Source organism: Thermomicrobium sp. 4228-Ro, from assembly GCF_026241205.1.
GTDB lineage: Bacteria > Chloroflexota > Chloroflexia > Thermomicrobiales > Thermomicrobiaceae > Thermomicrobium.
The window spans coordinates 747,883-805,553 of the sequence record NZ_JAPFQM010000006.1 but is presented as its reverse complement, the minus strand read 5'-3'; the positions used below and the strand labels follow the sequence as shown (position 1 = coordinate 805,553).

The 57,671-nt window shown below is 65.3% G+C and carries 51 protein-coding genes, 1 tRNA gene and 1 pseudogene (2 of these 53 only partly in view); 16 read left to right on the top strand and 37 right to left on the bottom strand.

Annotated elements, in window-relative coordinates:
• From OO015_RS13140 to OO015_RS13110, 7 genes are all read right to left on the bottom strand, one after another.
• Positions 1-1,405, bottom strand: the 5' portion of a protein-coding gene (locus OO015_RS13140; protein ID WP_265941893.1) for an aerobic carbon-monoxide dehydrogenase large subunit. The gene continues 941 nt to the left of window position 1, outside the view; the window shows 1,405 of its 2,346 coding nt (coding positions 1-1,405); the start codon lies at positions 1,403-1,405; its stop codon lies off the left edge, out of view.
• 3 nt (positions 1,406-1,408) lie between these two features.
• Entirely contained in the window at positions 1,409-1,909 is a 501-nt protein-coding gene (locus tag OO015_RS13135) for a (2Fe-2S)-binding protein (RefSeq protein WP_265941891.1), read from the bottom strand.
• Positions 1,910-1,920: 11 nt separating this feature from the next.
• Positions 1,921-2,796 (bottom strand): FAD binding domain-containing protein, encoded by an 876-nt coding sequence (locus OO015_RS13130; RefSeq protein ID WP_265941889.1) that lies wholly within the window; start codon positions 2,794-2,796, stop codon positions 1,921-1,923.
• 353 nt (positions 2,797-3,149) lie between these two features.
• Positions 3,150-5,159 (bottom strand): alpha/beta hydrolase family protein, encoded by a 2,010-nt coding sequence (locus OO015_RS13125; RefSeq protein ID WP_265941887.1) that lies wholly within the window; start codon positions 5,157-5,159, stop codon positions 3,150-3,152.
• A 66-nt stretch (positions 5,160-5,225) separates the two neighbouring features.
• The gene (locus OO015_RS13120) at positions 5,226-5,825 is read right to left on the bottom strand and encodes a nucleotidyltransferase family protein (RefSeq protein ID WP_265941885.1); all 600 of its coding nucleotides are present in this window, start codon (positions 5,823-5,825) and stop codon (positions 5,226-5,228) included.
• Positions 5,826-5,834: 9 nt separating this feature from the next.
• Positions 5,835-6,476 (bottom strand): response regulator, encoded by a 642-nt coding sequence (locus OO015_RS13115; protein WP_265941883.1) that lies wholly within the window; start codon positions 6,474-6,476, stop codon positions 5,835-5,837.
• Between the two features lie 7 nt (positions 6,477-6,483).
• Positions 6,484-7,725 (bottom strand): GAF domain-containing sensor histidine kinase, encoded by a 1,242-nt coding sequence (locus OO015_RS13110; protein ID WP_265941880.1) that lies wholly within the window; start codon positions 7,723-7,725, stop codon positions 6,484-6,486.
• Positions 7,726-7,829: 104 nt separating this feature from the next.
• Between OO015_RS13110 and OO015_RS13105 the strand changes: the two genes are divergently transcribed.
• Both OO015_RS13105 and OO015_RS13100 read left to right on the top strand, forming a co-directional pair.
• Positions 7,830-8,972, top strand: coding sequence for a hypothetical protein (locus OO015_RS13105; protein WP_265941878.1), 1,143 nt, complete (start codon positions 7,830-7,832; stop codon positions 8,970-8,972).
• A gap of 21 nt (positions 8,973-8,993) precedes the next feature.
• Complete coding sequence (locus tag OO015_RS13100) at positions 8,994-10,094, top strand: M24 family metallopeptidase (protein WP_265941876.1); 1,101 nt, start codon at positions 8,994-8,996, stop codon at positions 10,092-10,094.
• Here OO015_RS13100 and OO015_RS13095 read toward each other — a convergent pair.
• Positions 10,091-12,415: a diguanylate cyclase gene (locus OO015_RS13095; RefSeq protein WP_265941874.1), complete on the bottom strand. Its 2,325-nt coding sequence runs from the start codon at positions 12,413-12,415 to the stop codon at positions 10,091-10,093. The genes OO015_RS13100 and OO015_RS13095 overlap by 4 nt on opposite strands.
• Before the next feature lie 58 nt (positions 12,416-12,473).
• Positions 12,474-13,760, bottom strand: a complete 1,287-nt coding sequence (locus OO015_RS13090) for an MFS transporter (RefSeq protein WP_265941872.1) — start codon at positions 13,758-13,760, stop codon at positions 12,474-12,476.
• 92 nt (positions 13,761-13,852) lie between these two features.
• On the opposite strand from OO015_RS13090, the gene OO015_RS13085 reads away from it, so the two are divergent.
• Together OO015_RS13085 and OO015_RS13080 are read left to right on the top strand one after the other, a co-directional pair.
• Positions 13,853-14,311 carry a hypothetical protein gene (locus OO015_RS13085; RefSeq protein WP_265941870.1) on the top strand — a complete coding sequence of 153 codons (459 nt, stop codon included), beginning with the start codon at positions 13,853-13,855 and terminating at the stop codon, positions 14,309-14,311.
• Between the two features lie 58 nt (positions 14,312-14,369).
• Positions 14,370-14,445, top strand: a tRNA-Lys gene (locus OO015_RS13080).
• A 242-nt stretch (positions 14,446-14,687) separates the two neighbouring features.
• Here OO015_RS13080 and OO015_RS13075 read toward each other — a convergent pair.
• Positions 14,688-15,182 (bottom strand): DUF1641 domain-containing protein, encoded by a 495-nt coding sequence (locus OO015_RS13075; RefSeq protein ID WP_265941868.1) that lies wholly within the window; start codon positions 15,180-15,182, stop codon positions 14,688-14,690.
• An 11-nt stretch (positions 15,183-15,193) separates the two neighbouring features.
• Positions 15,194-16,348, bottom strand: coding sequence for an NAD(P)/FAD-dependent oxidoreductase (locus OO015_RS13070; RefSeq protein WP_265941866.1), 1,155 nt, complete (start codon positions 16,346-16,348; stop codon positions 15,194-15,196).
• A gap of 713 nt (positions 16,349-17,061) precedes the next feature.
• Between OO015_RS13070 and OO015_RS13065 the strand changes: the two genes are divergently transcribed.
• Complete coding sequence (locus tag OO015_RS13065) at positions 17,062-18,048, top strand: PCYCGC motif-containing (lipo)protein (RefSeq protein WP_323053870.1); 987 nt, start codon at positions 17,062-17,064, stop codon at positions 18,046-18,048.
• A 13-nt stretch (positions 18,049-18,061) separates the two neighbouring features.
• Here the strand turns inward: OO015_RS13065 and OO015_RS13060 are convergent, their stop codons facing one another.
• Positions 18,062-18,895: a DegV family protein gene (locus OO015_RS13060; protein ID WP_265941864.1), complete on the bottom strand. Its 834-nt coding sequence runs from the start codon at positions 18,893-18,895 to the stop codon at positions 18,062-18,064.
• A 3-nt stretch (positions 18,896-18,898) separates the two neighbouring features.
• On the bottom strand, positions 18,899-19,543 hold the full coding sequence (locus tag OO015_RS13055; RefSeq protein WP_265941862.1) for a glycerol-3-phosphate acyltransferase: 645 nt from the start codon (positions 19,541-19,543) through the stop codon (positions 18,899-18,901).
• A 105-nt stretch (positions 19,544-19,648) separates the two neighbouring features.
• Here OO015_RS13055 and OO015_RS13050 point away from each other — a divergent pair, with 105 nt between their 5' ends.
• The 4 genes from OO015_RS13050 (at position 19,649) to OO015_RS13035 (ending at position 24,858) form a co-directional block, all read left to right on the top strand.
• Positions 19,649-21,229 carry a DAK2 domain-containing protein gene (locus OO015_RS13050; RefSeq protein ID WP_265941859.1) on the top strand — a complete coding sequence of 527 codons (1,581 nt, stop codon included), beginning with the start codon at positions 19,649-19,651 and terminating at the stop codon, positions 21,227-21,229.
• A gap of 345 nt (positions 21,230-21,574) precedes the next feature.
• Positions 21,575-22,495 carry a carbohydrate ABC transporter permease gene (locus OO015_RS13045; protein ID WP_265941857.1) on the top strand — a complete coding sequence of 307 codons (921 nt, stop codon included), beginning with the start codon at positions 21,575-21,577 and terminating at the stop codon, positions 22,493-22,495.
• 5 nt (positions 22,496-22,500) lie between these two features.
• Positions 22,501-23,343 carry a carbohydrate ABC transporter permease gene (locus OO015_RS13040; RefSeq protein ID WP_265942084.1) on the top strand — a complete coding sequence of 281 codons (843 nt, stop codon included), beginning with the start codon at positions 22,501-22,503 and terminating at the stop codon, positions 23,341-23,343.
• A 66-nt stretch (positions 23,344-23,409) separates the two neighbouring features.
• Positions 23,410-24,858 (top strand): ABC transporter substrate-binding protein, encoded by a 1,449-nt coding sequence (locus OO015_RS13035; RefSeq protein WP_265941855.1) that lies wholly within the window; start codon positions 23,410-23,412, stop codon positions 24,856-24,858.
• Here OO015_RS13035 and OO015_RS13030 read toward each other — a convergent pair.
• The 9 genes from OO015_RS13030 to OO015_RS12990 form a co-directional block, all read right to left on the bottom strand.
• On the bottom strand, positions 24,855-25,241 hold the full coding sequence (locus tag OO015_RS13030; RefSeq protein ID WP_265941853.1) for a hypothetical protein: 387 nt from the start codon (positions 25,239-25,241) through the stop codon (positions 24,855-24,857). The two genes, OO015_RS13035 and OO015_RS13030, sit on opposite strands and share 4 nt — an antisense overlap.
• A 125-nt stretch (positions 25,242-25,366) precedes the next feature.
• Entirely contained in the window at positions 25,367-25,702 is a 336-nt protein-coding gene (locus tag OO015_RS13025; RefSeq protein ID WP_265941851.1) for a hypothetical protein, read from the bottom strand.
• Between the two features lie 118 nt (positions 25,703-25,820).
• Positions 25,821-26,807: a U32 family peptidase gene (locus OO015_RS13020; protein WP_265941849.1), complete on the bottom strand. Its 987-nt coding sequence runs from the start codon at positions 26,805-26,807 to the stop codon at positions 25,821-25,823.
• A gap of 18 nt (positions 26,808-26,825) precedes the next feature.
• Positions 26,826-27,893, bottom strand: coding sequence for an ABC transporter permease (locus OO015_RS13015; protein ID WP_265941847.1), 1,068 nt, complete (start codon positions 27,891-27,893; stop codon positions 26,826-26,828).
• Between the two features lie 4 nt (positions 27,894-27,897).
• Positions 27,898-28,734, bottom strand: a complete 837-nt coding sequence (locus tag OO015_RS13010; protein WP_265941845.1) for an MBL fold metallo-hydrolase — start codon at positions 28,732-28,734, stop codon at positions 27,898-27,900.
• Positions 28,735-28,743: 9 nt separating this feature from the next.
• Positions 28,744-29,898 (bottom strand): mandelate racemase/muconate lactonizing enzyme family protein, encoded by a 1,155-nt coding sequence (locus OO015_RS13005; RefSeq protein ID WP_265941843.1) that lies wholly within the window; start codon positions 29,896-29,898, stop codon positions 28,744-28,746.
• A 36-nt stretch (positions 29,899-29,934) separates the two neighbouring features.
• Positions 29,935-31,437, bottom strand: a complete 1,503-nt coding sequence (locus OO015_RS13000; protein WP_265941841.1) for a sugar ABC transporter ATP-binding protein — start codon at positions 31,435-31,437, stop codon at positions 29,935-29,937.
• Between the two features lie 55 nt (positions 31,438-31,492).
• The gene (locus tag OO015_RS12995) at positions 31,493-32,614 is read right to left on the bottom strand and encodes a sugar-binding protein (RefSeq protein WP_265941839.1); all 1,122 of its coding nucleotides are present in this window, start codon (positions 32,612-32,614) and stop codon (positions 31,493-31,495) included.
• A 104-nt stretch (positions 32,615-32,718) separates the two neighbouring features.
• A complete protein-coding gene (locus OO015_RS12990) occupies positions 32,719-33,561 on the bottom strand; it encodes an IclR family transcriptional regulator (protein ID WP_265941837.1) in 843 nt (280 codons plus the stop codon).
• Between the two features lie 635 nt (positions 33,562-34,196).
• Here OO015_RS12990 and OO015_RS12985 point away from each other — a divergent pair.
• The 5 genes from OO015_RS12985 (at position 34,197) to OO015_RS12965 (ending at position 39,638) form a co-directional block, all read left to right on the top strand.
• A complete protein-coding gene (locus OO015_RS12985) occupies positions 34,197-35,582 on the top strand; it encodes a glutamine synthetase family protein (RefSeq protein WP_265941835.1) in 1,386 nt (461 codons plus the stop codon).
• Between the two features lie 20 nt (positions 35,583-35,602).
• Positions 35,603-36,385 (top strand): glucose 1-dehydrogenase, encoded by a 783-nt coding sequence (locus OO015_RS12980; protein ID WP_265941833.1) that lies wholly within the window; start codon positions 35,603-35,605, stop codon positions 36,383-36,385.
• Between the two features lie 22 nt (positions 36,386-36,407).
• Positions 36,408-38,084, top strand: a complete 1,677-nt coding sequence (locus OO015_RS12975) for an amino acid permease (protein ID WP_265941831.1) — start codon at positions 36,408-36,410, stop codon at positions 38,082-38,084.
• Between the two features lie 178 nt (positions 38,085-38,262).
• Positions 38,263-38,538, top strand: a complete 276-nt coding sequence (locus OO015_RS12970; RefSeq protein WP_265941829.1) for a hypothetical protein — start codon at positions 38,263-38,265, stop codon at positions 38,536-38,538.
• A gap of 248 nt (positions 38,539-38,786) precedes the next feature.
• Positions 38,787-39,638: a PrsW family intramembrane metalloprotease gene (locus tag OO015_RS12965; RefSeq protein ID WP_265941826.1), complete on the top strand. Its 852-nt coding sequence runs from the start codon at positions 38,787-38,789 to the stop codon at positions 39,636-39,638.
• Here OO015_RS12965 and thiI read toward each other — a convergent pair.
• The 6 genes and pseudogenes from thiI to OO015_RS12935 all read right to left on the bottom strand — a co-directional run bounded on the left by thiI (position 39,578) and on the right by OO015_RS12935 (position 46,647).
• Positions 39,578-40,801, bottom strand: a complete 1,224-nt coding sequence (gene thiI / locus OO015_RS12960; protein ID WP_265941824.1) for a tRNA uracil 4-sulfurtransferase ThiI — start codon at positions 40,799-40,801, stop codon at positions 39,578-39,580. The two genes, OO015_RS12965 and thiI, sit on opposite strands and share 61 nt — an antisense overlap.
• Before the next feature lie 69 nt (positions 40,802-40,870).
• Positions 40,871-41,068: pseudogene (locus OO015_RS12955) on the bottom strand (Rdx family protein); the annotation flags it as partial.
• 387 nt (positions 41,069-41,455) lie between these two features.
• Positions 41,456-42,607 (bottom strand): hypothetical protein, encoded by a 1,152-nt coding sequence (locus tag OO015_RS12950; protein ID WP_265941822.1) that lies wholly within the window; start codon positions 42,605-42,607, stop codon positions 41,456-41,458.
• A 122-nt stretch (positions 42,608-42,729) separates the two neighbouring features.
• Positions 42,730-44,073 carry an autotransporter gene (locus tag OO015_RS12945; protein ID WP_265941820.1) on the bottom strand — a complete coding sequence of 448 codons (1,344 nt, stop codon included), beginning with the start codon at positions 44,071-44,073 and terminating at the stop codon, positions 42,730-42,732.
• Between the two features lie 304 nt (positions 44,074-44,377).
• Positions 44,378-45,181 (bottom strand): hypothetical protein, encoded by an 804-nt coding sequence (locus tag OO015_RS12940; protein WP_265941818.1) that lies wholly within the window; start codon positions 45,179-45,181, stop codon positions 44,378-44,380.
• Between the two features lie 164 nt (positions 45,182-45,345).
• On the bottom strand, positions 45,346-46,647 hold the full coding sequence (locus tag OO015_RS12935) for an RNA polymerase sigma factor (protein ID WP_265941816.1): 1,302 nt from the start codon (positions 46,645-46,647) through the stop codon (positions 45,346-45,348).
• A 210-nt stretch (positions 46,648-46,857) separates the two neighbouring features.
• Between OO015_RS12935 and OO015_RS12930 the strand changes: the two genes are divergently transcribed.
• On the top strand, positions 46,858-48,273 hold the full coding sequence (locus OO015_RS12930) for an aspartate kinase (protein WP_265941814.1): 1,416 nt from the start codon (positions 46,858-46,860) through the stop codon (positions 48,271-48,273).
• A 382-nt stretch (positions 48,274-48,655) separates the two neighbouring features.
• Positions 48,656-48,835 carry a hypothetical protein gene (locus OO015_RS12925; RefSeq protein WP_265941812.1) on the top strand — a complete coding sequence of 60 codons (180 nt, stop codon included), beginning with the start codon at positions 48,656-48,658 and terminating at the stop codon, positions 48,833-48,835.
• A 4-nt stretch (positions 48,836-48,839) separates the two neighbouring features.
• On the opposite strand, the gene OO015_RS12920 is transcribed toward OO015_RS12925, so the two are convergent.
• The 9 genes from OO015_RS12920 to OO015_RS12880 all read right to left on the bottom strand — a co-directional run.
• Positions 48,840-51,362: a Lon protease family protein gene (locus tag OO015_RS12920; protein ID WP_265941810.1), complete on the bottom strand. Its 2,523-nt coding sequence runs from the start codon at positions 51,360-51,362 to the stop codon at positions 48,840-48,842.
• 60 nt (positions 51,363-51,422) lie between these two features.
• Positions 51,423-51,932 (bottom strand): YIP1 family protein, encoded by a 510-nt coding sequence (locus OO015_RS12915; protein WP_265941808.1) that lies wholly within the window; start codon positions 51,930-51,932, stop codon positions 51,423-51,425.
• Between the two features lie 15 nt (positions 51,933-51,947).
• Positions 51,948-52,352, bottom strand: coding sequence for a recombinase family protein (locus OO015_RS12910; RefSeq protein ID WP_265941806.1), 405 nt, complete (start codon positions 52,350-52,352; stop codon positions 51,948-51,950).
• Between the two features lie 40 nt (positions 52,353-52,392).
• Positions 52,393-52,917: a deoxyuridine 5'-triphosphate nucleotidohydrolase gene (locus tag OO015_RS12905; protein WP_265941804.1), complete on the bottom strand. Its 525-nt coding sequence runs from the start codon at positions 52,915-52,917 to the stop codon at positions 52,393-52,395.
• On the bottom strand, positions 52,918-54,165 hold the full coding sequence (locus OO015_RS12900; RefSeq protein WP_265941802.1) for an amidohydrolase/deacetylase family metallohydrolase: 1,248 nt from the start codon (positions 54,163-54,165) through the stop codon (positions 52,918-52,920).
• A 52-nt stretch (positions 54,166-54,217) separates the two neighbouring features.
• Positions 54,218-54,352 (bottom strand): hypothetical protein, encoded by a 135-nt coding sequence (locus OO015_RS12895; protein ID WP_265941800.1) that lies wholly within the window; start codon positions 54,350-54,352, stop codon positions 54,218-54,220.
• Positions 54,349-55,122: a Mut7-C RNAse domain-containing protein gene (locus OO015_RS12890; RefSeq protein ID WP_265941798.1), complete on the bottom strand. Its 774-nt coding sequence runs from the start codon at positions 55,120-55,122 to the stop codon at positions 54,349-54,351. The genes OO015_RS12895 and OO015_RS12890 overlap by 4 nt, the downstream gene beginning before the upstream one ends.
• Positions 55,123-55,396: 274 nt before the next feature.
• Positions 55,397-56,146, bottom strand: a complete 750-nt coding sequence (locus OO015_RS12885; RefSeq protein ID WP_265941796.1) for a hypothetical protein — start codon at positions 56,144-56,146, stop codon at positions 55,397-55,399.
• A gap of 1,114 nt (positions 56,147-57,260) precedes the next feature.
• Positions 57,261-57,671, bottom strand: partial view of a 1-phosphofructokinase family hexose kinase gene (locus OO015_RS12880; RefSeq protein ID WP_265941794.1) — the 3' portion only. 561 nt of this gene lie beyond the right edge of the window; the window shows 411 of its 972 coding nt (coding positions 562-972); its start codon lies off the right edge, out of view; the stop codon is at positions 57,261-57,263.

The following is a 57,671-nucleotide window of genomic DNA, read 5'->3' as shown; positions in this document are numbered from 1 at the left end:
TATGTGACGGCCCCGCCCCGACGATCTCGGTGAAGGTCGAAATTCCGATCCCCATCAACTCGCCGCGGGCCCGACGCTCGGCTTGCTCACGTCGCAGCTCCTGGTAGCCGATCGCGTCCAGCGCCTTCTGGAGCGCCGCCGGATAGTTGCCACTGTCGTACTCCCAGCCGGTCGGCGACTTGTACGGGAACTGGTGCGGCTGGATAAAGTTCTTGAAACGGATCTCGGCCGGATCCATACCCAGCTCGTCGGCCAGGATATCGACCATGCGCTCGATCGTATGCACCGCCTCGGTCACGCGGAACGAGCAGCGATAGGCGACACCCCCCGGCGGCTTGGTGGTGTACACCCCATCGACTTCGATGTGAGCCGCTTCCATGTCGTACGAGCCGGTACAGACGCTGAAGAGACCGGCTGGGAAGCGGGAGGGGTTGGCTGCTGCATCGAAGGCACCGTGATCGGCCACGACCTTCACGCGGAGCGCCCGGATCTTCCCGTCTCGATTCGCTGCCAGCTCAGCGTGAATGTGGTAGTCGCGAGCGAACGAGTCGGCCTGCAGGTTCTCCGAGCGATCCTCGATCCACTTGATCGGCTTCTTGTGCTTGAGCGTCGCGTAGGTCGCAATGACGTAGCCGGGATAGACCGGCACCTTGCCACCGAAGCCACCGCCGATGTCGGGCGAGATCACGCGGATCTTGTGCTCGGGGATCCCGGTCACGAGCGAGAAGACCGTGCGGTGCGCGTGCGGCGCTTGCGAGGTCATCCAGATCGTCAGCTTGTCGGTTGCCGGGTCATAGTTGGCGACACAGCCGCAGGTCTCGATCGAGGCAACGTGGATCCGGGGGATAGAGAGGTCCTGGGCGACGACAACTTCAGCTTCTTGGAAGACTCGGTCGGTCTTTTCCTTGTCGCCGGCCTCCCAGTGCCAGATGTGGTTGGTCTTCTGCTCGCGATCGGGCCGGACGAGCGGCGCATCGGGCTTGAGCGCCTCGAAGGGATCCAGGACCGGCGGTAACGGCTCGTACTCCACCTCTACCGCGAGGACCGCATCGGCCGCCGTGTACCGATCGGTGGCGATCACCGCAGCGACTTCCTGGGCGTAGTACACCACCCGGTCGGTCGGCAGCACCATCTGCCGGTCACCCATCAGCGTCGGCATCCAGGCGAGGTTCGCCTTGGCCAGCTCTTCCCCGGTGATCACGTCGATGACGCCCGGCATGGCCAACGCCTTGGACACGTCGATCCGTTTGATGCGAGCATGGGCATACGGACTCCGCACGATGTCCATGTAGAGCATGCCAGGAAGCTTGATGTCGTCGACGTAGGTTCCCTTGCCGCGGATGAAACGTGGATCTTCCTTCCGCTTGACCGGTACACCGATCCCTCGGACTGCAGTCGCCGTCATGGCTCACGCTCCTCCCACGCCTGCAGCGGTTCGCTCGCGCATCTTGCGGGCCGCATACTGGATCGCCTTCACGATGTTGACGTAGCCGGTGCAACGGCAAAGATTGCCAGAGATCGCTTTGCGGATTTCCTCCTCCGTCGGGTCGGGGTTCTCCTGGAGAAACGCGACCGCCGTCATCATCATGCCGGGCGTGCAGAAGCCGCACTGGAGGCCGTGCTCTTCCCAGAACCCTTCCTGCACCGGATGGAGCTGCCCGTCCTGCTCCAATCCCTCGACGGTCAGGATCTCCGTCCCGTCAGCCTGGACAGCGAAGACCGTACAGGATTTCACCGGCCGACCGTTCCAGATCACCGTGCAGGCACCGCAGCTGGTGGTATCGCAACCGATGTGCGTACCGGTGAGATCGAGCACGTCGCGGATGAAGTGGACAAGCAGGAGACGCGGTTCCACCTCGGCTGTATACGTCCGACCGTTAACTGTGACCTGAATCGGTAGCTTCTCCATGCTCTGCCTCCTTACGCGCTGGCTCGCGCCCGCTCGAGCGCCCGACGCAACGCTCGAAGGGTCATCGTCCGAGCGACCGCTCGCTTGTACTCGGCTGGACCACGCAGATCGCTCACCGGATCGGTCGCCTGCGCCGCGAGTTCAGCCGCCTGGCGGAACAGCTCCTCGCTCGGCGTTTGGCCGATGAGCACACGCTCGGCATCGACTGCCCGGAGCGGCTTGTACGCGAGGTTGGTGAGCCCGATCCCCGCCTGTGCGATCCGGCCCGCCTCGTCGAGCGCGAGGAAGACCGCAGCAGCAGCGATCGCATAGTCGCCCACCTTGCGCTCGAACTTGAGATAGGCTCCACCGGAGCGCGGCGGTGGGGCCGGAATGCGGATTTCGGTGAGAATCTCGTCCGGCTGGAGTACCGTCACGAACGTGTCGACGAAGAAGTCATCGATCGAGATGACGCGTTCACCGCTCGGTCCCCGGGCGACGACCTGAGCACGCAGTGCCAGCATCGTTGCGGGGTGATCGTTGGCGGGATCACCGTGCGCGAGGTTCCCACCGACCGTCGCCAGATTCCGCACCAGTGGGTCGGCGATCACCTCCGCGGTATCGTGGAGGATCGGATAGCGCGCGCGGACGAGCGCTGAGCGCTCCAACGCCGATTCGCGCACCAGGGCGCCGATCCGGAGAACGCCGTCCCGTTCTTCGATGAAATCGAGTCCCGGCACGCGGTTGATATCCACGATATAGCTCGGTTCGGCGAGACGGAACTTCATCATCGGAATGAGACTCTGTCCGCCGCTGAGTACTTTGGCATCCGTCCCGAGCTGCGCGAGAAGCCCGATCGCCTCATCGAGCGACTCGGCACGACGGTACCGGAAGGGTCCAGGTATCATGGCTCCGCTCCTTTCGTCACGAGCGAGCGCACGCTCATCGGATGACCAGAAGCCAGTAAACCGTTCCCACGCTACGCACCCGCGCTGTATCCGCGTGAGTCGCTCTCCTGCAGTCGTGGATCACCGTCTCAGCTGGAGAGTCTACCGAGCGTGGGTTGCTCGAGAAACCACCGAGTCGGAGGATCCATTCCCCTCCGTTCGGAGGGGATCATCCTCCAGATGGAGGGGACGTCGCTGGAATACGGACGGAAGGATACCAGCCAGTGTACCGTAGTACCACGTGTACGTAGACGGTACGAACCTCCATCTCGAGCGTATGGAGGGCGGAGGGCCGATCGAGGCGCGTGCTCGCTCTACCGTTCCGGAGCACTCTCGGCCTGCATGCCAGCGCCGACTGGCTCGGTCGCTCCTGCCAGCTCGGACTGCTGACGCTCCCGCTCGGGTGCGGGAAAATCGAGCCGCTCGGCGAACCACCTGAGCAGGCGCGTCAAGAGATCCCGCTGATGCTGGCGTTCCTCGAAACCGTGCTTCTCGCGCGGGTAGGTGACGAGCTGGCAGGGTTTGCCGAGCAACTGCAGCGCTCGAAAGAACTGGATGCTCTCGCACACGCTCACCCGCTGGTCCTCTTCGCCATGGACGATCAGGATCGGCGTCGTCACACGCGACACGAAGCGGATCGGTGAGCGCTCCCAGTACGCGTCAGGATCCTCCGACGGTGTCCGCTCGAAGTAGGAGAGGTTCGCTGACGGGATATCGCCGAGGTTGTTGTCGCTCACCAGATTGCAGAGCCCAGCGCCCATAAAGGCGGCCCGGAACCGGTCGGTCTGCGTGATCGTCCACGCCGTCAGGTAGCCACCCCAACTCCAGCCGGCGACGCCGAGCCGGGCTGGGTCGGCGATACCGCGCTCGACCAGCGATTCGACACCGCGCACGACATCGCGGTACTCGCCGCCCCCCACGTCGCCGAACAAGGCATTGATCCACGCGGTGCCGCGACCGGTGCTACCACGCGGGTTCGGAAGCAGCACCGCACAGCCACGCGTCGCCAGCGGTTGTGCCCAATCGTGCCACGACGCCGCGAACTCGTTCGCCCACAGGCTGGTCGGCCCGCCATGGATCTGTACGACGAGTGGAAGCCGCTCCCGGTCGGACTCGTCGCGCGGCATGACCAGCAGTCCCTGCACGACCACGCCAGGATCGCTTTCCCACTCGATGAGCCGGACGGGACACAGCTTCCGTTCGATCTCCGGGTGGAGGTTCGTAAGGCGTTGCAACCCAGCTGCCTCCTCCGGGACCTCAAGGGATATGTCGTGCGGGGTGCGCCAAGCCCACACGTCCGGTACATGCTCCCCGTCCGACCACACACCGGCCCACCGGCTGCCGTCCGCGCTCCCGCTCACCGCTCCGTGCCAGCTCCCGGTCACGCGCGGACAGAGCAGCGCCCGCTCACCTCCCCAGTCGAGCCGATAGACGCGCGCATCCACCCCTTCGTAGGCGACCACCACCAGCGCCTGCCCGCCCGCGAGGCTTCCGAGAGACTCGACCGTCCCCTCGTAGCCAGGCGTCAGGCATTCCGGCTCGCCACCCTCGATCCGGCGCCGGAACACGTATTCGCCGTGCACTACACGCCCGGCCGGACCACGGTAGGCCAACCATTCGCCGTCCGCCGACCACACGAGATCCTCCGCCAGACCACGCAATCGGAAGAGTTCGCGATAGTCCCCACTCTCGATATCGACGACCGCCACCGCCGTCTCACGGTACAGGTCGTCGACCCGCGGCGACCAGCTCACCGCGAGCGCCACACGCTGCCCGTCCGGAGCCCAGGCGTACTCCCAGACCTGCACCCGCTCCGGCGTCACGACACGGGCTTCCTTAGTACTCGGATTCAGGAGCCACAACCGCTGGAACTTCCAGTCGCTCTCCCAGACATGCGCATCGTCCCGTTGCTCGCGCCGTCGACGCTCCTCGTCGGTCTCCGGCTCCACCATCAGGAACGAGAGGAAACGACCGTCCGGCGACCACTCGAGTCCGCTGATCTCCCCGGTCTGGTCGCACACCCGTATCGCCTCGCCACCGTCACGCGGCATCACGTAAACGCTGAACTTCCCGCGCTCAGCGCGATCGGACAGAAACGCGAGTTGCCACCCGTCCGGCGACCAACGCGGTTCACGATCGTCCCAAAGACCGCTCGTGAACTGCCAAGGCACACCGCCAGCGAACGGCACCACCCAGATCGCGCTCTCCCAGTGCTCCCCCTCGCGGCTCACCGGTCGCACGACATACGCCACGAGTTCGCCGTCTGGCGAGATCCGGACATCGGACGGTCGCCGCATCGTCACCAGTTCCTCGACAGTCAGCACCGTGCTCGCTCCACCCTCCACCGAACCAACCCCCTCATCGCACACCGACGGGATATGTCGTCGGCATCAGCCGCTCCGCACCAGCGCCTCGTAGTCCTCCGGCGTGTCGATGTCCCGCGGCATCACCGCGTCCGCCTCGACCAAGTGCACCAGGGACCGGTACCGATCGACCAGTTTCCAGGCTGCCTTCTCACCCCGCAGTGCACCCAGCTCAGCGAACAGCGACGCGGCGAACAGTAGCGGATGCCCTTCGCCATCGCGATACCGCACCGCGACGATCGGTGCGCGCGTCCGCTCCCACTCCGCGACCACCCGCTCGATCGTCTCCGCTCGCATCCCAGGCTGGTCGCCCAGCACGACCACCACCGCATCCAGCTCCTCACCAGCGAGCACCGCAAGTCCGCGACGGTACGACGCAGCGCAGCCTTCACCGGTTTCCTCGGGAAACACGACCTGCGCGCACGCCAGGCGCGCGCCTTCCCGCACACCCAGCCGCTCAGCGACGTCGCGCCGCAACACAACGGCGACCACCGTCAGACTCCGCACCCGGCAGACTTCCTGGACGACCGCTTCGACGAGCGGCTGGCCATGCCACGGCAGCAACTGCTTGGGTCTACCGAACCGCTCCGATCGCCCACCGGCCAGCACGATCGCGCCGATCCGCACACTCCCCCCTCAGTTGAGCCAGCCGCGCCGGTTCGCGATCATCACTGCCTCCAGCCGGTTCCGCGCCCCCAACCGGCGCAACACTTCCTGCACGTACCCTTTCACCGTGTTCTCGCTCAGGAACAACCGTTCCGCGATCTGCTTGTTCGAGAGCCCCTGCGCCATCAAGCGCAGAACCGAATACTGGTGAGGCGAGAGCGGAACGTCACCGGCCGACTCCCGGTTCCGCAAACGCTCGACCACCGCTGTCGCCACGCGAGGATCGAGCACCGCCTCACCCCGGGCAACCGCTTTCAGGCTCTGCTTGAGATCGAAGTGCACGATATCCTTGAGCACGTACCCTTGCGCTCCCGCCAGGAGACAGCGGTAGACGAGTTCGTCCTCACCGAACGCGCTCAAGACGAGGATCCGCGTTTCCGGAACGCGTTCGCGGATCAGCCGGCAGACGTCGTCGCCCTGCATCGACGGCAAACGGACATCGACGATCACCACGTCTGGCCGAACCATGTCGACCATGGCGACCCCGCTCGGCCCATCGGCTGCCTCGCCGACGACTGCGAACTCCGGATCACCCTCCAGGATGTGGCGCAGCCCGCTCCGGACGATTTCATGATCGTCGATGATCGCGATCCGCAGGACACGTCCGCTCATGCTCGGATCACTCCCACCTCGGCTCCGCTGGAATCACGACCCGGACGACGAACCCGCCGTCCTCACCGTTGTAGGCTTCGAACGATCCACCGACCGACTCCGCCCGCCGTCGCATCGAACGCAAGCCCAGGTGCGTCGAGTGCGTCTCGACCTCACGCAGCACCACGGGATCGATACCGCGCCCGTTGTCCTGCACGACGAGCGTCACGGACTGTTCGGTGAAGTGGACGCTCACGATCGCCAGATCGGCCCCCGAATGCCGACGGACATTCGTCAGTGCCTCCCGAGCGATCAACACGATCGTGTCCTCCAGCGCATGAGGTAACCGGCGTGGCTTTCCCTCGATAACCAGCTCGACTTGCAAGTTTTCGCACCGGTATGCCTCGACGAGTCGACTCAGCTCGTCGACCAGCTCGCGGCCCATCACCGGCACCACTGCGAGGTCGTAGACCACTCGTCGGACTTCGGCTGCACCCCGCGCTGCGAGTTCGCGGATCCGATCCAAGCTGCGCAGCACCGGTTCCGGTAGACCGGGCTGTTCTCGGCACCAGACCGCCTCGATGCCGATACCGAACATGATCTGGGCGACCCGATCGTGCAGCTCGGCAGCGATCCGGTTGCGCTCTTGATGGAGCAATGCCTCGACCCGTGCCGCGTCCAACTGCGCGTGGAGCTGCTGGAGATCTGCGATCATCTGGCGCTGGCGCTCGTAGAGCCGTGCGTTCTCGATGGCGACCGCGACCTGATTGGCGAACGTGCTCAAGAGTCGCTCGTGACTACTGTCGTACCCACCTGGACGATTCGCCACACCGATCATTCCGATCGTCTGCTCGCGCACCTTGAGTGGGACACCCAGGAACGTCTCCACGAGTGGATGCCCCCTTGGTGCACCACGGTGCAATGGATCGTTGCGCACGTCGTTCGAGATATTCGGTCTTCCTTCGAGAATGACGACTCCGAAAATCGTCCGACGGATCGGAATCTTCCGGAACCGCTCGTAAAAGTCCGGTCGATCCGGCACGAAGCCACGGATCGCTGCGACATCCATCGTCTCCGGGCCATCCACCAGCCCGACGAAACCGAAGGTCGATGCCGTCAAGGCGAGGCAGTACTCCAGTGCGCGGTCCATCACCGCACCCAGCTCGCGGAGCCCAGCGATCTCGACGGAGATGGCATAGAGCGATTCGAGCTGCGCCTGCCAATCGTCCCGCTCAGTAACGACGACCTGATCCGCCACGGGTTCGGTCATCGGACACCTCCGGCAGGCGCAGTGTACCATGACAATGCGATCGTCCTCGCCTCGCACGGTGCGGCGATCTCCACAGTGGAGGAAGTGGAGGAGGAAGCGGGTCGATGTCAGCCGCCGATTGGCTCCGCGAGCGTCTCGCCGACCAGCCCCTGGTCGATCACTACTGCACCCCACCGGATCGCCTCGATCAGCGGCTCCCTGTCGGCTTTCTCGCGCGCTGCTTCGCCCCCGATGCTCCAGCAACAGGCCAGGACGCTCATTACCTGGTTTCCTACCGCCTGGCGCTCCGCTGGCTCGCCGACCTCCTGGACTGTGACCCAGTCGAACCCGCCGTACTGGAAGCGCGCGCGTCACGCTCGCCCGAGGCCTATGCGCGGCTCCTGGCCGACGATGCCCGGCTCGGGCCGCTCTGTTGCCTCGATCCCGAGCAGGAACACGTTTATCGACCGGGCGAATGGGCAGCCATCGTCGAACGCCCGGTCGCCACACTGGTTCCCGTCGAGTCGCTCGCCGAACGGATGCTCCCGCACTGCACGACCTGGGACGAGTTCCGGACGCTCTTTGCCCAAACACTCGCCGAGGCGATCGGCCGCGGCGCACGTGGTTTGGCGAGCGATTTTCCCTTCCGTACCTCGCTCGCCATCCAGCCGATCGACGTCGCAACCGCCGAACGCTCGTTCCACGAGGTGCGAGCGGAAATCGACACGGGAACGTTCGAGCGCCTCGCCCACCGGCGCCTGCTCTACGCCGTGTTCTGGATCGCGCTCGAAGTCGCGGCGGAACTGAACGTCCCGCTGCATATCACGATCGGGAGCAGCCACACCCGCGACCCACACAGCGACGACCCCGCGCTCCTGCGACCCGTGTTCGACGAGCCGCGCTACCAGCACGTCCCGATCGTGCTCGTCGGCTACGCGCGCTTCCATCCGCACATCGTCGCGCTCGTTCGCGAGTATCCGCACGCGTATCTCGCACCTGGCCCAGCGTTTCTCGCTGAACCGGCAGCCGCCAGCGACATACTCCGCCAACTTCTGGCCAGTGTGCCGACGACGAGAGTGCTCGCCTCCACTGGGGGATCGTTCCTGCCCGAGCGGCAATGGTTCGTCGCCCGCCTCTGGCGTTCCGCGCTCATCCGCGCGCTCGGAACCTTGGTCGACGAGGGCTTTTCGACACCGGCCGAGGCCGAGACCGACGCGAGCCTCGTCCTCGCTGGCAACGCGCACCGTCTCTACCGGTTTCCGGCATGACGATCGACCGAGGTGAGACCGATGAACATCGAACTCGCTCAACGCCTCGCCCGCTTGCGGACTACGCTCGACGAGCACCAGATCGACGTCGCTCTCATCGGCCCCTCGGCCGACTTCCGGTATCTCACCTGCCGGCGAGCTGGTGAGAGCGAGCGGCTGATCGCGCTCATCGTGCCCCAGGCAGGAGACTGTACGCTCCTGGTCCCCGAACTCGAGGCACCCAAGTTCGCCGATTGCGCGTTTTGCCAGCTCCACCGTTGGCGGGACGGTGACGACCCCATCGACCTCCTGGCCAGGACGCTGCTCGACCTGGGGGCGAAGACGGTCGGAGTCAACGACGAGTTCCGAGCTGGCTTCTTGCTCCCGCTGCAGGAACGCCTCTCTGGCCGGCGTTTCACGCGTGTCGGCCCGCTCCTCGCCCGACTGCGCATCACGAAGAGTCCGGCCGAATTGGCACTCCTCCGCGAAGCCATCGCCCGTGTGGACGCAGCCTGGGCTCGCTTCTGCGCAGAAGGCCGCCTCGTCGGACACACCGAACGGCAAGTTGCTCGACAACTGAGCGATTTCCTCCTCGAGGAAGGTCTCGAGGCGGTGGCGTTCTGTATCGTCGCGAGTGGCCCGAACGCCGCCTCGCCGCACCATGAGCCGGGTGACCGGATCATTCAGGACGGTGACCCGGTCGTCATCGATATCGGCGGCCCCTATCAGGGCTACTACGCCGACATGACTCGTACCCCAGTTGCCGGCACGCTGCGTGACAGCGATTTTGCAGCCGCCTACGAGGCGGTGCTCGAGGCACAACAAGCAGCCTTCGCTGCCATGCGCCCCGGCGTCGCCTGCGAGGAGATCGATCGGATCGCGCGCGACGTACTCGCCACCCATGGGCTCGCCGAGGCGTTCACGCACCGCCTCGGGCACGGCCTCGGGCTGAGCGTCCACGAACCACCGTATCTCGTCGGCGGGAACCGGGAACCCCTCCGCCCTGGCATGGTGGTGACGGACGAGCCCGGCGTCTATCTACCGGGGCGCTGGGGCGTGCGCATCGAGGACGTCGTCGTCATTACCGAAGACGGAGCCGAACGGCTGACGCGCTCGCCGCACGAGTTCCTCGAATTACCCTAAGCCTGGCTCGGCCCTTCACCAGCGACGATGACCGCGTTTCCACCGCGACGCTTGGCGACGTACAGCGCCTCGTCCGCTGCATGGAGGAGCGCTTCTGGTGTGTCGCCATGCAGCGGATAACCGGCAACACCGAGGGAGATCGTCAAGGTGACACGCTGCCCACGGATCTCAAACGGGGAACTCGCTATTGTCTGCCGGAGCCGCTCAGCGATCTCGTGCGCCTTCGAGAGGTCGACTCCTGGGAGCACGACCGCGAACTCGTCACCCCCGTAACGCGCCACCAGATCGCTCGGTCGGAGCGATCGTGCCAACCGCTCGGCGATCGCCTGGAGGACGGCATCACCGAAGAGGTGCCCCCGCGAATCGTTGAGCGGCTTGAAGTTGTCGAAGTCGATCAACAGGACGCTCACTGCCTCGACATGCCGGTCGCGGAGAACGCGACGCAGATGTTCCTCGAGTGCCCGGCGATTCGGCAGCCCGGTCAGCGGATCGCTCAGCGCCTGGCGCTCGAGCTGCTCGGTCAACTCCACCTGCCGCATCAGAAGCTCCAGATGCACCGCTATGTTCATGGCCAGGCGGAGGTCCTCCTGGTCGAGGCGATGCCCGCGTCGGCTCTCGATATTGAGCACCCCGATCGGCTCACCGTTCCGGCGCAGGACAGCTACCACCTCGCTCTCCATCTGGAGATCGGGTTGCGGCACGAAATAGTCGGGATCCTGCAGGACGTCGACGACCAGCTGAGCGCGATTTTCGCGTACCGCCCGCCCGGTCACCCCGCGGTCCGCTCGCCACTCGTTGTAGGTCAAGCCACCCTCGACGCGCACCGCCCGACCGATGAAGCGCGTTTTGTCGCTGCTCAGCAAGGCGAGCCCGACCAGTGCGTAGCCGAACTCGCGCTGGAGGCGCTCCGCCACCATCTGGAAGGCTGCCTCCAGATCGCGTTCCTCGGAGACCATCCGGGTCAGATCGTGCAGCAACTCCAGTTCCATCAACCGGCGCCGCTCGAGCGTGACGTCGTCCAAGACCAGCTGGACCTGCGGTTCCCACTGGACACGGTCACCCGGCAACTCGACGATCCGGGCATGGAATTCGACGATCCGGAGCCGCTTGTCGAACGACAGCAATGGGACGACCCTCTCGACTGGGGGAGCTCCGATCGGGCGCTGGACCCACTCGTCCCAAGGAAGCGGGGCGAGCGTGCGCACCGATTCCGGCAATCGCAGACCGCGCAACCGCTCGGGCCGCTCGTACCCGAGCAACCGAGCCGCCGCACCATTTGCGAGACGGACCGTGCCATCCAGACTGCACAGCAGGACACCGACCGGCTCTTCTTCGACGAGCGTGCGGTAGAGAATCTGGTTCTGCAGGATCTCGCGCCGCGTGTCCGCGATTTTCCAGGCCACCGCTAGGGCCTCGGCTGCTGCATCGTACAGCTGCAGGTCAGCACGGTCGAAGTCCGCGAGTTGTGCGAGGTAAACCGAGAGCAGGGCTACGATCTGCCCGGCACGCCGGACCGGCACCACCACCCCTGCTTCGAGGTCGAGGCTGCGGCGAACCTCGGGGCTCGTCAGCAGTCGCTCGTCAGTAGACGTCTCCCGCATGTCGACCGGCTCGAGAACTGACTCCAAGATCCGCCGGACGAGTGCGCTCGCCCTGCCACGGGACCGTGCTTCGATTTCCTGAATGAAGAACGCGGGAAGACCGACCGCACCGTCGTTGAGGAGGGAGTTGGTCTCCCAGTCGACTCGCCAGACGGCCAGCGCTGGAACGCCCAGAATAGGCTGGAGCAGCTCCAGGCTCCGAGTCAGCCACTCCGGCGTCAACTCCGCGAGCAGGGTGAGGTCGGACTCGACCTGGCGCAGCGCACTCAGTCTGATTTGGAGTCGGCGCTCGCGACCGACTCCTTCCGCGAGGACCGAGCGAGCGAGCGCGAAGACTCGCTCGAGATCGATCGCGGTGATCGGCTCGTAGAGGACGGCGCCGCAGCCGGCTGCAAGAAACTCAGGCGTCGTTCCCGTCCCACCGGAAACGAGCGCAACGAAAAAGCGCCCGAGCTGGACAGCCCGTGACACGTCGAACGGGCGCTGCCGAAGCAGCGCAGCATCCACCAGCACGACCGTCGGCCGCACGGCCGGTTCCTCGAGCAGCGTGCTGGCCCAGTCTCCCGATGCCTGGACGTGCTCCACACCGAGCGCACGCGCCAGACGCACCAGTGCTGCCCTTCGTACCGGGTCACGATCGACCAGCACGACATCGATATCGTCCCAGCGTGCCATCGCGACCTCGCTTACCCGGTCCTTCTCACCGAATCGTACTCGCATCCTACTTGACCGTTCGTCAGTGCGCAGTAGGACTTTCTTCTCAATTGGAACGCAACAGTCATTCCACAGCCGGATGGGCAGTCGCCCGCTCGGCAGATGCTCCATCCGGTGCCACCTCGGCGAGTTCCTCGCCGGCGTAACGCCAGAGTTCCGCACCCCACCAGCGGGAAGCCAGTGCCACGCCGATGCAGCCGATGCCGCCGAGCACCATGGCACCCGCCGGTCCGATCAGGCTGGCGAGGATACCCGATTGGAACTGCCCGAGGCGTGGTCCGCCGGTGCTGAAGACCGACGCGAGCGCCCCGACACGCCCCCGATAGGCATCTGGCGTCGCCAGCTGGCGGACCGTCTGCCGCAGCGCCATGCTGACGGCATCCAGCGCGCCGGAAAGCGCAAGCAGGGCGAGCGACAACCAGAACCAGCGGCTCAGTCCGAACGCCGCCAGTGTAGCCCCGTACCCGACCACCACCCAGACGACCACCCGTCCGGGCCGATGGGGCACCGGAGCCAGTGCGAACAGCGCTGCACCCACGATGGCCCCGACGCTCGGCGCAGCGTAGAGCAGCCCGAGACCATCGGGCCCGACACCGAGCACATCGCGCGCGAAGACCGGCAGCAGTCCCGTCGTCGAGGCCAGGGCGACAGCGAAGAAGTCGAGCAGCATGAGCTGCCAGAGGATCGGCCGGCCCCTCACGAAGACGAGTCCGTCGAGAAACGCTTCCCAGCCTCGCCGCTCGGGCCGGGGTACTGGAATGTCGCGGCGCATCGCCAGGAGCGCTGCCACGACTGCGAGATAGCTCAGGGCATCGGCCCAGAAGGCCGCCGCGACACCGACCCGCGCGATCACCACGCCTCCGAGCGCTGGCCCGACCACCGCTGCGACGTCCCAGGCGAGCACGTTGAGCGTCAGCGCATTGGCGAGCCGCTCGCGCGGAACGAGCGCTGGGATGAGCGCCTGACGCGCTGGTGAGTCGAAGGCCATCGCCGCCGCCGACGCAAAGGCGAGGGCATAGAGGAGCGGCAGCGCTGTCCAACCGAGGCTCACGGAGACAGCGAGGATGCCCAGGAGGAGCGCTGCGGTCGACTGGGTGACGAGCAGGAGTTTGCGCCGGTCGACCTGATCGGCCAGCGTCCCACCGAAGAGCGAGAGGACGATGGTCGGAATCGCTCGTGCTAGGGCGATGCCACCCAGCTGGGCTGGCGAACCGGTCAGGTCGTACACCAGCCAGCTCAACGCGACGGTCTGCATCTGCGTGCCGAGCATCGAGACGAATTGTCCAGCCCAGAGCAGACGAAAATCGCGGAAGCGCAGGGCTGCCAGCGCCTCCGTCCACTGTCGGCGCACGCCCGTCCTCCCGTCCGATGGTCACCACCTGCTGCGGCAGCCAGCGCAGCAGGCACGATGCTACACTCGGTGCAGGATGCGAGGAGGTACCTGTGCGCCCCCCGCTTTGGCGAGCGATCATCTATGGTAGTTTCGGAGCGCTGGTCACCGCTGGACTGATCGGCATCCCCACGGCACTCATCCCGAACCCGCTCTTCAGCCGGATGATCCTGCCTGATACCATCGATTACGTCATCTTCGCCGCCACCGTCGTGCTCGTCGCTGCGCTCGCCGCCACCTATGCCTGGCCATCAGCTTGTCCGCTGCCGCAAGGTCGGACGACACTGGGTACCGTCGCGACGTACTTCGCGGTTGGCTGTCCGGTTTGCAACAAGCTCGTCCTACTCCTGCTCGGCACCAGCGGCGCACTCCAATGGTTCGCGCCGATCCAGCCGCTGCTCGGGGTGCTCGGCCTCGGCTTGCTGGCATGGGCACTCGCGGTCCGGGTCCGTGCCGTGCGCTTGCGGGGGCGGTCCGTCGCTCCGGTGGACACCGTCGAGCGGCCAGCCTGACCGGCACGCTTGCATACCGCACCAGCCGTGGATATACTTGGCATGGTGAGCGAAGCGTGGGCCGCTAGCTCAACTGGTAGAGCAGCTGACTCTTAATCAGCGGGTTGGGGGTTCGAGTCCCTCGCGGCCTACCAGAGAAAACCGCGAAACGACGCGAAACCGACACGGCGGCCGGGAGGCGAGTCCGGCCGCTTTTCGTCTGTGCGGAGTGTGGTCAGCGTGTGGTCAGTGTGGTCAGGCGGAGACGCCGAACGCGCATTCCCCCTCGAAAGGATCCCGCTGTTTCGTCTGTGCCAGCGATCTGCAGACTCTGTGGTTATCCGCTCCGTTATTCCCACCCGAGTGACAGGCGGTCATCCGACTGAAGCATCGTTTCTCAGTGCCCCGGCGTCCGCGGCAGCGGTGCAACCGAGTCGCCGGTCACACCGCGCTGTGCCCGCAGGACTGCCACCAGCAGCTCCAGCGCTGCTGCCACCTCCGGACTACGCAGGAGATCGAGCGCCTCACGGACGCTCAGCCGATCGGCACGTCGCTTGAAACGTGGATAGGCTTCGTTCATCACCGCCGGTGCACGCATCGCGAGATCGAAGAACGGCTCGTAGCGGAGCTGGCTGAGCAGGCCGAGGAGCATCATGGCGTTCGCGACCATACCCATGAGTTCCGGCCGATTGATCGCACTGAATGTCTCGTCGAATTCCTCCAATACCGCATTGATCCCAGCCAGCAGCCCGCTGGATGCCAACCGATCGATCAGCTCTATGCACTGTTCGAGAGCATCCACGCTGGCTACGAGACGCGCAAGTAGACGTTCCAGACGCTCCCTCTCGTCCGGTGTCCATTCCATTGCCGTCAGAGACACATCATCAGCCATTCCCGACCCTCTCATTCCCCAAAGAGATTTGCGAACCAGTACCGCTCGAACCCGACCTTCACAGCACGGAATGCTCGCATCCCGCCGAGGAGACGACAGTCCGGATAGGGAGCACGCCCGTAGAGCTTGTCCGTGAAGTTGCACCAGACGGCTGCTCCCATGTACCCGGTGTCCATGACGCAGATACCGACCATGTTGTAGAGTTCACCGAGATACGCGCCGCGCTCACGATCGATGATCTGGCTGACGACATGCTCCGCCTGAAAGTGGGCGAAGACCCCCGCCATACCCAGTCCGATGGTCGGGGCTACCACATCGCCGATCCCCCAGACATTGCTGAAGCGCGGTGACTGCATCGAAGGAAGCGCGACATCCATGTACCCCTCGCTCGCAGCGAGCGGGGAATTGCGAACCGCTTCGGGCGGCTGATGATGGGGCACCACGATCGCAAGATCGTACTCCAGCTCTCGCCCATCCCGTGCCACGATCGTCCGACGCTCACGGTCATGACGGTCGCAAACAAAACCTCCCTCGAAATGCACGTCGAAATCGTTGAGAAACCGGCGGAACCCTTCCACCATTTGCGGACCGAACGTCTCCATCGGCTCGTTCCAGGGGTGGAAAACCGTGATCTGCGTCCGTCCCGCGATACCACGCTGCTCCGCCAAATACTTCATCATGAACGCGACCTCGAACGGCGCCGGCGGGCAGCGATAGGGCCAGGACAGCGGTCCCACCACAACCCGGCCACCCGAGAAGTGACGAAGGCGCTCGCGCAAGGCCAGTGCGAAATCGAGCTCCCATGGGGCTTCGCACCCCTCGTTCTGACTATCCCACCGTAATTCTGATCCCAGCGCCACGATGAGGTAGTCGTACTCGAATGCTCCACGATCAGTCTCTACGACGTTGGCCTCGGGTCGAATCGAGGTGACCGTCGCCTGGACAACCCGTGTTCCATAACGTTGGCTGAGGAGACTCAAGGGACGCCGGATCGCGTCCGGTTCGCGCTTTCCTAGCGCAACCCAGAGATAGCTCGGTCGGAACTCGTGCCAAGGACTGCGGTCGATCAGCACGACCTCGAACTCGCCCGCTCTTCCCCACTTACCGAGTCGGCTGGCGGCAACCGCGCCGCCTGATCCGCCACCGAGAATGACCACCCGCTTCATCCGCACTCCCCCTACCCCTCCGAATTTCCCCGGGCGTTCCCGCCTTTTCTCTCTTCCGCTCTAGTGGAGAGCCAAAAGCGCACCGCAGACCACAACGAGCAATCACCGCACCGTGGCAGCGCCGATCGGTGCTGCCAGTTCAGCGCAGTGTTCGGCTCAAGACGGCACTCCTGCCGACTCACAAACTCTTCGACACGATCCGTATCCCACTGTGCCACCCCCGAAACGCTCGATCTCATCATAGCAGGGCTTCGTCAGAAGGGGCGTCGTGAGTAGAAGCATCTTTTGGATCTTCGGTCATCACGAGCAGAGCGTGCTCCCAGTCGGTCCCTCCACTCTTGTTTGGAACGACTGGATCGACCGTTCGAGAGGGTGACATCATGATGGACACGATGATCGCCTGTCTCGGCGCAATCCCACACGTGGCCGACTCCGTCGCGCTCCCTGCCCCCCTGCCACCCAGCGGTGTCTTCGCCCAGCAACGCTCGCGACGCGGAGTCCTTTCCCGGGGACATGAACCATCGCCTCGCCGATGGCTTCGGGTCAGGAGCGGTGGACGGCTCCCATGAAAAGATCGCCTTTCCACCCGAGCAAGCTGCTCAGCGGGCGACGGGAACGGCCTGTCCCCGACCGATCGGAGAAACTCTCGCGCCCGCTCGCTTCCTCCTGGCTCGCGGCGACGTGCGCGGCCCGAAGATCGGCACGGGCGACTTTTGTATGGACGGCGCCCTCTCGCTCGTTTCAGTCCGCGAGAGCGACTGTTCGGCGCCGCCGTTATCTGCCACGGGCGCAACCTGGATCCGATCGAGCGCGTCCAGTCCCTGCACTGCCCGCTTCTCGGTGTTTACGGTGAACTCGACCAGGCGGTGCCGCCGCGCGAGGTGGAACATCTCCGCGCTGCGCTCGCTGCTACAGGCATCGCGTTCGAGCTGCGCAGCTACCCCGGTGCACCGCACGCCTTCCTCGACGACACGCGCGAGTTACCGCCCCGAGACAGCGACCGATGCCCGACGGCGCGTGCTCGCGTTCTTGCGCCGGTACCTCGTCGGCGATCGGCCGAGCGATCGCTCGTTCGCGTTGGGCCAGGCTATCGACCGACTGGGCGCCTCGTCCGGCTGCCGCGACGACGCGTGACACGCGTCGGGATTTTCCCGTATCGTGACCGCCGGGTATCATGGCACACTGCACTCAGCGAATCGGCAGATACGCCGAGAGGTATGGGTGCGATGCCGACGCAGGGTTCGTTCTCTCGACGACGGTTCCTCATCGGGCTCACGATGCTCCCGCTGCTGGCTGCGTGCCAGCGACGCGCAGCACCGGACGAGAGCGAGGCCGTGCTCATCGCCTGGCCGAAGGAAGACCGCTGGCCGGCGGTCTTCTACCAGGCTTCGCCGGAGGCGCAAGAAGCCTATCGGTACGCTGTCACCCACCCGGAGATCTTGCAGTACTTCCCGTGCTACTGCGGCTGCGGCGAGTTCGGCCACCGGTCGGTGCTCGACTGTTCCGTCCGCGAGTTGCGACCGGACGGCTCGGTCGTACTCGGCGGCATGACGTTCGGCTGAGCGATCTGCATCGACATCACGCGTGACGTGATGCGGCTCACCCAGCAAGGTCGATCGCTCCGCGAGATCCGGGTGTACGTCGAGGAGCGGTACAGCAGTTTCGGTCCGGCGACCGACACCCCCTGGCCACCCGAGTGAGCGCTCCCCACCTTCACTCGGCATAGTAGGCCAGCCCGAGGAGTCCCGGTCCGGTGTTGAGTGCCATCGCCGCAGTGAACGGGGCGATGTACTGCTCGACCACGCGAAAGCGGCTCGCGACCTCCTGCGCGAGGTACTCGGCTTCCGTACGAGCACCGGCCTCCAGCACGGCCACGTGAACCGGTCGATCATCGACATCCCGCTCCATCCGCCGCAACATCGCCTCAATCGCTCGTGGGCGCGTGCGGACTCGTTCGAGCGAGACGATCTTGCCGTCTTGCAACGTCAAAATTGGCTTGAATTGGAGGACGTCGACCGCAAGCTGCGCTAACCACGGTGCCCGGCCACTGCGAACCAGATAGGTGACAGTCTCTAGAACCGCGAAGAAGCGGAGACGCGGTCTGAGTGCCTCGACTCGCTGGACGACAGCGGCGAGATCCGACCCCTGCTCGGCCAGCCGTGCTGCCTCGAGGACCAAGAACCCCTCCGCCATGGTCGCTACCCGGCTGTCGATCACGACGATCGGCACCCCGGACACCATCGACGCCGCGGCGGACGCCGCCTGGTAGACCCCGGTAACCCCCGACGAGACGTGGATCGACACGATCCCGTCCACCCGCGCGGCGAGGTCCCGGTACACCTCGAGGAACTCACCGACCGCTGGCTGCGAGGTGGTGACGATCTCACCGGTATCGAGCCAGGCGAACGCTTCTTCCGGGGTGACATCGATCCCGTCCCGGTAAATACGATCACCCCGAACGATCCGTACCGGCACCACCCGGATGCCGTAGCGCTCGACGAGTTCGCCCGGCAAGCATGCGATGCTGTCCGTCACGATCCCGAGCATCGCTCATTCGTCCTCCGGCTCCGGCGGCCAGCGTTCCTCGTCCCGGTCGTACCAGAACCGTCGCCACAACACCGCTCGGCGTGCAGTAGGATCCCGTGGGAGCGGTCGCCGGTTCGCTTCCAACCGCTTCACGATGGTCACGACGAGCATGCCGAGTGTGCCACGAAAGAGTGCATCCGACGCGCCAGTCAGCAGGACGATGCCCGGCAACGCCGTCAGCCCGAGCAGTGCCGCGACCGGTGTCCTGCGGAGAAGGCGCCCGATCCCGAGCGCGAGGAGGACGAGCACCGCTCCCAACGGGTACACGATCGCGAGCATGCCGAGGAACGGACTCAAGCCTCTTCCGCCCCGGAAGCCAAGCCAGAGCGACCAGTTATGGCCGATGACTGCTGCCAGCCCACAGGCGACAGCGAGGTCGGAGCTTCCACCGAGCTGGTGCGGGAGATAGGTCGCGACGCCGCCTTTGGTCACATCGACGAGACCGACCGGGACGACTGCCCAGCGAGCGACCACGTAGTAGACGCCGGAACCACTCACCGTCGGCGCCCTCTCGCGCAGGTCGATGCCCGCCAGGAGATACGCGGCGATCTGCGCGGTAGGGAACGACCCGATGAGATACGCGACGAGGAGCAGCGTCACGGTCTCCATCGCGCCCCTCCACGATACTTTCGAGTATAGGACGGAACGCACGCTCAGCCGATGAACCGTTGGTACAATCGCGACACACGACAGCAGAGCAGTGATACGAGCTCGATGGACGAAGTGACGCGGCACCGGCAGGAAGCCGAAACGGAACGGATTCGGGCAGTCTGGCACGAACACGATTTCCTCGGTGCACTCGAGGCGGCCGTGACCGCGCTCGGTGAGCACGCTGCCTACCTCGATGCCACGAACGTCTTCCCGGTCGCCGACCGCGATACCGGCACGAACCTGCTCCTCACCGCCCAGGCAGCCCTGCGCAGCGCGCGTGCTGCTGCCGGAAACGGCCTCGGCGCAGTGGCTCGCGCAGCGGCCGACGCCGCACTGCGGGCTGCTCATGGCAATTCGGGTGTCATCCTGAGCCAGTTCTTCCGCGCCCTCGCGGAAACGGTCGTTGAACGCGATCAGCTCGACGCTGCAGCACTGGCGACTGCCCTGTCCCGGGCTGACGCGCTCGCCCGTCGTGCGCTCCTGCAGCCAGTCGAGGGCACGATGATCACGGTGTTACGGGCCGCAGCCGAGGCAGCCCAGCACGCCGCGGCAAAGGGCTCGACATTGCCCGAGCTCCTGCGGCACGTCCGCACTGCGGCGATCGAGGCGGTCACGCGCACCCCGGAGTACTTACCGATCCTCCGGGAACGAGGCGTCGTCGATTCCGGTGCCCAGGGCCTGGCCGTGCTCTTCGACGCCTGGGCAGCCTGGGCCGAGGCAACCGCACCGCAGCTCCAGCCTCGGCCAGCACCCCTCGTCACGTTCCCGCTCGATGGACAGGGGTCCTGCGTCAACGTGCTCCTCGAAACGACGGGCATCAGTGCAGAGCGCCTCGCCGAGGAACTGGCCCAGCTCGGCGATTCGGTCGAGATCGTCGGCGGCACGCCGTTCGTCCGCATCCACCTTCACGCTGAAGAGCCGGATCGAGCACTCCAGACCCTCCAGCGCTTCGGTCGGCTGCTCTCCGTCGTCATCGACGACCTCGCGGGATCGCCGCCCTCTCTGACGCTCAGCGAACCGAGGAAGCGCGCCCTGCTCGTCCTTTCGCCAGCGCCCCGCATCGTGACGCTCGCCCACCGGCTCGGCGCACTCGGCGTCGCCACGACGGAGCGGCGCAACCTGCTCGAGACCCTCACACAGGAGATCGCGGCACTGCCGGTCGAGCACCTCACGGTCCTTCCCGGCAGCCGGGCTGATTGGGAGCTGGCTCGCGCACTCGTCGAGCGCCTCCAGCGGCCACGGATCGAAGCCCTGCCGGTCCGCTCGCTCGCTGCGCAGCTGGTCGTGCTGCTCTTGCACAGTGACGGAAACGGAGAGACCGCGGGAGACCAGAGCGCGGTCGCCGAGACACTGACACGCTTGCGGACCGCGAATATCGAGCAAGCGAGCAACGGCGAGTGGGTGGCGCTGACCCCTGAGGCGGAGAGCGAGCGTGTACGTGGGGAAGATCTCGCCGCCGTCCTGCTCCGTACCCTCGCTCTGCTCGGTGCCGAGCGCGCCGAGTCGTGCACGGTCGTGGTAGGCGAGCACGGACCGCGCGTCGCACCCCTCCGTCAGGCGATCGCTGCTCGCTGGCCGCATCTCCCCGTCGAGTGGTTCTGGGGTCACCAGCCAGCTCCAGCCCTCTCGCTCGCCCTCGAGTGAACGCTTGTGCCGGGAGCTGCCTTGCTCGCGCGACCACGCTCGCTCGGGCCGCTCCAGCGACCGTTGGCCAGTCGGCAGACGAACCGGCAAGGAGCCTTCTCATCGACTTCAGCAATGCGACACTCGAGTGACGGTCGCTCGTGCGGCCCCTGCCTCTACTCGACGATGGCCCGTACTTCATGGGCACAGCGCACCTCTGTTGCTCCAGCACGACATCGAGGCGAACGCGGGTTGTTGACAGGGCACACTGAGACTGTTAACCTAGAAGCGGCTCATCGGACCACCGCACCCTCGAACGAACAGGTCACACGAAGGGAAGTGGGAGAAAGGAGCGGGACGGCCCAGATGGTCTCGACTGCAGTTCCGCGTGTGACTGCGTACCGCAGGGTTGCGAGACGGATCAGTTGGGAATTCTGGTTACTCCTGCCGGCGACGGTCTACATTTTTCTTTTGATCGGTTTCCCCCTTCTCCTTTCGATCTACTACAGCCTCAGTCATATCTCGGTCGGCCGGCGCGATTTGTCCTTTGCCGGCCTCAGCAATTTCCGCGCCATCTTGAGCGACCAGGTGTTCCAACAGGCCTTGCGGAACACAGTCCTCATTACCGTCGTCGTGCTGGTGGCCGTCCTGGTGCTCTCGACGATCCTCGCGACTGCGCTGGCTGAACGCTTCCCGGGCAAGCCAGTGGTCCGCTACTTGCTGCTGCTTCCCTGGGCCTCGCCCGTGGTGATGAGCACGATCGCCTGGAAATGGATCTTCGATTCGCAGTACTCGGTCATCAACTGGGTAGCCCGCCGCCTCCACATTATCGGTCCATACGAATTTCCGCAGTGGCTCGGAGTCCCGAGCCTGGCCATCATCTCGATCATCGTCGTGCAAGTTTGGCGCATTCTTCCGTTCGCGACGGTGATCACGCTCGCTGGGATGAGCGCCGTGCCGCGTGAGCTGATCGAGGCAGCACTCGTCGACGGCGCTGGGTTCTTCACCCGACTGTTCCGCATCACCTTGCCGCTCGTACGACCGATCCTGGGCGTGGCGATCCTTTTCACCGCGCTCTTCACGTTCACGGACATGGCTGTGGTCTGGATCTTGACGCGCGGGGGGCCCTATAACATGAGCCACGTGCTTTCCAGCTGGGCGTTCCAGGTCGGCATCGTGGCTGGCGATCTGGCGCAAGGTGCCGCCATCGCGCTCTTCATGCTCCCGGTTCTCGCTCTGATCGCGATCTGGGTCCTGCGCCTGTCGCATCGGGAGGTGACCGAGTGACTGCGATGACGGACACGCGCCGGCTCCTGTTACGCGTGCTACTGGTCGCTGTCCTGGCCATCTTCCTTACACAAGCGCTCTTCCCCTTTGTCTGGATGGCCATCACCGCCTTCAAACGCGACAGCGACCTCTACAATCCGACGAACAACCCGTTCCTCTTTAACGAACCACCGACGCTCGCGCACTTCCGTCTGCTTTTCAACGAAACGAAGTTCCCTCGCTGGGTGGTGAACACCGCCTGGGTTGGCCTGGCGACTGTCCTCATCACGCTGGCGCTTTCGCTACCGGCTGGCTATGCGCTGGCTCGCCTGCGCGGTCGATTTGGGCAGAATCTCGGCATCGCCGTCTTCCTGACCTATCTGATCCCGCCCACGCTCCTCTTCCTTCCGCTCTCACAGATCGTCAGCGGCATCGGACTCCAAGACAACACCTGGTCACTCGTCCTAACCTATCCGAGCCTGGCTGTCCCCTTCGTTTCCTGGCTCCTCATGGGCTTCTTCCGATCGCTCCCGCAGGAGCTCGAAGAAGCAGCGCTCGTCGACGGTGCCACGCGGTTCACCGCCTTCTGGCGGATCCTCCTGCCGCTCGCTGTGCCAGGCATCCTGACCGCGGTCATTTTCACCTTCACGCTGGCCGTGAACGAGTTCATCTACGCACTGACCTTCGTTTCCATCTCCGATCTCAAGACCGTGAGCGTCGGTGTCCCGACAGACCTGATCCGTGGCGACGTGTTCTTCTGGGGTGCAATCATGGCTTCGGCACTCGTGGTGAGCCTGCCGGTTGCCTTGCTCTATAACGCGTTCCTCGACCGGTTCGTCGAGGGCTTGACCGCCGGCGCCCTGCGCTGAGGGTGTACCGGGTGACTGGGTTCGGCTGAGGGTTCGGTGTTCGTGTGACGTGAGGAGGTCGGAGCGATGCGCCGCTTCACTCGTCGCCAGCTACTCACCGTTCTGAGCACTACCGCTGCGGCTGGGCTTCTCGCGAGCTGCGGGGGTGCTCAGCCGACCCCAACGCCTGCACCTTCTGGTGGGCAGGCAACACCGACCAGGGCCCCAGCCGCGAGCCCTACAGCAGCAGCTGCAGCGAGCCCGACTGCACGCGCGGCGTCACCCACGGTCGCGGCCACACCGACACGCTCGGGGCCAGTCACGCTCAAGATTCTCCAGTGGAGCCACTTCGTCCCCGATTATGACAAGTGGTTCGATCAGTGGGTGCAACAATGGGGCGCGAAGAACAACGTCCAGGTCGTCTCCGACCATATCAATTATGCCGACATCCCCGCTCGTGCCGCGGCTGAGGTGTCAGCCAAGAGTGGCCATGATCTCTTCGCCTTCGGTTTCCCGCCATCGCAGTACGAAACCGAAGTCGTGCCGCTGAACGACCTCATCGCGGACCTCAAGAAGCAGTACGGTGATTACTATCCGCTTCTCGAACGCTCCTGCTATAACCCGAAGACCGATGTTTGGTACAGCTTCATGGACTTCTGGGCTGCCGATCCTATCCTCTACCGCAAGGACCTCTTCGACCAGGTCGGAAAGACACCGGATACGTGGCAGGATATCCTGGAAGCCGGTCGCCAGCTCAAGCAGATGGGTAATCCCATTGGGATCGGCTTCTCGCCGGAGATCGACACCGGTATGGCGATGCGCACGATCATGTGGGGCTTCGGTACCTCGATCCAGGATGCGAACGGGAACATCGTGATCAACAAGCCGGAGACCATCGAGGCACTGCAATTCGCCAAGCAACTCTTCCAGGAGGCGGAGACCGAAGAAGTACTGGCTTGGGATGCAGCGTCTAATAACCGTTTGCTCGTTTCCGGTCGCGGCGCGCTCATTTTGAACGCCATCTCGGCTGCCCGGACTGCCGAAGCGACTTACCCCGATCTCGCTCCCAAGATCGCGATCGCCAAGACCGCCGCCGGCCCACGTGACCGAAAGGGCAGCGCTCACTGGTACAACTGCTTCGTGATCTGGAAGTTCTCGCCCAATGTCGACGTGGCGAAGCAGTTCCTCAAGGATCTCGTCGCTGCGTACACCGACGCGTTCAAGGCGTCGAAGTTCTACAATATTCCGTCCTTCCCGAAGGCTGTTCCCGACTGGCAGGAACAGGTCAAGAACGATCCCAAAGCGACGCCACCGGACAAGTACGCTGTCCTGGCGACTGCACCGGAGTGGACCGTCAATGTCGGTTGGCCCGGCTATATGAACGCCGCCGAGGCGGAAATCTTCGACCGCTGGATCATCAACGACATGTTCACCAAGGTCGCCACCGGCAAAGCTTCACCCCAGGATGCACTCGCCGAGGCCGAGCGGCAAATTCAGGATATCTTCAAGAAGTGGAAGGATCGTGGCTTGATCTAGCTGACTCCTCCGCCAGCCGAGCTTTCCACACTGCCGCCACCTCGACGAGGTGGCGGCATCGTCTCGTCCCGCACTGGTAGCCGCAGCGAGTGCTGTCCATGGCGCGGGATATCGGACAGGACGTCGACTGGGGTCGTCATGCTCACGTCCGCCATCCGTCGAGTCGCCATCCCGACTCCAGACGACAGCGAGTTCCCTAGCCAGAGTGGCGGCAGTTCGAAACCAGCGACCGTTTCCATCGCGGAAGATCGGTCAGTATCGTCGGTGCGCACGGAATCGTCCCAGCGGGCCCGCTCGCCGAGCGGAGCATAGTAGGCTTGCTTTCCCGACCTCTCCGACTCGTGGGTCAGCTGAGCCCAGTGCACAGGCTCGACACTCGGCATCACCGTGGCGAGGAACCCTTGCGAACGCTCGCTCGCTGTTCGCAGCGCTCCGAGCAACCGCGTCGTCTTTCCGCCGGTTCGGGTCGGTGACGATGGATCGCACAGAGAGGAGGCTCGAGGAACGGTCAGGCCGATTCCGCGCGAGCCAGTCGTTCTCGCTCGCGCAGCCAGCGCATGAAGCGGAGCCAGGCGAGCTCGCGTTCGTTGAAACGCGGCACGAGCAGCGCGCTCGACGGTGTATCGAGAACGCGCCGGCGCGGGAGCTGCAGGGCCACGCTCCAGGCGACGGAGTCGGTCCGCTCGCCGAGTCGCTGGCGCGGGACAAACGCTGTGGCACCTCCGTCGGCGAGGAGGACGATGCCGTCCTCCACTTCGGCCCAGCCGACTACCGGTACTCCCCAACGCCAGAGCGCGGCGATAAGTTCCGTCAAACCAGTGGTGCGCACAGCTCCTGGCTCCATCGGCCGCCTCCGCTACTCAGAGCGATTCGACAGCGACCGAGCCACAGAGCGTAGCACATTCGTCCCGGTCCGGTACGGACGAGCGTGCTGGGCAGGCTGGGCTGGAGCGGGCAACCGGTCAACTCCCCAACGACCCGAGCGCCCGATCGTCCAGTGGCGGTACTGGGGTGCTCGCAGTCACCACCGGGATCGCTAAGCCCGGTGCGCCAGGTGCCGAGCCGACTGCATCGGGATAGTAGCGCTGGAGCATCGCCAGACCGATCGCCGCCCGGCGCACCCGCTCCCGCCCCAACTTCACCGCCAGGTCCTCCAAATGCCCACCCGAAGGATAGATATTGGGCGCATTCCGGAGACCGAACTTGAGATAGACCGGAGCACAGACGCGGACGATCTCCGCGATCTCGTAGTGGCGAACGAATCCTCCGACGTCGTCGGGCACCTCGACGTAGATATCGAGCGGCACATCGACCGCGGCACGGATCGCTGCGAGCTGTGCCAGTGTCAGGTCGGTCGCCACGTTGTACGTATCGGCCCCCAGCTGGACGAGGAGTCTGACCGAAGCCGGATTCGCTGCACCCATGAGCACACTAACCTTGAACTGCATGTCGGGTGGCAACTCGCCGGCCCGCCGCATCTCGCTCGCCACCCACAGCGCCCCCTCGTCAGCCAAGAGCACACTGCGGATGCCGAGTTCGGCCGCCCGCCGCACGTCTTCCAGACAGTGCACCAGCTGCTCTTGCCCGCGGAGCTTGGCACTGACCAGCGCACCCGCACTGGACTTGGCCATTCCACCGATATCCCATGCCGCGCTCGGGCGTGCGAAGAGACTCACCTCGATCCCTTCAGCCGCGGCCAAGTACGCCATCTCCCGGACTTCTTCGTCCGTCAGCAACATGACGCCGCTACCCTGCGAGATCCGGTGAATCACGATACCGTAGCGCTTCGCTTCCTCGATGACCGCTGCGAGCACCCGCGGCCCCTCGGTACTCGGGATCTCGACCCGATACTGGGCACCGTCCGGGAACCGCTTGTGGCTGGTCGGCAGTTCGTGCAGGTCTCCACGTGGCAGACCGAGCCGCTCGAGAAAGGTGCGCGTGCGCTCCACTCCTCGCCTTCCCCTCGCTCAACCACGAGTCCGTCGCACCCGCATGCGCCGTCGCTTTTGCCAGATATCGAGCGCGACCGCCAGGATGATCACCGTGCCGGTCACCGCCTGCTGGGCGTACGTGCTCACGCCGAGCAAGACCATCCCGTTCTCGAGCACGCCCATGATCGCAGCCCCCAGCACCGCTCCGAGGACCGTTCCCTCGCCTCCCATGAGGCTCGTCCCACCGATGATCGAGGCAGCGATCACCGGCAGCTCGAAGCCGAGTCCAGCCGATGGCTGAGCCGAAACCAACCGCGCGACCAGGATGAGACCAGCCAATGCAGCCAGCGTCGAGCACAACACGTAGACCAGGAGCTTCACCCGCTCGACCGGAATGCCAGCCAGGCGCGCTGCTTCCGGATTGCCGCCGACCGCGTAGATGTAGCGGCCGTAGGTAGTGAAACCGAGGAAAATCGTTCCGAGGATCGTCAGAACCACCATCACGATCACCGGTACCGGGACGATCCACACGTATCCCTGCCCCAACCAGATGAACACTTGGTAGTCATAGGGCACAGTCACCGGATACCCCTTGGTCAGCACGTAGACCAGCCCCCGGCCGATGCTGAGTGTCCCCAAGGTGGCGATGAAGGGCGGCAGCCCGACCCGAGTGATGAGGAGGCCATTGACGAGCCCGACGATCGCACCCACACCGAGGCCAGCCATTACCGCGACCGGCAGTGGCGCACCTCGCTCGAGCAGCATGCCCGTCGAAAGCCCAGCCAAGGCTAAGACCGATCCCACCGAGAGATCGATCCCACCGGTCAGGATCACCATCGTCTGACCGATCGCCACGATCGCAGTCAGCGAGAAGGCTCGCGCCACCCCGAACAGGTTCCCGGTCGTCAGGAACGCATCGGTCGTCAGGGAGAGAAACAGTCCGAGGAGAAGGAGCGCGACGAGAATATTGAACTCACGCAGTCCGGTGATCCGCTGGAGGATGCGACGGGCGGTGCTGACCGCTCCTGCCGGCATCACGACACCAGATTCCTGCTGCCGTACCTCGGCCATCGTCGTCTCGTGCTGCGGCGACCGCGCATCCATCGTTTCACCGTCCTCTTCTTCGCGCCGGACGGACCACAGCCGGGAGCCCGACCGGTAGGACGAGCACACTCACCGCCAACCGCCACTGGTGGACGAGACGTACCAGGTCTCCCGGATCAGCCAGGTTCGCCGCGAACATGTCGTAGTGCAGCGGCACCAGAAGTTCCGCACCGATCGCCGCCGCCAGCTGCGCGGCCTCGCGGGCCTCGAGATTGCCGACGATGTCGAGGCGCTCCCGATACCAGTCGCGCCCATTGATCGGCAGGAGCGCGACATCCGGCTGGAGCGCGCGCACAGCTTCGGCCAATCCTTCGTACGGAATCGTGTCGCCGGCATGGTAGGCCCGCACACCAGCCAGCTCCACGACGTAACCGAGGAAGCGCGGCACCCCGTCCACTTCACCGAAGGTGTAGGCATCGGTCACATGCAGGCCATGCTTCGCGGCGATCGGCCAGATCGTCGCGTCAGCTTGTTGGTACGACCGACCAGGTCGCGTACCCGACACCCGTTCGGCCGGCACTCCGGCGGCGACCAGCTGGTCGACGATCGGTTCCGGGCACACGAAGGTCGCCTGCGGCGCGACGCGCGCGATAGCCTCGCAGGTCGGTCCGTCCAGATGATCCCAGTGCTCGTGCGTGACCAACACCAGGTCGACATCGGCGAGCGTCTCCGGCGCCACCGGCGGCGGTACCAGGCGCTCGGGATGCGGCGAGAGAAACGGGTCGATCAACACGATGCGACCGCCTCCGGCCAGCGCGACGCTCGCCTGCCCGAGCCGCACGAGGGCCACCGCGTCGTCGAGGTTCGCCAGCTCGCGAAGTGTTACCACGAACTCGCTCATCACCGCACCTCACGCGCGCTCCACCTGCCGACGGTGCCAGTCCTCGGCGAAAAGGTTGAAGAAGATCCGCCGCCGCGGGTACTGCTCGAGCACGGTATGGTCCAGCTGGACACCGAGGCCGGATCCGCTCGGCAGCGGGAAATACCCGTCGACCACCTCGGGAAGACCCGGCGCCGCAGCCTTCACGAATTCCTCAGCGAAATCATTGAAGTGCTCCTGAATCTTGAAATTGGTCGTACAAGCAGCCAGATGCAGGTTCGCGGCTGTCCCTACCGGACCACAGACATTGTGCGGCGCGACCAAAATGTAGTAGGCGTCGGCCCAGGCCGCCAGCTTCTTCGTCTCGAGCAGTCCACCGAGGTGCGTGATGTCCGGCTGGATGACATCGGCAGCCTGCAGCTCGAAGAGTTCGCGGAAGTCGTAGCGGGTATGGATCCGCTCGCCGGTCGCGACCGGAATCGTGACCTGCTCGGCCACCTTCTTGAGCGCAGCCAGATTGTGCGGCGGCACCGGTTCCTCGATCCAGCCAGGCCGATACGGCTCGAGCAAGCGGGCCATCTCGATCGCGGTCGCTGGATTGAACCGCCCGTGCATCTCGATCAGGATCTCGACGTCCGGTCCCACCGCCTCGCGCACCGCCTCCACGAGCGCAACCGCCCGCCGCTTTTCGTCAAGCTCAAGTTCGTAGTACCCAGCCCCGAAGGGATCCAACTTGAGTGCCCGGTAGCCACGCGCCACGGCACGTCGCGCTGCCTCGGCGAATTCTTCCGGCGTCCGCTCGACCGTGTACCAGCCATTCGCATAGGCCTTGATGCGGTCCCGCACCGCTCCACCGAGTAGCTGATAAACTGGCAGACCGAGCGCCTTGCCCATGATGTCCCAACAGGCGATCTCGATCGCAGCGATACCGGACATCATGACGTAGTCCGGCCGCGCGTAGTCGTTCCGCATCATCCGGAAGACCAGATCTTCGATCCGGAAAGGATCGCTCCCCAGCACGTGATTCGGTACTGCTTCGGCCAGGTAGCCGAGCAAGGCGTCGGTGTGGTTGAGCATGCGCGCCTCACCGACCCCGGTGATCCCTTCGTCAGTGTGCACCTCGACGAAGGTCAAGTTGCGCCAGGCAGTGCCGAGCACGTAGGTTTTCACGTCGACGATCCGCACGCGTCTCCCCTTCCCAACTCCTGCTGCACTGGTCGCTCAGGCAGCCGTCACCTGTCCCGTCGCAGCCGCCAGCACGCGCTCCTCGGTCGCCTCCTCGCGTGGGAACTCGGCGACGATCCGTCCGCCGCTCATGACCAGCACGCGGTGGCTCATGCTCAGGACTTCCGGCAATTCCGAGGAAATGAGCAAGATCCCCATGCCAGCCTCGGCGAGCTCGGCAATCAACGCATGAACCTCAGCCTTCGCTCCCACGTCGATGCCACGCGTCGGCTCGTCGAGAATGAGCACTCGGGGGTTGGTCGCCAGCGCGCGAGCCAAGACGACCTTTTGCTGGTTCCCGCCGCTCAGGTTCAGGACACGCTGCTCGATCGACGGCGTGCGGATACGCAGTCGCTCCACGAAGGAGCGCGCAAGTTCATACTCCCGTTGCCGCGACGGGAAGCCGAAGCGTGCCAGGCGCCGCAGCACCGGCAGCGCGATGTTCTCCCGCACCGAGAGGATCAAAACCAGACCTTGCAGCTTGCGGTCCTCCGGAACCAGCACGATCCCGTGCCGGACCGCATCCTCTGGGCAACGAATCGCCACGCGCTGCCCATCGATGCGGATCTCCCCACTGTCGATCGGATCGACACCGAAGAGACAGCGGGCGAGTTCAGTCCGCCCCGCACCGACCAGACCAGCCAGACCGACGATCTCCCCAGCACGGACGGTCAGGCTGACGTCGTCGAGGACACCGGCCCGCACCAGATTCCGCACCTCGAGCCGGGGCTCCCCCGGCGACGAGCGGACCGTGCGGTAATACGCCGAAAGGTCGCGCCCCACCATCATCCGGATCAGCCCCTCGCGCGTCGCTTCGGCGATCGGGAGCGTGCCGACGACCCGGCCATCTCGCAGCACGGTGACCCGGTCAGCCAGTGTGAAGACTTCCTCGAGCCGGTGCGAGATGTAGATGATCGCAACTCCCTGAGCTCGCAAGCCGCGCAAGATCTCGAACAAGCGCTCCGTCTCCTGGAGCGAGAGCGAGCTGGTCGGCTCGTCGAGGATCAAGACACGCACGTCTTGGGAGAGGGCACGCGCGATCTCCACGAGCTGCTTCTGGGCCACGCTCAGTTCCCGCACCTGGCGCTGCGGATCGAGCGGGGCGCCGACACGCTCCAACACGCGCGCCGCCTCATGCCAGACGCGCGGCCAGTCCACCGTGCCGGGGATACCACCATGTGGCAACCGTCCGAGGAAGAGATTTTCGCCGACCGAGAGTGCATCGATGACGCTCAGTTCCTGATAGATGATGCCGATACCGTGGGCCAATGCCTGCCGTGGATCGGCGAAGCGCACCGGGCGGCCCGCCAGCCAGATTTCCCCGTCGTCAGGCTGGAGTGCGCCGGACAGGATCTTCATCAAGGTCGATTTCCCCGCGCCGTTCTCACCGACGACAGCGAGCACTTCACCGGGATACACCTCGAGTGACACCCGGTCGAGGGCCACGACACCTGGGAAACGCTTGCTGATCTCCCTCGCCTCCAGAACGGGAACCTTCATGGCGAACTCCCCGGTGGCGCGGGGCCGGGTCACGCGGTGCCCGACCCCGCTCGATTCACTTGGTGTAGTTATTGAGATTCTCTTTGGTCACGACCGTCACACCCGTGTCGATGTTCTGGAAGGGCGGCTTGGCCTTTCCGGTCAAAATGTCGTATGCCCACTGCACCGTGAGAATCCCCATCTGTACCGGCCGCTGCACCATCGTCGCCGCGATGATCCCCTCCTCGATCGCCCGCTTGGTCTCCTCCAGATCGTCGAAGGCCACGATGACGAGCTTACCGATACGGTCTTGGAACTCCGGTGACTTGAGCACTTGGGCGAGCGTCGGGCCGCCTGTCGCGCTGACGCAGGCGATGCCGTTGAGATCGGGGTGCGCCCGCAACATGGCCTCGCTGACCGAGAGCCCCTTCTGCAGATCATCGTCGGTCGCCTGCACGTCAACGACCTGGATGTTCGGACCGACCCCTTCCTTGAACCCCTCGATACGCTGGTTCAGGTTCAAGGCGCCGAGACCACCAGTGATGATCCCGACCTTACCCTGGCCGTTGAGGAGTTTGGCCATCGTCTCGCCCATCGTCTTGCCAGCCGCCTTGTTGTCGGTCCCGATGTACATCACGCGCTGGCTGTTCGGCGAGTCGGCATCGAAGGTCATCATGAGAATGCCCTGCTTCATGCCCTCGGCGATGACCGGCTCGACCGACTTCGGCTCGTTCGGAGAGATCGAGATCGCGTTGACCTTCTTCCGGATCAAATCTTCGATCATCGCGACCTGCTGGGCTGGATCAGCTTGCTGCGGTGCGACCCACTGGAACTCGACTCCCAACTCCTTCGCCTTCTGCTCACCGCCCTTGCGCACGTCTTCGAAGAAGGGGTGCACGAGCTTGGGCACCATCGCGATCGTGATCTTGGTGCCCGGGGCAACGGTCGGCACCGGCAGTGCTGCTGCGGCCGTGGTCGTCGCAGCGGGCGCCGTCGCTCCAGCTGCCGCGGTGGGCGTGCTCGCCGCTCGGGTCGGCGACGCCGCCGCTGGAGTCGGCGAAGCGGCCGGCGCAGCGGGCGCAGGCGTCGGCGTCGCCCCACCACCACAGGCAGTGAGGAGCGCCGACGCCACCCCACCAACCAGGATCGAACGAACGACCGTCCGGCGCGTCAACCGGTGATGCATCAACCCATCCATGTGCCCATCTCCTCCCGTTCAGATCACAAAGCCGGCCACGAGATCACCCGATCGCTCGACAAATACCCGTGCAGCGATGTACCGCTCGTCGTCACCTCCTTCGCTCAGCGCCCGGTTACCTCGCTACGCTCGAGATGCCAGGGTGGAAGCTCCGGCTCACGGGGATCCGAGTGCGACAGGCGGTAACCGAGACGCTCCGAGAGTTCGCGAGCACCATCCCGCACCAGACGCGAGAGTTCGAGGAAGCGCTCCGGTGTATCGCGCACGACCGGGAAGGAAATGCTCATCGCGGCGACCATCCGACCGCGATGGTCGAGGATCGGAGCAGCGACACAGCGCACGTCCGGGTTGGACTCGCAGTTGTCCCAGGCGAGACCACGTGCCCGGATCCGAGCGAGCTCGGCCCGCAGCGCTTCGACCGTGCGGATACTGTTGGACGTCATGCCAGGAAGCTCGTCGACCCTAGCGAACCGTTCGGCGAATTCCTCCTCGCTCAACCCTGAGAGCAGCATCTTCCCGACTGCCGTGCAGTGGGCCGGGAGCCGCCGACCGATGGCTGATACGAGGCGGAGCGCGTTGGTGCTATCCACCTTGGCAATGTAGAACGCCTCCCGTCCTTCGAGGACCGCGATGTGCACCGTCTCGTCGCACTGCGCCGCGATCCGGCGCGCCACGATCTGTCCTTCGCGCGCCAGATCGAGACCTGTCGCATACGCATTCCCCAACTCGAAGACGCGCGCATCCAGTGTGAAGCGGTGGGGATTCTCCTCGAGTGGTCGGAGATAACGGCGCGCGACCAGCGTGGCGACCAGCTCGTGCGCCGTGCTGCGCGGGAGACCCAGCGCACGGGCGATTTCCGGAACGGACAACGAGTCCGGTTGCGGCGACTGCAAGAACAGTTCGAGGATATCGAGGGCACGCTCGACTGCTGGTACGCGCCGTGGCATCTCCTGTGTCCGATATTTCAGACATCATTCGATCTATCGAGCATCGGCTGTGCACAGTGTAGTCGTTCTTCAATCCCCTGTCAATACCGCCCGAGCGCTCCTCCAGGAAGCGACGCGATCCGCATCGACGCGCCACGAGGACACCTATCCCGTACGACCAGTGCGCTGGTGCACCGGCGGGTAGGATCCATCCCTCCTGGGCCACGGTGCAGCCGAGCGGTTCGCGTGGGGAGAACGACATCGGCTACCGGATGAGGACCGTCCGGATCACTGGGAGAGCGGCAGCGTGGACTGGTCGGCACGGTCGCTTCCACGCGGTATGCCTCTTGACAGCCTTTCCTCGACTCGCTACTGTGTATCCTGGCATTGTCAGTGCCGAGTCGAACCGGTTACGGCACGTCGTCCGTCGTCCGGTTTCTTGTTGTATGCGGGCGACCGACGCGCCGTCGGTCCTACCACTCTTGTGCCGTGATGAGCAGATAACCCGAGGAGGCAGCGGTGGGCCCCGGACCAATCCGGTTCACCAGACGGGTCTGTGTTCCCTGGCCGGTCGCGACCAGCCGGCCACCACCACGCGGCCACGCTGTCGTGACATCCGTTCGGCCGGTACCGGACTGTGAGGATCGAGGAGTGCGATGAGCGACCGACCGATGGGCTTGCTGAGTCTCGAAGATCTGGAACGCGCCGTTCAGAACGGAGAGATCGATACCGTCATCAATGCCCTCTGTGACATGCAAGGCCGTCTCATGGGGAAACGTGTCCGGGCCGACTTCTTCCTCGAGCATGTCCGCGCCCATGGCACCCACTTCTGCACGTACCTCCTGGGAACGGACATGGAGATGACCACGCCGGGCGGTTACCGGCTGATGAACTGGGAGACCGGCTACGGCGACTGGGTCGCCCGCCCGGATTTCTCCACACTCCGGCGCATCCCGTGGCTGGAAGGGACAGCGCTCGTCCTCGCCGATGCGGTCGACGAGGAAACCGGTGAGCTGATCCCGGTCGCCCCCCGGACGATCCTCCGCCGCCAGGTCGAGCGCGCGGCAGCCATGGGCTTCCGCGTCATGATGGCGAGCGAGCTGGAGTTCTACCTCCTCAAGGACTCCTATGACGAGGCGTACGAGAAGGGGTACCGCGGTCTACGCCCCTACGGTTGGTACAACGAGGACTATCACCTTTTCCAGGGGACGAAAGCGGAGCCGATCTACCGGCAGATCCGCAACCTGATGACGGCTGCCGGCATCCCCATCGAGTTCTCGAAGGGGGAGGCAGCGGCCGGTCAGCACGAGATCAACATCCACTACGCGGAGGCACTCGAATCGGCCGATCGTGCGGTGCTCTTCAAGCACGGCGTCAAGGAGATCGCCTACCTGGACGGTGTCTCGGTCACCTTCATGGCCAAGCCCCACCACACCTGGACGGGCTCGAGCTCGCACATTCACCTCAGCATCTGGGACAGCGCCGGCGAGCGCAATCTCTTCTTCGACCCGGACGGCCAACCCTACCACATGAGTCGTCTGATGCAGCACGCTCTGGCCGGCCTCATGGCACACGCGCGCGAGCTGTCGCTCCTGGTCGCGTCCAACGTCAATTCGTACAAGCGGTACGCGGTGGCGAGCTGGGCACCGGTCAATGTCGTCTGGGGTCGCGACAACCGGACCTGCGGTTTCCGCATCGTCGGGCACGGACAGTCGCTGCGGATCGAGAGCCGCATCCCGGGTGCCGACGCCAACCCCTACCTGGCCTACGCAGCGATGATCGCCGCTGCATTGGACGGGATCGAGCGCGAGTTCCCGCTGCCACCGGAGTACCGGGGCAATGCCTACGAGGCACGCGACGCCGTCCGCGTTCCACGTACGCTGGCGGAAGCGATGGAGGAATTCGCCCGGAGCGAGTTCGCTCGCCAGGCCTTCGGTGACCTCGTCGTCGACCACTACGTCAATATGGCTCGCGTCGAGCAAGAAGCGTTCGACGCCGTCGTCACCGACTGGGAACTGTACCGGTACTTCGAGCGGGGCTGAGCGGGGAGGGGAAAGGAACGATGGGCAATCGGCTCGCCGGGAAGGTGTGCGTCATCACCGGGGCAGGTTCCGGGATCGGCCGCGAGTCAGCACTGCTCTTCGCCCAGGAAGGAGCGAAGGTCGTCGTGGCCGACGTGAACGAGGCTGGTGGACAGGAGACAGTGCGGCTCATCCGCGAGGCCGGTGGAGCGGCGCTGTTCGTCCGGACCGACGTGACGAAGGCAGCCGAGGTCGAAGCGCTCGTGCGCACCGCCGAAGACACATACGGCAAGCTCGACGTGATGTTCAACAATGCGGGGATTTTTCCCGACGAGGACGGCTCGGTCGTCGACACCCCGGAGGAGGTGTGGGACCGCGTGATGGCGGTCAACTTGAAGGGGGTCTTCCTCGGCTGCAAATACGCCATCCCGGCCATGCTGCGTGCTGGTGGTGGCTCGATCATCAACACCGCGAGCTTCGTCGCCATCATGGGGGCAGCTGTCCCGCAAATCGCCTACACGGCGAGCAAAGGAGGCGTGCTCGCCATGACGCGGGAGATCGCGATCGAGTTCGCCCGGAAGAACATCCGGGCCAACGCCCTCTGCCCGGGGCCAGTCGACACGCCACTCCTGCGCTCTATTCTCTCCGATCCAGCCAAACGACAACGGCGGCTGGTCCATATCCCGATGGGACGGTTCGCGCAGGCGCGCGAAGTCGCCCAGGCAGCACTCTTCCTGGCATCCGATGAATCGTCCTACGTGACCGCAACAGCGTTTCTCGTCGATGGTGGCATCACGGCTGCGTACATTACGCCGGAAGACTGAGGCGAGCGAGGGGGAGACGACGATGAGCAAGGAGCGAGATCGTCAGGAATTGATCAGGCAGGACATCCGCGACCTCCACCGGCTCGGTTACGCGCAGCAGCTCTTTCGGGAGATGGGCGGATTCTCCAATTTCGCCATCTCGTTCACGATCATCTCAATCCTGACCGGAGCCATCCTGCTCTATGGGTACGGGCTGAAGTTCGCGGGCCCGATCGTCAATACCGTGGGTTGGCCATTGGTCTCTCTCTTCACCTTGGCCGTGGCAGCGTCCATGGCGGAGATCGCTTCCGCGTACCCGACGGCTGGGGGACTGTATTTCTGGTCCTTCCGGCTCGGTGGCCGGGGCTGGGCGTGGGTGACCGCCTGGCTCAACATGATCGGGCAGGTGACGATCACCGCAGGCATCAACATCGCGGCCGCTATCTACATGATCGGTGCAGTCACGCGCATCCTCGGCATTCCCGAAGATATTCGCGTACCGGTTTTCGGATCGGTTACGAACTGGTATTTTCAAGTTTTCGTGATGATCTTGATCATGATACCACAGATATTGATCAATATCTTCGGTATCCGCTTGACTCGTCTACTCGGAGACTTCAGTGTCTATTGGCATATTCTCGGTGGTGCCCTCATCGTTCTCTTCCTCGTCTTTCTCGGAACGCACCACAATAGCCTGAGCTTCCTCTTCCGGTTCGAGAATGTCGTCAATCCGCTCGACGCCGCATCGGCGGATCTCGGTACGGGCCAACCGGAGCCTGCTCTCGTCGTCGGCAATTGGACATTTCCCTCGCCGCTCTTCAATCTCCTACCCGCTCTCAAGGAGCTCTACGCGAACGCACCGTTCTGGCTCTGCTTCTTGCTGGCGCTACTCCAGGCGCAGTGGACATTTACCGGGTACGACGCCTCGGCCCACGTCGCCGAGGAGACCGTGATGGCCCGCCTCAACTCGGCCTGGGGTATCTTCCTGTCGGTCGCCGTCTCGGCCGTCGTCGGCTGGATCCTGCTGACAGCCGTTACCTGGAGCATTCCCAACGGCGACGTCGCCACGACCGCCGGTGACCCGTACCCGGTGCTGTACGTGGCGTACCAGAACTTACCGGCCATCCTCGGTCACGTGATCGCGATCATCATCGCTGGAGCGATGTGGTTGTGCGGGCTGGCCTCCATCACGTCGATGTCGCGGATGTGGTGGGCCTTCGCGCGTGACGGCGGGATGCCTCTCTCATCGCTCATCGCGCGCGTGAACCGCCAGTACCGCACTCCGGTGTGGTCTATTCTCATCACGTGCGCGCTGGCGGTACTGCTCACGCTCTACTCGGCTGCCTATTTCGTCGTGACCTCTATCTCGACGATCGCACTGTACCTCGCGTACGTCACACCGACCTTCCTCAACCTGCGGAACAAGCTCACCGGTCGCAGGGAATGCACGAGCCAGCAGAACGCCCCCTGGAATCTCGGCCGCTTCGGACCGATCGTGAACGTGCTCGCCATCGCCTGGGTCGCCCTGATTACCGTCATCTTCGTTCTTCCGCCGAACGAGCTGGTCCTGTGGACGAGCGTGGCGATGGGTGTCCTGCTCAGCGTGTACTGGTTCGCGTACGCGCGCTCCCGCTTCACCGGTCCCACACCAGCTGACGAGGAAGAACTGCGGCGGATCGAGCACGAGTTCCTGGGTGAGCTCGCCCCGGCCGACTCGTAGCACGATCGTACCGGATCCACCCCATGCGCTCCCGGATCGTGCGGCTGACCGCTGCGCGCTCCGGGAGCGCGCACGCTCGGCCGCGCCTTTCCGGCGATCCCGAGCGAACCAGCCTGGCTCTTTTCAGCCCCTTGTCGCTTTCACACCGACTGCGTATCCTCCACTGGGGAGGAATAGCGTGTCGATACTCGCCCAGCGCTTGCTGCAGACGCTCAAGAAACACCGCTTCCAGCCCGTGACCTTGCAGGGCGACAGCTACGTCCTCGAGGTCGTCCCCTACCACGGCAAGATCGAGGCGGGATTCACGCTCTGGCGTCTCGAGGGCGGCGAACTGGTTCCCGTCGCGAGTGGCCACACCGAGAACGGGCATCTCCTCACGGCTGAGGGCTTCGCCTTGCAGCTTCCGGCGGACGTCGAGCGCACCATGCTCACGCTCCTCTCACGCAAGCGGTGAGTGCCTCGACCGGTTTCCTGCTCGCCCCTGACAAAGAAGAGATGCGGTGGATGCCTCTCCGTATGGCATCCGCGGGCGACGACCCAGTCTCCAAGTCGCTCCCAGCCGGAAGTCCTCACCGTCCCGCTCGCGTGCTCATCACCCAGCTCTGCCACTGCTGTCGTGACGCGGACATTCTCTCGCAGCAACTCTATGTGGTTCTACAATCCTCACGACTTCGTGGACAGGAATACCAAGAGGAGCAGCCCGTGCAAGCGATCCGATCGGCACTCGCTCGCGGTTGGTTCCAAGTCCTCATCGGTGGCATCGTTCTCTTCTATGCCCTCAACAATGTGTACCAGGCAACCGGCAATCCGAACTTCGTCCCTTCCCTGCTCGTCCTCGGTGCCTTTCTGGTACCGGTCGTCCTCGTCCTCTGGGTCTACGAACATCCACTGCCTGATCGAATTCCACCCAGTGCTGTCGTCTGGAACTTCCTTTGGGGCGGTACGCTCGGCGTCATCATTGCCGGTATCCTGGAGTACGACACCTATCGGACACTCGGCTTCCTCCCGCTCCTGGCCGTCGGTCTGATCGAAGAGGCCGCGAAGCTGATCGTCCCGCTCGTCTTCTTCCTCCGCTGGCGTTACCGCTCGGAAATGGCGGGCCTGCTCTTCGGTCTCGCGAGTGGTATGGGCTTCGCGGCGCTGGAAACACTCGGATACGCCTTCACGGCGCTCATCGCCTCCCGTGGGAACGTCGGGCTAGCCGAGTTCGTCCTCCTGGTTCGCGGGTTCCTCTCGCCGGCTGGCCATGCAGCCTGGACGGCCCTCGTCACGGCGACGCTCTGGCGCGAGCGCCTGCGTCACGGGCACGTCGGGCTCACGCGCGCCACGCTCGGCGCTTACCTCCTGGCTGTGGCGCTGCACACGCTCTGGGACACGTTTCAGGTCATGAGCAGCGCAACCCGCGTCGATTGGCTCGGGATCGAAGCGTTGAGCGCGTTGGTAGCGCTGATGAGCGTGACAGTACTCGCCCGACGCTACCAGGAAGCACGCCGTCAAGCGGTCGCCGCAGCGAGCGCCATCAGCGGATCCCAGCGGAACGGGTCACCCTCGTAGACGGTGCGGCGGGCCAGGCATTGCTGCACGAGCGCCTCGACGTCGTAGGCCTGTTCCGCTGCCGCAGCCTGCTCGACCGTCACCCGCGTCGCCGGATGCAACGGCACGAAGACCGTGCAGCAATCGTCGTCCGGTACGCGCGAGATCGGCTCGGTCCCGATGCGGACGGCCTCCGCGATGATCTCGTCCTTGTTGTTCCCCACCAGTGGCCGGAGGATCGGCAAGTCCGTCACTGCACCGATCGCCCGCATGTTCTCGAGCGTCTGCGACGCGACCTGCCCCAGGCTCTCGCCCGTCACGATCGCCCCTGCTCCCTCTTCATGCGCGATCGCGGTCGCGATGCGCAGCATGAGACGCCGATAGAGGACGACGCGGAGCGACGGCTCGGCAGCCAGCGCGATCTCGCGTTGCGCATCGCCGATCGGCACGACGACCAGGCGATTCTTGGGCGGCTGGTAGTGGGAGAGATGTCGCGCGAGCTCGACCACCTTTTCGATCGAGATCGGCCGGACATAGGGGTAGGCGTGGAAGTGTACGAAGGTGACGAAGCACCCGCGCTTCATGAGCCGGTATGCCGCGACCGGCGAGTCGAAGCCGCCGGAGAGCAAGGCGACCACGCGCCCGCTCACGCCGATCGGCAATCCACCTGGCCCGGGGATCGACTGGCCGCTCACCAGCGCGCGGTCGTAGAGCACCTCGACCTGGTAGGTGACGTCCGGATCGGAAAGGTCGACCGGAGTACCGGTTCGCTTCTGCACGAAGCGACCGAGTTCCCGCTCCAACTCCGGAGAGGTGAGAGGGAAGTTCTTGTTGGTCCGCTTGACGCGAATGCGAAAACTCGCAGCTGGCGCGCCCTGCCGCTCCAGGACTTCGACCAACCCCTGCTGCATCGCCTCGATGCTCAGCGCTGTCTCTACCCCGGGCGAGAAGTTCGCGACACCGAACACCCAGCGCAACCGCTCGGCCACCTCCGGCCAGACCGTGGGGTCCTCGAGACGCACGAGAAAGCGGAGTGCTCGCTCCTGCAGCCGAGCGATCGGAAGATCGCGCAGCGCGAAGCGGAGATTCTCGAACAGCGTCCGCTTGAAGAAAGGACGGTTCTGCCCCTTGAGCGCCAGTTCGTGCACGCGCACGATAACGAGCGGGGTCATCGTCGTGCTCATCGTTCACCTCTCACCCGCCCGACCGATTCCTCTCCCCTGCCTCTCGCGGCTGCGCGACCGCTCCGCTTCTCACCCGGAGCCGATCCGCCGACCGACCAGCTCGAGGAGTTCCTCGTCCTCTGGGAAGCGCTTCTCGGCCAGCTTGGAGAAGACCAGCTCGTCGTCGACGGAAACTTCGAACCGTCCACCGGAGGACGGTACCAGTGTGATCTCGCCGATCTGGAGCTCGTACTTGTCCAGCAACAGGTCCACCGCACGGGTGGCTCGTCCCCGGTAGCCTCACGATGTGCAGTATTCGATTCGAATCCGATGCATCACCGCTCCCCCTTCCGAGCTTCCAAACGTGCAAGTATAGCCGCTGACGGGCGACCGCTCTGCAACACCGATCGTCGAGGGACGAAGGAGCAACGAACGAGGCGATGCGCTGCTCCCTGTCGTGCACGAAGACAGCGGATCTCGTGCCTGCTTCGCGCGCTGCGTGCGCGAGCGCGATCGCACCGGCTCGAGCAGACGTCGTGCGGGTGAAGTCGCGGTAGAGCGCGCGCACCGAAGGACGGCCGGTACCGACAGCCAGGCCGGTCGCCCGCCCGACCAGCGCGCGGACGACACCGCCCCGCTCTCACGGGCCAGCGACTTTCCCCACTGGGGCGACGCTCACATGAGCGTCGCACAGGCTTGCATGCCGAGCGGCTCGACCCGGACACAATTGACGGCTCGCCGCGCCGACTCCTGGACGAGCACCTCGAGCGTCACGACCACCTGCGCTCCTGGTGGCGGTGGTGTCCCAGTACACTCGACCACCCGCTCGCTCGTCATGCAGCTCCACCCGGCGCCACTCACCTGGCGCACGCCCTGCACGATCATGCCAGGCGGCAGCTCGTCGGTCAGCACGAACTCGCTCCAGCTCGCCCGACACTGCTCCGGGCCAGTGTTTTGCAGGCGAATCACCACCGTTGCCACCGGTACCTGCCCAGCCGCTCCTGGCTGTCCGGCCTCCATCGCCTTCTCCAGCCCGAAGAGGCAGCTCACCGGCGTCGGGGTCGGGATCGGCGTCGGGATCGGCCCGAGTGTCACGCAGCGGCTGTCATTCTCGGGATGGCCGTCGCCGGTGACGGAGACGACGGCGCAGTTCTCGGCCGCACTTCCAGCTTCACCGCTGACCGTGAACGTGAACGTCGCTGTATAGCCAGGACGTAACGGTGTGCCGGCGCGACACCTGGTGCCGCTGCACTCCCAGTTACCCTGACCGCCGGCTTCCACGACGCGGACCGCTGAAGCGACGAATCCAGCCGGCAACGGATCGTTCACCAGCGCGCCCGCAGAACAGGGTCCGCTTCCACGGTGTTGCACGGTCACTGTCACGAGGAACGACGTCGTCCCAGCGACCGGCGCAACCGATTTGTCGAGGGCGAGATCGCACTCGCCAGCTGGAGTCGGTGTTTCCCCGGGAGGAGTCGGTGACGGAGACACGGTCGGTCGAGGCACGGGTACCGACGGGCTGGTCGCGGCGGAGGTCAGCGCCGGTTGGCCCACCTGTGGAGTCGGGGACGTCAGGACGGTCGGTGTCGAGGCGCTCGCTGTGGGCGATACACCTACGGTCGGAGACGGTCGTGAGGCAGTCCGCGTCGGCGACACCACGGCGATGGGAACCGTGGCCGAGCCGACAGGAGTCGGACGCTCTTCGGCTGTCGGGGCCGGTGTGACCAGCGGGACCAGCGCACCCTGGCATGCAGCGGAGAACCAAGCGGCGAGTAGGAGCAGAACGATGCCGCTCGCTCGCTTCGTCGTCCACCCGTTCGCTCGCACGATCGAGCCTCCGAACTCAGGGCTCGTGCACCGACTCTCGCTGCTGCACGATCGTACTTCGTCGAGAGAATCCGTGGGGAGGGCCGGTCGACGCCCCCCGCACGGCTCGCTCCGTGACGCGACTACTGGACGACGGCGCAGATGAAATTATTGGACATGTTGACATCGACGTTTTGTGGAACGATGACCCGGACACAGTTCTGGGCCGGCTTTTGATTCACCGTCGCCGTGAAGGAGAAGCTCGCGACGTACCCGGCCGGCACTGCGCTCGCTGCCGTGCAGCTGGTTCCACTACAGCTCCACGCCACGCTGCCGCCACTCTGACTGATCACCGGCGGGCCGCTCAAGGAGATCGTCGGGTCGGGATACTCGATCGCTTGCACCCCAGCTGGGCAGGGGCCGCTGCCCGCATTGGAGACGGTGACGACGACAGTGAAGACGTTCGGCTGAGCCGTCGGCTGCATGACCTTGTCGACGACCATGTCGCACGCCGCGACTGGCGTCGGCGTCGCCGTGGGCTGTGGTGTCGGGGTCGGCACAGGCGTCGGCGTCAGCGTTGCGGTCGGCACGGACGTCGGCGTCGCGGTCGGCACGGACGTCGGTGTCGGTTTCGGTGGTGCCGTTGGGGTCGGTGTGGGCAACGGCGCGGTCGGCGAAGGAGTAGGTGGGAGGCCCGGTGTCACGACTGCGCCACCGCTGCTTTTCTTCGGTGTCGGGGTCGGCGTCGGCAGCGGCACGACGGTCAATCCCACGGCGACAGTCGGCTTCTTGACCGGCGTCGCAGTCGGCGTCGGCTCCAGGTCGAGCGGCGGCGGGCCGACCTGAACCGTCGCCACACCGAGTGTTTTGGTTGGGGTTGGTGTCGGTTGGGGAAGGCAGACGGTCAGGGTGAGGCTCTTGACCTCGGTGCTGTCGTGCACTTCGACGTCCAGCGCTGCCTGCGCCTTGATCTGATTGACCACAGATACCGGCAGAACCATCGAGACTTGCACGAAATTGGGCACGGTCGTCGCTGTCCAGGTCCCCACCAACGACGTGCTGAACTGCTGTGGGTAGAAAAGCGCACCCGGATACTGCCAGTCATGCACCCTGATTCCGTCGTCACCCGCCCATACCGTTGCGAGTGGACGCGCGACGACAGTGATCCATGCCGCGGTCACCGATCCCGCGTTGGGAATGTTCGTGAACGTGTGCAGGACGCGCTTCTGTGGAACCGCCGGTGCTGTCGGCAACTGTGTATAGTGCGCCGGATTCCCCAGGGCGTTGAGCAGCTGCGCCCGTGGCTGGAGCGGTCCCGGCCCCACGGTCATCGACTGCGGGGCGGAACCAGGCGGGCACGCCGGTACGGTTCCGACCACGGGAACGGTCGGCGTGGGAGTAGCGCCGAGTATCCCCCCGCATGCGGCGAGGATGAACGCGAGGATCACAACCAGGACGATCGAGCGTTCTTCGAATGATTTCCGCACTGCTCAACCTCTCTTCACGATCCCGCTCTGCACGCATCCTCGCGACCAACGAGTGAGCGACAGCCAACGACGATCCCCGCTTCCGTGCGGCACCGACGATCCGGGCCGCCCACGGATCGAGACGCGAGACCTCATCCTCCAGCGACGCGCTTTCCGGAGCGAGATCGGGCTCCCGCTCGCTCTCGGATCCGGCGGCCCACACCCGTTCTCCTTCGCGCGTTCTCGAGCGCGCCCGTACGCCCCCGCGCGCCGCGGCAGGACGATCGCGAGTACTGCTGCCGTCCGCGACGGAGTGGTCCACACCTCATGGCAGCGCCTCGCACCAGGTATCGTTCGCCGCGTTCGTATCGGCGCTACTCGTCACGGTCGCACACAGCTGCGCGGAACCGGAGGCGAGCGTCGCCATCGTCTGGAAACCGACCTGGTACATGGTGCCAGGCGGGTTGCCCGGCACCGCAGCGGAGGCGGTACAGGTCGTCCCGCTGCAACTCCAGCCCGCCGAGCCGTTGTACTCATAGGCCACTGCCAGACTTCCCAGTGTCAGCGCGCCACTGGGCGTGACGCTGAGGTTGAGCGTCACCGGTGGCGGGCAGTTCGCACCACCGACGCTGCTCACTCCGGCCGTCACCTGGTACTTTCCCGGAATCGTCTCGAGGAGACCGATACCGACCGCGAGGTCACATCCCGCCGTCGTGGTCGGGGGCGTATCGTCACCCGGCGTCGCGGTCGGCACTGCCGTCGGCGTCGCCGTGGGAGCAGCGGTCGGTGTCGCGGTGGGAGCAGCCGTGGCAGTCGGAGCAGCCGTCGGCGTCGGTGTCGCCGTGGGAACGGTGGTGACAGTCACCGAGCTGACGCTGACCGTGGTGGGCAGACTGGGCGGCGCACTCGAACCGGAGGCGACGACGGTCGGGACGAGCGGAGTGGTCGCTGGAGCCGATCCCGGCGTCGCCGTCGGCGATCCTTGTGTCGCGGTAGAGCCCGACCCGCCGGGCGTCAGCACGCTCGGCGTCGAGGGAGCGCGCGTCGGTGGCGACGCACCACCACACGCAGCGAGTGCGAGTGCGCCAGCGACGGCGGACACGACCAACCACCGGAAGGCACGGGACATCTCTCTCCTCCTTCCCGCTCGTGCCGGCGCACAGTCACCCAGTGCGTCGTCACGGGCTACTAGACCATCGACCGGATGCTGGTTCTTCCCCCTTTCCTGATCGGTCTCCAGCGCAGCAGGAACCCGACCTGGTCACCTATACAACGAGCGAAGGGGTCCAGCAGTTACGCGGTCGGCCGGCAGACGAGTGTGACGGCCGAGGGAGAACCCCGGTCGAGTGCGACGGTGACCGTGCCCTGACCGAGGAGCTTCCTCCCGTCCCACGTGACATCCGCCAGGTCAGCGAGGATACGGAGGTGGACGCCGAGGCCAGCCACCTGCAAGGTCGCTTCCCCTTTCCCGACGGTCGCCCGCAACGTTCCAGCCGGTAACCGGAACGTCGCCGGTCGCCCGGGCTCGAGCACCGACGGTACCCCGAGGAGTCGTCCAGCCACGGCAGCCGGCGGGTCGAGCCGGAGTGCGAGCGGTGGGCAGCCGACCGTCTGCACCGCGACCGGAGCGGTCCCCCAGGTGAGATACCCCCAGCCAACCACCGTCACGACAACCAGCCCCCCGACGGCGGCAAGTGCCGCTTTCGCCCACGACGAATGACGGATCCAGTCGCGCAACCGTACCACGCCGACGGGCGCAGCAGTCGGGGCAGCAAGCCCCTGCTCGATCGCCTGGCGGATCGCCTCGCGCATCTCTCCAGTCGGCAGGACAGGAGCCAAAGCAGGCAGGAGATCGGCAGCACTGATCGCCCGGCGAGCACGCTGGCAGGTCTCGCAGTGCTCGACATGCCGGGCGACCGCCCGCCGCAGTTCCGGTGTGAGTCCCTCCGGGAGCGACGTCCCTTCGAGCAGCCGCGCCAGCTCGGGGCAGTTCTGGCGACTCCGGCGCGCCAACAACAACACCGTGAAGCTTTCCTCCAGCGCGTCACGCACGCGACTGAGGCGCGTATTGATCGCACCGCGCCGCACACCGACGACCTGCGCGACCTCGGCTGGTGTGAGGTCGTGTCGCAGCGCCAGCTCGAGGACGGCGTAGTCGTTCGGTGGCAGACCCCGCGCAGCTTGCCAGACCAGCTCGGCCAGTTCGCGCCGTCGAGTCGTTTCTTCCGGCTCGGCCTCCGGGCCGCTCGCGGGAATCTCCGGCTCCCACTCCTCTCCTTCCGGTGTGGGAAGGTGCGAGAAGGCAGTCGTCCGTTGACGGCGCTGGTAGTCGATCGCTGCGTTGCGGGCGATGGTGAAGAGCCAGGCTCGCAGCGAGCCGCTGAACCGGCGCGCCCGCAGCGCTTGCATCGCTTTGAGGAACGTCTCCTGGGTGATATCGGCCGCGGCGTCGCGGTCACCGATGAGACGCACGACAAAATCGTAGATCCGGTCGACGTAGCGCTCGTAGAGGGTCGCGAAGGCCTGACTGTCCCCCGCGCGGAAACGCTGCACGAGTTCGTCGTCGGTGCGGGATCCTTGCTGCATTCGGGCCATAAGGCGTCGCGCTTCTCCTATTCGGCCAGCTGCTCGACGGCGCAATAGTAGCATCTGGGCATGCACCCTTCAGGTGGCGCACGATCACTGGTCCCGACATGGGCGTCACCGTGGTGTGTTCGCAGTTCGCAGCTCTCCACGCTATCCTTGCCCATTCGGGAAGTACAGAGCGCGTGAGCGCCGTGGCGCCGGAGGTGGAGGACAGCGACGATGCGGGTGATGAAGTTCGGCGGAACCTCGGTCGGCAATGCCGCAGCGATCGATCGCACGGCGCGGATCATCGCCGACGCCTACCGTGGCGACGGACGCCTCGTTGCCGTCGTTTCGGCGATGAGCGGTGTCACCAACCAGCTGATCGCGGCCGCCCAGGCCGCGGCTGAGGGCGACGAGCACGCAGCCGGAACACTCCAGCGCGAACTGCTCGAGCGGCACGAGGCGGTGACGACCGAACTGATCGCCACTCCTGCGCGCCAGGAGGCGACGATCGCTCGCCTCGCCGAACTCGCTGCCCGCTGTGCCCGGCTCGTCGAGTCCGTCCACGTGTTGCGTGACCTCTCGCCACGCGCGCTCGATTGGATCGTCTCCTTCGGCGAGCGGATGAGTGCCGTCGTCGTGGCAGCCGTCCTCGAGGAGCGCGGTATCCCAGCCGTCCCGGTCGAGAGCGACCGAGTGATCGTGACCGACGATCACTTCGGCAACGCAAATCCACTTCTCGACGAAACCCGTGCCCGAGCCGAGGCAGTCTTGGTGCCGCTCCTCGAGTCGGGGAAGCTTCCCGTCGTGACAGGATTCTTCGGTGCGACCCACAAGGGCGCTGTCACGACGCTCGGCCGCGGTGGATCCGACTTCTCGGCCTCCATCCTGGCGCATGCGCTCGACGCCGAAGAGGTCTGGATCTGGACAGACGTCGACGGCGTGCTGACGGCTGACCCACGGCTCGTCCCGAGTGCCCGCACGCTTCCCGCGATCTCCTTCGCGGAAGCGACCGAACTGGCCTACTTCGGCGCCAAGGTCATCCACCCACGGACGATGCAGCCAGCCGCCGAACGCGGCATCCCGATCTGGATCAAGAACACGTTCAACCCCGAGCACCCCGGAACGCGGATCGGGCCGGAAACGAGCGCGAACGGCTCGGTCGTCAAGGCGATCACCGCGATTCCTGGTGTCAGCGTGATCACCGTCGAGGGCTCAGGCTTCCTCGGAGTCGCCGACGTCACTGCACGTGTCTTCGAAACGGTCGGGCGCACCGGCGTCAATGTCTATATGGTCTTCCAAGCCTCCTCGCAGCACAGTCTCGGCTTCGTCGTCCGACGCACCGATGCGAGCAAGGTGCTGCGCGCGCTCGAGCGCGAGTTCGAGCTCGACCTCCTCAAGGGACGCATCGCGCGTATCTGGGAAGAGCCTGGGATGGCGATCGTCGCCGTCGTCGGCGCCGGAATGCGCGGTACGCCGGGCGTCGCCGGCCGCGTCTTCGGTACGCTCGGCCAGCACCGGATCAACATCGTCGCGATCGCCCAGGGATCGAGCGAGCTCAACATCTCGTTCGTCATCCGCGAAGACGAGGTGGCCCGCGCTGTCCCCGCGATTCACGACGCCTTCGGGCTCGGTGGGTCGTCTGCCGACTGATCCTCGCTCGGTTCTGGACAGTGCCCTTTCGTCCGCTGCTCGGTTATGAGCGTCCATCCTGCCCAGACCAGTACCGCAGTGGGCAAGAGGATGAACGCGAGCACGAAGAGCCACGTTCCAGGATGCGTCCAGTCGATGGCCACGGCCTCCCTGCAGTCCGACTACCAGAAGTCTCGGCCGGCCAAGCGGCCGACCAGGCTTTCCGAGCATACTCGTGTGGCGATCAGCCTGCGCCCGTAGTCGACCGGCTGGATGTGCGTCGCCGTACCTCTCGCCAGCACAGTCGACGCGGCAGACGCTTGTCCGATCGTCTGGACACAGACACACGCCGGCGACCACGCGTTGACCGGCGACCAGTCGTCCCGCTCGCCAGAGTTCCGTTATGGAGACGCTCACGCTGCTCGCTCTCGCACTGATCAGCGCGGCTATCCTGACTGCACTCGTCGCCCTCTGTCTCCGCTGGCTCGGTATCCCGCCAGCGCGACCGGAAGAGCGCACACGCGGTATCGAACTCTTGATCGAACAGTTACGCGAGCGCTTCGGCCGCCACCCCTCACGGTGAGCGGTCAGCTGCTCGGCGAGCCATCCTCCCCACCGCCGTTCTCGGCTGGTTCCGGATCGGCTGCCGTTTCCTCAGCGCGCGACTCGTCACGTTCCCCACGCTCGTCACGGCGCCCGAAGTCGCGCATCCGCTCGGCATACTCGCGCAGCCGATCCATCACCCGGCGATGGACTGTCCCCTCCGGGTACGTCCCATCGGGCTGACGCTCACCGGCCGGTACACCGGTCAGGATTTCGATCCCCTGGTCGACCGTGTCGACGGCCCAAATGTGGAACTTCCCCTCGGCGACGGCTTGGATCACTTCCTCGTCCAACATGAGGTGCTGGACATTCGCCGTGGGGATGATGACTCCCTGTTCACCGGTCAGTCCTTGCGCCTTGCAGACTGCGAAGAACCCCTCGATCTTCTCGTTGACCCCTCCGATCGCCTGGACTTCGCCGTACTGGTTCACCGAACCGGTCACCGCGATGCCTTGCTTGATCGGTAAGCCAGAGAGCGCCGAGAGCAAGGCGTAGAGTTCAGTCGAGGAAGCCGAGTCCCCCTCGATCTCCTCGTAGGCCTGCTCGAAGGTGATCGAGGCGCTGATCGCCAGCGGGAAATCTTGAGCATAGGCGCCAGCGAGGTAGTTGGAGAGGATCAAGAACCCCTTGGAGTGGATCGGCCCGGAGAGCGCGATCTCGCGTTCGATGCTGATGAGATTCCCGCGACCGAGCGCAATACGCGCCGTGACGCGCGACGGTTTGCCGAAGGCAAAATCGCCCAGATCGACGACCGCCAGTCCGTTGATTACGCCTACCCGCGCACCCCGCGTCTCGATCTTGAGCGTCCCCTCAGCGATCAGCTCGCGGATCCGTTCGGCGATGAGGTCGGACCGGTACCGCTTCTTCTGGATCGCGGTCTCGACATCCTCAGCCGTCACGATGTCGCGCCCGGCCTTTCCTGCCCAATAGCTCGCCTCGGCGACCAGGTTCCCGATCTCGAGCAGCTGCGAGGAGAGTTTCCGCTGGTGCTCGACCTGCCGCGCACCGAACTCGATGACCCGCGCGACAGCGCTGCGGTCGAAATGCCGCAACCCCTGCTCGCGGACGACGCGACTGATGAACGCGGCATAGCCCATGACGTGCTGGTCGTCCCAATCCATGTCTGGTGCGAAATCAGCTCGCACGCGGAAGAGCTCGCGAAAGTCGTCATCGTATGCGGACAAGAGGTAGTAGAGCAAGGGTGAGCCGATGAGCACGACTTTGACGTCCAGGGGAATCGGATCGGGGCGCAAGGTGGCAGTCGGCAACACCGCGTACTGCTGGCCGACGTTCTCGATCACGACCTGCCGCGTGATGAGCGCTCGCTTGAGTGCGTCCCAGGCGAACGGGTTCTGGAGCAGCTCGACAGCATGCACGACAAGGAAGCCACCGTTCGCCCGGTGTAAGGCTCCCGCCCGAATCTGGCTGAAATCAGTGACCATCGCGCCGAACGTCGCCCGGTAGTCGATACGTCCGACGAGGTTGTAATACCAAGGGTTGCGCTCGAAAATCACCGGCGCGCCTTGCGTCTGACTATTGTCGACCAAGACGTTGATGCGATAGCGGGCGAGATGCTCTTGCTGTTGCAGCGCCTGCAGCTGGGCGATCGGAGTCGGTACGCCGGGTACTTGCGGCGGGAAGAAGTCGTGCAGGTGCTCGGGAATGTCCTCGCGAACCTGATCGAGGAACGCCAGCACTTGTGGGACGTCTTGGTATCGTTCCCGGAGTTCGTCGAACAAACCACCCACCGCGAAGAGCGCCACCTCACGGTCGAGCTGCCGCAAACGCTCGGCCGTCTCGCGCTCCAGTCGCCGCACTTCGCGGAGCGCATCGGCCACACGATCCTGGATCCGCTGGTTGCGGCGTTCCAGCTCCTCGCGTACCGGCTCCGGCAAACGCTCGTACTCCTCCGGTGCAAGGGGCCGGCCCTGGACGACCGGTACGCTGATCACGCCAGCAGGTGTCAATTCGACTGCGAAGCCGAGCTGCTGGGCGAACTGCTGAACGCCTTCCCACAGCCGCTCGCGCTCCTGGTTGAGCCGGTCGATGATGGCGCGGCGTCTCCGGTCGTACTCTTCGCTCTCGAACGCCCGCGGGATCGCCTGTTGGGCTGCTCGCAGAAATTCGTCCATGTCGCGCGCGAGCTGCGCACCGCGCCCGGCCGGTAACGAGATCGCGAGCGGTCGCTCCGGATCCTGGAAGTTGTGGACGTAGATCCAGTCTGGCGGCGTCGGCTTCGTCGCAGCGAGCTGCTCGACGAGACGGAGTACCGTACTCTCCCGGCCTGAACCAGGCCGACCAGCTACATAGACGTTGTATCCGTAGGAGCTGATTTCCAGCCCGAACTCGAGCGCCTCCAGTGCCCGCGGCTGCCCGACTGTGCCTGCGATCGGATCCACCTCGGCCGTCGTCTGGAACGGGAGGGTCGCCGGGTCCAGCCGACGGCGCAAGCGATCGGTCGAGACCCGGAGTTCTTGCGTCCCCGCACCACCCATTGTCCCGCTCATGTTCCCTTCCCTCCCTCGCGAACATCCGAACGGACGACTGCGCCAGCTGCTCCCTGGCATTCAGCCGGCTGCGCCGGGCGGCGTCAAGAAGCTCCCGACGATCGCGGCTGCGCCGTAGGAGAGCACGGCGACCAGAAGCGCCCGGAGCGTCCCGACTCCGAGCGTCTCGCGCAACGCCATGAGCGTCGTGAAGACTGTCCACACGAGCGCCAGCGGAACCACCACGACTTGGAGAGCTGGCACGACACCGAAAACCAGGAGGAGCGTCGGTGCGAGCGCGAGACCGAGGGTGCGGGCCAACTGGCCGAGCGTCGCCTGCGTCTCCGCCCCGGGCAACGCCTTAGTGCCGAAGACGTACGCCGCCAGGACGAAGACCGTCCAGGAAACGAACGCTGAGGCAGCCGTGACGCCGAAGGCTGGCAAGCCGCCGGACGGCAGCGCCACGACACCCGCCGCCAGCACGCAGAGCGCGACGAAGAGCAGGACCGGCACGGTAGCCACTGGATCGTTCCGGACTGCTCGGTAGGCGCGCGGATCGAAACGGAGCGCATCGATGATCAATCGCAGCATCGTCTTCCTCGCTCGCTACCGCCGCTCGAGCGGCCAGCCGTACTCCTTCACGATCCAAGCGTACAGCGGCGGCACCTCGAGGAACTCGACCCGCTGGCCGAGCGTCCGGGCCTCGATCAGAAAGCTCTTCAGTCGCTCCGGATCGCGATACAGGCAGTCCGGCGAGGCTGCGACAATGACATCGATCTCGCGCAACCACATCGCGGTTCGGAGCGCTTTGAGCCCCGGTCGTCGCTCAGGAAACTCCGGCAAGATCTCACTGAAGACCTTCGCGACCTCGTAGTCTTCGCGCGCAGCGAACGCACGAAGTCGAGCCTCCTGCTCAGCGAGCTCGACTTCAGGAGCGGGCCGCTTCTTCGCCTCTTTCGGATCGGTCGGCAACCGGGTCACCAGGAACAGTGCCGCCCGCTCTCTCGGCATCGTCTACCCCCTCGGAACGGTCGCCCGAACGCGGGTGAGTCTATCCACGCTCACCCTGATACGCCCCACGATACCCCTCGGCGACCGGTCGTTCCAACCGGTGGAAGACGAGCTGGGCGACCCGAGCGTGCCGCTGCAAGCGGAATCCAGCCGGATTGTAGACGACGAGCAGTGCCACGCCTTGACCGCGGTATCCCGCATCCCACACTGCCGTGTGCAGCGCGACCCCGCAGCGCAGCAAGCTCGAGCGCGGCCGGGCATAGGCCATGCAGTCGGCCGGGATCGAGACGGTCTCGCTGAACCGTACGAGATACGGACCCGGTGCGAGGTCCCACCAACCGGCGCTGTCCGGCTCGATCGGCTCGAATTCCGGCAGACGCCGCTCGGCGTCACTCGCACCGAGCTGTCCTTTGCTCGCATAGCGAGCCACAGTGGCAACAGTGAGGTCGATCCCATGCGGCTGCAGCTGTTCGTCGGGGGCTGGCAGGTCGCGTACCAGCGGTGGGTCGCCCGCCAGCAAGGCGAGGAGCTGTTCCCTGCTCAACACACCATCGCGCTCGCCCATTCAGCCTCCTCGGACTCGTTGCGCCAATCGCGCGTAGGGATGGCCGATCGCCAGAATCCCCCGCTGGTGCTCCGGAAGTTCCGCCCACACCTGGAGTGGACTCGGCTCGGTCCGTGGCAGGATGCGGCCGTTTACCATCGTCAGCGTGTTCACGAGCAACTGCGAGCCCCGCCGCGCTTCCATCCTGACGTCGTAAAAGACAATGTCACCCTCGACGAGCCGGAACAGCGCGATGTCCGCTGGTGTCCCCTCGGCCAGACTGCCCAGCTCGGGACGACCGATGAGCTGCGCTGGACGGACTGTGGCGCGTTCGATCACCTCGGGCAGAGTCAGGCCGAGCGCGAGAAACTTCGAGAGGGTCGTCGGTAGGTCGAACATCGGGCCCTGTATGGCCAGCTGGTGGATATCGCTCGAAATCGTGTCCGGAAGGATTCCCTCGGCCAGGAGCCGCTCCGCGACAGCGAAGCTGAAGGAACCAGTCCCATGGCCGACATCGAGGACGAGCCCCCGCTCGCGGAGCGCCCGGATCGCCGGATGGACGTTCCCATCCGGTGTCAGGATCCGCATGGTACCGCCGGTCGAGCAGTGCGTGAGGATGTCGCCCGGGCGAAGGAGTTCGGCAACGTCATCGATCGTGGGTGGCCCGTTGCCGATATGGACCATCAGCGGTACGCGCAGCTGGTCAGCGAACTCTCGTGCGAGCTGGAGCGGCCGGATACCGACACCGCGCGTCGTGTTCGCGTCGATGCGTGCTTTCACGCCGAGGATCCGGTCACGATTCGCTTCGATGACCCGGGCAGCCAGATCGACGTCGCAATACGCGAGGTTCGCGAACTCCCAGGTCGGAGCAGCGAGCCCGATCGAAGAAAGGTTCAACAATGCGAAGATCCGTACCTGGCTGCGCTCGATGATGAAGCGCCGCAAGCCTGGGAAGGTGTACGCCCCTGCGCTCCCCGCATCGAGCCAGGTCGTCACTCCGGTACGGGCCGCGATCGGGTCCGGCTCGATACCCCAGTATGTCGCACCCCAGTAGACGTGCGTGTGCAGGTCGATGAGTCCGGGCGTCACGAGCTGCCCGCGAGCGTCGATCACCTGCTCGGCGATGGAGTCCGCCAGCGAGGGTGCCACCCGGGCGATCGCCCCGTCTCGGATGCCGATGTCGAAGCGACCGAAGCGCCTCGTACCAGGATCCACCAGTTCCCCGCCGAGGATCAGGGTATCGAACCGTTCGCGCTCCGTCGTGCACATCGTGCGCTGTCCCCTCGTCGCACACCGGTGCTTCCACTGCCCTCCGGCGTCCTCAATGCTCGCCCGAGATGACCCCGCGCGTCAATCCGCCACGTTCGATCCGGCGGCCACCTCGGTCGAGCACGTCGGAACCTGTGCCGGAGCCGTGTCGTTCGAAACGCATCGTGCCATGTCGCCCCGTCATCATCGGTCGACACCGTGAGCCAGCGACCGCTGCAGCCAGCCGATGAGATCTTCGACGCGCTCGCAGTGGGTACCGTACCAGTAGACCTGCCCGCAATCAGCACACTGCCGGAACTCCTCCGCCCGCGCCCAGCTCCGCGGCGGGACCCGAGCGCGGACGTCCTCGCGCGCGACAGGCTCGAGGATGCCATTGCACCGTGGGCAGCGTGTGAACGGCTGCATGCTTCCGAGCAGGTCGAAGCGCCGGACGACCTCGAGGAGCTGCATGCGCGGCTGCAGCGAACGCACCCAGTACCCGTGCGTCACGATCCGGCGCTTGAGCAGCTCGCGGTCACGTGTCAGGAGAATCCGCCGCTCGACACGCGCCCGGCTCGCGAGTGTCGCATCGTCAGCCACGCGCTCGTACCAGGTATCGAAGCCGAGCATACGCAGGTAGGCCACGAGGCGTCCGAGGTGCACGTCGCAGACGAAGCGCGGCTCGCGGAGCGGTTTCGGCCGCAGGCGCTGGATCGGCCCGATATCGATCGACTCGAACATCGGGTAGATCGCGATCCGCTCGCCACCACGCGGCCGGTACGACCAGTCGACGGGTTCGTCGTCGACCAGGACGAGGTCGACCTCGACCGGGGGAATCCCGAGGCCAGCAACGAGGTCGCGCACCGTCGCGCTGAGCGGCAACGGGACCTCGAAGGAACGCTGGCGCGCCGGTGGCGGGAGAAAGTCGTTGAGTTCCGCATAGGCTCGGACGACGACCGAGCCGGCTGCCCACCGCATGCAACGCTCCTCGGGACGAGAGCAGGGCGTCCATGCTCGGTCACGCGTGCGTCCACGCACCGCGTCGCTATCGTACCGCTGGGAAGGCCGGGCGGAGGGAGTCGGAGCGGTTCACTCGCCGATCACTGTCCGATTCGCTCGCTGAGTTCCCGAGCAGCGGTCCGAGAAAACGTCCACCACTCCGGTGATCCGCGGCCCTCTCGACGAACGACCCGCTCCCGCAGCCGAGCGTCCCCCACTGCGCTGGACGCCGCTGCTGGAGCGCCGCGCTCGCCTACGAGAGCGATTGCCCGGTGAGCTCCCAGTACGCGTCGAGGTACCGGAGCGCCTTGTCCACCGAAGCAGGTAACCGCTCGCGCTCGATCACCTCGATCTCCGCTTCCCGAACGATCGAGCGCTCCGTCTCGAGCCACAGCGCCTGACGCTGCTGGAGATCCGACAGGTGTCCGGTGCGCGCCTCGTACAACTGTTCCAGTGCGATTTCTCGCGCCACCACGCGCGGGTACAACTCGTTCCAGTACGCCTGCTCACCGAACGTGCGGATGTATGCAGCGAGCCGAGCGTCGACGCTCGTCGCTGCCAGCGCGCGATCACGTTCCACCCGCGCGCGGACTGTGGCTTCGTCCGGCCAGAGACCCTCCCGCTCCGCCGCTGCTTCCAGGGCGCGGTCGCGGATGAGCGCCGCGAGCGCGACCGTCGGGGCACCGTACGCTTCGATGAGCGCGATGTGCCGCTCGAGCAGTGCACGTTGCCCCTCATCGGTCGTGTTGGTGAGCGCATCCCGCATCCAGTCGAGGTTCGCCACAGTCCAGCGCTCCATCTCGGCGAGGTCGGCCACCGTCACCGGCCGACCCGCGACGCGCAGGACGGGCGTTTCTTCCCCGTCCCGGCGCGCCTCCGCCGCTGACTCCACCTGGGCCAGTCCGGGAATCGACGCGAGAAGTGCGGTTTGACGTAGCAGGAGCAGGGCCACGACGAGCGTTGCGACACCGAGAGCACCAGCGAGGACGAGACGGTTCTTCACGCGTCACCTCCGACCAGAGCGTCCAGGTGCGATCCCGCCCGACACCGCCGTAACAGCCCGCGGCATCGCAGAGCAGGAACGCCCACGTCCCACGATCCTCCGCTCGCACCGTACTCGCGAAGCCACCGAGGTATTGTGGGTCGACTGTACAGCCGCCGAAGACAGCCCCACCCGGTGCGATCGCCCCACAGCCGACCATCGACCAAGCGTACGAGGGCACCGTCTTCCGCACCTGTCCCCTATGAATGAAATACAGCGTTGTACCGGGACTCCGGATGTCCCCAGTCGGATTTCGAACGTAGACCGGACTTTGGTGCCGTGTGAGCGCGTTCACGCCGCGCAACGGGTTCCAGTCCGTACGGCCGAGAGAGTTTCCGGAGTAGTACCAGATTGCACCGCCCGGTTGTACACCAACCGCTGACCACTCGTAAAAGAGCTGCTGGTACGCGGTAAGCGCCGAGCCTGCCGCTGCGATGACGGTCACGAGCGCTACCAGTATTGCGCAGGCAACCCTTCGCACCATCCTCATCCCTCCGTTTTCACGAGGGTGTCCTTCCTAACGTGAGATTAGCAGAGAGAGATGTCAAGACCTCGAAGGCACAGTGCGCAAAATCGTGCCTTTCCGCTTCGATGGCGGAACGAGACGGCACGCGGCCAGGGTGCACGTCATCGATCAGCTGGCGTCCATGAGCGGCGCGCGACGCGGCGAACAGTGGGGCGAAGTTCGAAGGAACGTGCGCTCGCAGAACGTCCTGCGCACGGCACAGCACGCACTGTTGGATCACCCCACGGGCACGAGGCAGCACAAACTGTCTTACGATCGCTTTCCGACTGCCGCGACCTCCCTCCGAGACGATACACGAATCGGGACCCAGATCGCGTACAGCAGGTTCGGTGCCGTTCCCATGCCCTTGCCGGATCATGCCTGGCTCTCGAGAGCTTGTGTCGGGATCTACGAGAGAGCACTCGCGGGAACATATCTTCCGGCAAGCGCCACGCGCCGATCGAGGTGGCTCGGCGCCCAACGAGGAAGACCGGAGCCTCCCAACCGCAGGCCGAATGCTCCTTCTGTGAGCGAGGACTAGCAAGCCGCAGCGACCGGACAGTTGTGCTGCTACTCGATGACGACGGGAGCGACTGCGCCAGCGAGTTCCTCCACCCGTCCGCGCTCGACGGCTCCCGGTTGCAACGTCTCCACGCTGGCGGAACCGGCCGCCACGGCCAGCCGCACAGCGCGCTCGATCGGCCAACCGCGCAGGAGTCCGGTCGCGAGGCCAGCGACGAACGCATCGCCGGCACCGATCGGGTTGCGCACGGTCACCGCACTCGGCGCGGGCACGAACCACAATCGCTCCTTCGTCGCGACCGCTGCACCCGCTGCCCCGGCTTTGACGATCGCCGCCTGTCGCGTCGCCCGGGCGAGCGCTCGCGCTGCTGCCAGCGCTCGTTCGCGGAGTTCCACTGGATCGTCGGTGACGAGCTCGGCGCTCGCCTGTCCGAGTGCGCCCTCGGCTTCGAAGACGTT

Excerpts from the sequence above, each read along its gene's own strand:
- OO015_RS13135 (WP_265941891.1), bottom strand. The coding sequence starts at position 1,909 with ATGGAGAAGCTACCGATTCAGGTCACAGTTAACGGTCGGACGTATACA.
- OO015_RS13130 (WP_265941889.1), bottom strand. The coding sequence starts at position 2,796 with ATGATACCTGGACCCTTCCGGTACCGTCGTGCCGAGTCGCTCGATGAG.
- OO015_RS13115 (WP_265941883.1), bottom strand. The coding sequence starts at position 6,476 with ATGAGCGGACGTGTCCTGCGGATCGCGATCATCGACGATCATGAAATC.
- OO015_RS13110 (WP_265941880.1), bottom strand. The coding sequence starts at position 7,725 with ATGACCGAACCCGTGGCGGATCAGGTCGTCGTTACTGAGCGGGACGAT.
- OO015_RS13105 (WP_265941878.1), top strand. The coding sequence starts at position 7,830 with ATGTCAGCCGCCGATTGGCTCCGCGAGCGTCTCGCCGACCAGCCCCTG.
- OO015_RS13100 (WP_265941876.1), top strand. The coding sequence starts at position 8,994 with ATGAACATCGAACTCGCTCAACGCCTCGCCCGCTTGCGGACTACGCTC.
- OO015_RS13095 (WP_265941874.1), bottom strand. The coding sequence starts at position 12,415 with ATGCGAGTACGATTCGGTGAGAAGGACCGGGTAAGCGAGGTCGCGATG.
- OO015_RS13075 (WP_265941868.1), bottom strand. The coding sequence starts at position 15,182 with ATGGCTGATGATGTGTCTCTGACGGCAATGGAATGGACACCGGACGAG.
- OO015_RS13070 (WP_265941866.1), bottom strand. The coding sequence starts at position 16,348 with ATGAAGCGGGTGGTCATTCTCGGTGGCGGATCAGGCGGCGCGGTTGCC.
- OO015_RS13060 (WP_265941864.1), bottom strand. The coding sequence starts at position 18,895 with ATGCTCGGGATCGTGACGGACAGCATCGCATGCTTGCCGGGCGAACTC.
- OO015_RS13055 (WP_265941862.1), bottom strand. The coding sequence starts at position 19,543 with ATGGAGACCGTGACGCTGCTCCTCGTCGCGTATCTCATCGGGTCGTTC.
- OO015_RS13050 (WP_265941859.1), top strand. The coding sequence starts at position 19,649 with ATGGACGAAGTGACGCGGCACCGGCAGGAAGCCGAAACGGAACGGATT.
- OO015_RS13045 (WP_265941857.1), top strand. The coding sequence starts at position 21,575 with ATGGTCTCGACTGCAGTTCCGCGTGTGACTGCGTACCGCAGGGTTGCG.
- OO015_RS13040 (WP_265942084.1), top strand. The coding sequence starts at position 22,501 with ATGACGGACACGCGCCGGCTCCTGTTACGCGTGCTACTGGTCGCTGTC.
- OO015_RS13035 (WP_265941855.1), top strand. The coding sequence starts at position 23,410 with ATGCGCCGCTTCACTCGTCGCCAGCTACTCACCGTTCTGAGCACTACC.
- OO015_RS13030 (WP_265941853.1), bottom strand. The coding sequence starts at position 25,241 with ATGCCGAGTGTCGAGCCTGTGCACTGGGCTCAGCTGACCCACGAGTCG.
- OO015_RS13025 (WP_265941851.1), bottom strand. The coding sequence starts at position 25,702 with ATGGAGCCAGGAGCTGTGCGCACCACTGGTTTGACGGAACTTATCGCC.
- OO015_RS13015 (WP_265941847.1), bottom strand. The coding sequence starts at position 27,893 with ATGGATGCGCGGTCGCCGCAGCACGAGACGACGATGGCCGAGGTACGG.
- OO015_RS13010 (WP_265941845.1), bottom strand. The coding sequence starts at position 28,734 with ATGAGCGAGTTCGTGGTAACACTTCGCGAGCTGGCGAACCTCGACGAC.
- OO015_RS13000 (WP_265941841.1), bottom strand. The coding sequence starts at position 31,437 with ATGAAGGTTCCCGTTCTGGAGGCGAGGGAGATCAGCAAGCGTTTCCCA.
- OO015_RS12995 (WP_265941839.1), bottom strand. The coding sequence starts at position 32,614 with ATGGATGGGTTGATGCATCACCGGTTGACGCGCCGGACGGTCGTTCGT.
- OO015_RS12990 (WP_265941837.1), bottom strand. The coding sequence starts at position 33,561 with ATGCCACGGCGCGTACCAGCAGTCGAGCGTGCCCTCGATATCCTCGAA.
- OO015_RS12985 (WP_265941835.1), top strand. The coding sequence starts at position 34,197 with ATGAGCGACCGACCGATGGGCTTGCTGAGTCTCGAAGATCTGGAACGC.
- OO015_RS12980 (WP_265941833.1), top strand. The coding sequence starts at position 35,603 with ATGGGCAATCGGCTCGCCGGGAAGGTGTGCGTCATCACCGGGGCAGGT.
- OO015_RS12975 (WP_265941831.1), top strand. The coding sequence starts at position 36,408 with ATGAGCAAGGAGCGAGATCGTCAGGAATTGATCAGGCAGGACATCCGC.
- thiI (WP_265941824.1), bottom strand. The coding sequence starts at position 40,801 with ATGAGCACGACGATGACCCCGCTCGTTATCGTGCGCGTGCACGAACTG.
- OO015_RS12940 (WP_265941818.1), bottom strand. The coding sequence starts at position 45,181 with ATGTCCCGTGCCTTCCGGTGGTTGGTCGTGTCCGCCGTCGCTGGCGCA.
- OO015_RS12935 (WP_265941816.1), bottom strand. The coding sequence starts at position 46,647 with ATGGCCCGAATGCAGCAAGGATCCCGCACCGACGACGAACTCGTGCAG.
- OO015_RS12930 (WP_265941814.1), top strand. The coding sequence starts at position 46,858 with ATGCGGGTGATGAAGTTCGGCGGAACCTCGGTCGGCAATGCCGCAGCG.
- OO015_RS12925 (WP_265941812.1), top strand. The coding sequence starts at position 48,656 with ATGGAGACGCTCACGCTGCTCGCTCTCGCACTGATCAGCGCGGCTATC.
- OO015_RS12920 (WP_265941810.1), bottom strand. The coding sequence starts at position 51,362 with ATGAGCGGGACAATGGGTGGTGCGGGGACGCAAGAACTCCGGGTCTCG.
- OO015_RS12915 (WP_265941808.1), bottom strand. The coding sequence starts at position 51,932 with ATGCTGCGATTGATCATCGATGCGCTCCGTTTCGATCCGCGCGCCTAC.
- OO015_RS12910 (WP_265941806.1), bottom strand. The coding sequence starts at position 52,352 with ATGCCGAGAGAGCGGGCGGCACTGTTCCTGGTGACCCGGTTGCCGACC.
- OO015_RS12905 (WP_265941804.1), bottom strand. The coding sequence starts at position 52,917 with ATGGGCGAGCGCGATGGTGTGTTGAGCAGGGAACAGCTCCTCGCCTTG.
- OO015_RS12900 (WP_265941802.1), bottom strand. The coding sequence starts at position 54,165 with ATGTGCACGACGGAGCGCGAACGGTTCGATACCCTGATCCTCGGCGGG.
- OO015_RS12895 (WP_265941800.1), bottom strand. The coding sequence starts at position 54,352 with ATGATGACGGGGCGACATGGCACGATGCGTTTCGAACGACACGGCTCC.
- OO015_RS12890 (WP_265941798.1), bottom strand. The coding sequence starts at position 55,122 with ATGCGGTGGGCAGCCGGCTCGGTCGTCGTCCGAGCCTATGCGGAACTC.